54 protein-coding genes, 1 other RNA gene and 1 pseudogene are annotated in these 57671 nt (G+C 52.8%); 40 read left to right on the top strand and 16 right to left on the bottom strand.

What is annotated here, in order from left to right:
- Window positions 1–281 precede the first annotated feature (281 nt).
- From mlaF to murA, 7 genes are read left to right on the top strand one after another with little or no spacing between them, the layout of a single operon-like run.
- On the top strand, window positions 282–1094 hold the full coding sequence (gene mlaF / locus SPK40_RS18095; protein WP_330961440.1) for a phospholipid ABC transporter ATP-binding protein MlaF: 813 nt from the start codon (window positions 282–284) through the stop codon (window positions 1092–1094).
- A 44-nt stretch (window positions 1095–1138) separates the two neighbouring features.
- On the top strand, window positions 1139–1921 hold the full coding sequence (gene mlaE / locus SPK40_RS18100) for a lipid asymmetry maintenance ABC transporter permease subunit MlaE (RefSeq protein WP_330961441.1): 783 nt from the start codon (window positions 1139–1141) through the stop codon (window positions 1919–1921).
- Window positions 1922–1923: 2 nt separating this feature from the next.
- Window positions 1924–2403, top strand: coding sequence for an outer membrane lipid asymmetry maintenance protein MlaD (gene mlaD, locus SPK40_RS18105; RefSeq protein WP_248143892.1), 480 nt, complete (start codon window positions 1924–1926; stop codon window positions 2401–2403).
- Window positions 2404–2413: 10 nt separating this feature from the next.
- Complete coding sequence (gene mlaC / locus SPK40_RS18110) at window positions 2414–3052, top strand: phospholipid-binding protein MlaC (RefSeq protein WP_248143893.1); 639 nt, start codon at window positions 2414–2416, stop codon at window positions 3050–3052.
- A 2-nt stretch (window positions 3053–3054) separates the two neighbouring features.
- Window positions 3055–3369: an STAS domain-containing protein gene (locus tag SPK40_RS18115; RefSeq protein ID WP_371929368.1), complete on the top strand. Its 315-nt coding sequence runs from the start codon at window positions 3055–3057 to the stop codon at window positions 3367–3369.
- Between the two features lie 13 nt (window positions 3370–3382).
- Complete coding sequence (ibaG, locus tag SPK40_RS18120; RefSeq protein WP_248143895.1) at window positions 3383–3637, top strand: BolA family protein; 255 nt, start codon at window positions 3383–3385, stop codon at window positions 3635–3637.
- Window positions 3638–3647: 10 nt separating this feature from the next.
- The gene (gene murA, locus SPK40_RS18125) at window positions 3648–4904 is read left to right on the top strand and encodes a UDP-N-acetylglucosamine 1-carboxyvinyltransferase (protein WP_248143896.1); all 1257 of its coding nucleotides are present in this window, start codon (window positions 3648–3650) and stop codon (window positions 4902–4904) included.
- Window positions 4905–5004: 100 nt separating this feature from the next.
- On the opposite strand, the gene degS is transcribed toward murA, so the two are convergent.
- From degS to zapG, 3 genes are all read right to left on the bottom strand, one after another.
- Window positions 5005–6069, bottom strand: a complete 1065-nt coding sequence (degS, locus tag SPK40_RS18130) for an outer membrane-stress sensor serine endopeptidase DegS (protein WP_330961442.1) — start codon at window positions 6067–6069, stop codon at window positions 5005–5007.
- A 173-nt stretch (window positions 6070–6242) separates the two neighbouring features.
- Entirely contained in the window at window positions 6243–7610 is a 1368-nt protein-coding gene (locus tag SPK40_RS18135; RefSeq protein WP_330961443.1) for a Do family serine endopeptidase, read from the bottom strand.
- Between the two features lie 150 nt (window positions 7611–7760).
- Entirely contained in the window at window positions 7761–8207 is a 447-nt protein-coding gene (gene zapG / locus SPK40_RS18140) for a Z-ring associated protein ZapG (RefSeq protein ID WP_248143899.1), read from the bottom strand.
- Window positions 8208–8407: 200 nt separating this feature from the next.
- Here zapG and zapE point away from each other — a divergent pair, with 200 nt between their 5' ends.
- The 8 genes from zapE (at window position 8408) to sspB (ending at window position 14714) form a co-directional block, all read left to right on the top strand.
- Window positions 8408–9511 carry a cell division protein ZapE gene (zapE, locus tag SPK40_RS18145; protein ID WP_330961444.1) on the top strand — a complete coding sequence of 368 codons (1104 nt, stop codon included), beginning with the start codon at window positions 8408–8410 and terminating at the stop codon, window positions 9509–9511.
- A gap of 223 nt (window positions 9512–9734) precedes the next feature.
- Entirely contained in the window at window positions 9735–10163 is a 429-nt protein-coding gene (rplM, locus tag SPK40_RS18150) for a 50S ribosomal protein L13 (RefSeq protein WP_211646339.1), read from the top strand.
- A 15-nt stretch (window positions 10164–10178) separates the two neighbouring features.
- Window positions 10179–10571, top strand: a complete 393-nt coding sequence (gene rpsI, locus SPK40_RS18155; RefSeq protein ID WP_007464367.1) for a 30S ribosomal protein S9 — start codon at window positions 10179–10181, stop codon at window positions 10569–10571.
- A gap of 337 nt (window positions 10572–10908) precedes the next feature.
- Window positions 10909–11499 carry a ubiquinol-cytochrome c reductase iron-sulfur subunit gene (gene petA / locus SPK40_RS18160; RefSeq protein WP_248143902.1) on the top strand — a complete coding sequence of 197 codons (591 nt, stop codon included), beginning with the start codon at window positions 10909–10911 and terminating at the stop codon, window positions 11497–11499.
- Window positions 11499–12764: a cytochrome b gene (locus SPK40_RS18165; RefSeq protein WP_248143903.1), complete on the top strand. Its 1266-nt coding sequence runs from the start codon at window positions 11499–11501 to the stop codon at window positions 12762–12764. The genes petA and SPK40_RS18165 overlap by 1 nt, the downstream gene beginning before the upstream one ends.
- Window positions 12761–13501 (top strand): cytochrome c1, encoded by a 741-nt coding sequence (locus SPK40_RS18170; protein WP_248143904.1) that lies wholly within the window; start codon window positions 12761–12763, stop codon window positions 13499–13501. The genes SPK40_RS18165 and SPK40_RS18170 overlap by 4 nt, the downstream gene beginning before the upstream one ends.
- 86 nt (window positions 13502–13587) lie before the next feature.
- Window positions 13588–14226 carry a stringent starvation protein SspA gene (sspA, locus tag SPK40_RS18175; RefSeq protein ID WP_248143905.1) on the top strand — a complete coding sequence of 213 codons (639 nt, stop codon included), beginning with the start codon at window positions 13588–13590 and terminating at the stop codon, window positions 14224–14226.
- The gene (gene sspB / locus SPK40_RS18180) at window positions 14226–14714 is read left to right on the top strand and encodes a ClpXP protease specificity-enhancing factor (RefSeq protein WP_248143906.1); all 489 of its coding nucleotides are present in this window, start codon (window positions 14226–14228) and stop codon (window positions 14712–14714) included. The genes sspA and sspB overlap by 1 nt, the downstream gene beginning before the upstream one ends.
- A 107-nt stretch (window positions 14715–14821) precedes the next feature.
- On the opposite strand, the gene SPK40_RS18185 is transcribed toward sspB, so the two are convergent.
- From SPK40_RS18185 to SPK40_RS18200, 4 genes are read right to left on the bottom strand one after another with little or no spacing between them, the layout of a single operon-like run.
- On the bottom strand, window positions 14822–15358 hold the full coding sequence (locus tag SPK40_RS18185) for a BON domain-containing protein (RefSeq protein ID WP_330961445.1): 537 nt from the start codon (window positions 15356–15358) through the stop codon (window positions 14822–14824).
- A gap of 3 nt (window positions 15359–15361) precedes the next feature.
- Window positions 15362–15952 carry a phosphoheptose isomerase gene (locus SPK40_RS18190; protein ID WP_248143908.1) on the bottom strand — a complete coding sequence of 197 codons (591 nt, stop codon included), beginning with the start codon at window positions 15950–15952 and terminating at the stop codon, window positions 15362–15364.
- Window positions 15953–15955: 3 nt separating this feature from the next.
- Window positions 15956–16330 carry a YraN family protein gene (locus SPK40_RS18195; RefSeq protein ID WP_330961446.1) on the bottom strand — a complete coding sequence of 125 codons (375 nt, stop codon included), beginning with the start codon at window positions 16328–16330 and terminating at the stop codon, window positions 15956–15958.
- Window positions 16308–18140: a penicillin-binding protein activator gene (locus SPK40_RS18200; RefSeq protein ID WP_330961447.1), complete on the bottom strand. Its 1833-nt coding sequence runs from the start codon at window positions 18138–18140 to the stop codon at window positions 16308–16310. The genes SPK40_RS18195 and SPK40_RS18200 overlap by 23 nt, the downstream gene beginning before the upstream one ends.
- Window positions 18141–18201: 61 nt before the next feature.
- Here SPK40_RS18200 and rsmI point away from each other — a divergent pair, with 61 nt between their 5' ends.
- From rsmI to lpxC, 17 genes and pseudogenes are all read left to right on the top strand, one after another.
- A complete protein-coding gene (gene rsmI, locus SPK40_RS18205; RefSeq protein WP_248143911.1) occupies window positions 18202–19062 on the top strand; it encodes a 16S rRNA (cytidine(1402)-2'-O)-methyltransferase in 861 nt (286 codons plus the stop codon).
- A 98-nt stretch (window positions 19063–19160) separates the two neighbouring features.
- An RNA gene (gene rnpB, locus SPK40_RS18210) (RNase P RNA component class A) lies at window positions 19161–19542 on the top strand.
- 14 nt (window positions 19543–19556) lie between these two features.
- A complete protein-coding gene (locus SPK40_RS18215) occupies window positions 19557–19820 on the top strand; it encodes a hypothetical protein (RefSeq protein WP_330961448.1) in 264 nt (87 codons plus the stop codon).
- 168 nt (window positions 19821–19988) lie between these two features.
- Complete coding sequence (gene rsmH, locus SPK40_RS18220; RefSeq protein ID WP_330961449.1) at window positions 19989–20936, top strand: 16S rRNA (cytosine(1402)-N(4))-methyltransferase RsmH; 948 nt, start codon at window positions 19989–19991, stop codon at window positions 20934–20936.
- Window positions 20933–21253 (top strand): cell division protein FtsL, encoded by a 321-nt coding sequence (gene ftsL, locus SPK40_RS18225; RefSeq protein WP_330961450.1) that lies wholly within the window; start codon window positions 20933–20935, stop codon window positions 21251–21253. Before rsmH ends, ftsL begins: the two co-directional genes overlap by 4 nt.
- Before the next feature lie 104 nt (window positions 21254–21357).
- Window positions 21358–23025 (top strand): annotated as a pseudogene (locus tag SPK40_RS18230) (penicillin-binding transpeptidase domain-containing protein); the annotation flags it as partial.
- Window positions 23012–24529, top strand: coding sequence for a UDP-N-acetylmuramoyl-L-alanyl-D-glutamate--2,6-diaminopimelate ligase (murE, locus tag SPK40_RS18235; RefSeq protein ID WP_330961452.1), 1518 nt, complete (start codon window positions 23012–23014; stop codon window positions 24527–24529). The pseudogene SPK40_RS18230 and the gene murE, both read left to right, overlap by 14 nt.
- On the top strand, window positions 24526–25947 hold the full coding sequence (murF, locus tag SPK40_RS18240; RefSeq protein WP_330961453.1) for a UDP-N-acetylmuramoyl-tripeptide--D-alanyl-D-alanine ligase: 1422 nt from the start codon (window positions 24526–24528) through the stop codon (window positions 25945–25947). The genes murE and murF overlap by 4 nt, the downstream gene beginning before the upstream one ends.
- 2 nt (window positions 25948–25949) lie before the next feature.
- Complete coding sequence (mraY, locus tag SPK40_RS18245) at window positions 25950–27032, top strand: phospho-N-acetylmuramoyl-pentapeptide-transferase (RefSeq protein WP_248143918.1); 1083 nt, start codon at window positions 25950–25952, stop codon at window positions 27030–27032.
- Between the two features lies 1 nt (window position 27033).
- A complete protein-coding gene (gene murD, locus SPK40_RS18250; RefSeq protein ID WP_330961454.1) occupies window positions 27034–28377 on the top strand; it encodes a UDP-N-acetylmuramoyl-L-alanine--D-glutamate ligase in 1344 nt (447 codons plus the stop codon).
- Window positions 28371–29579, top strand: coding sequence for a cell division protein FtsW (gene ftsW / locus SPK40_RS18255; RefSeq protein WP_248143920.1), 1209 nt, complete (start codon window positions 28371–28373; stop codon window positions 29577–29579). Before murD ends, ftsW begins: the two co-directional genes overlap by 7 nt.
- Window positions 29566–30627 (top strand): undecaprenyldiphospho-muramoylpentapeptide beta-N-acetylglucosaminyltransferase, encoded by a 1062-nt coding sequence (murG, locus tag SPK40_RS18260; RefSeq protein ID WP_330961455.1) that lies wholly within the window; start codon window positions 29566–29568, stop codon window positions 30625–30627. The genes ftsW and murG overlap by 14 nt, the downstream gene beginning before the upstream one ends.
- Before the next feature lie 19 nt (window positions 30628–30646).
- Window positions 30647–32104 (top strand): UDP-N-acetylmuramate--L-alanine ligase, encoded by a 1458-nt coding sequence (gene murC / locus SPK40_RS18265; RefSeq protein WP_330961456.1) that lies wholly within the window; start codon window positions 30647–30649, stop codon window positions 32102–32104.
- A 302-nt stretch (window positions 32105–32406) separates the two neighbouring features.
- Window positions 32407–33174, top strand: a complete 768-nt coding sequence (locus SPK40_RS18270) for a cell division protein FtsQ/DivIB (RefSeq protein ID WP_330961457.1) — start codon at window positions 32407–32409, stop codon at window positions 33172–33174.
- A gap of 11 nt (window positions 33175–33185) precedes the next feature.
- Complete coding sequence (gene ftsA, locus SPK40_RS18275; RefSeq protein WP_248143924.1) at window positions 33186–34442, top strand: cell division protein FtsA; 1257 nt, start codon at window positions 33186–33188, stop codon at window positions 34440–34442.
- A gap of 33 nt (window positions 34443–34475) precedes the next feature.
- Entirely contained in the window at window positions 34476–35660 is a 1185-nt protein-coding gene (gene ftsZ, locus SPK40_RS18280; protein WP_248143925.1) for a cell division protein FtsZ, read from the top strand.
- 115 nt (window positions 35661–35775) lie between these two features.
- Entirely contained in the window at window positions 35776–36693 is a 918-nt protein-coding gene (gene lpxC, locus SPK40_RS18285) for a UDP-3-O-acyl-N-acetylglucosamine deacetylase (protein ID WP_330961458.1), read from the top strand.
- Window positions 36694–37099: 406 nt separating this feature from the next.
- On the opposite strand, the gene SPK40_RS18290 is transcribed toward lpxC, so the two are convergent.
- The gene (locus SPK40_RS18290) at window positions 37100–37555 is read right to left on the bottom strand and encodes a DUF721 domain-containing protein (protein WP_248143927.1); all 456 of its coding nucleotides are present in this window, start codon (window positions 37553–37555) and stop codon (window positions 37100–37102) included.
- A gap of 391 nt (window positions 37556–37946) precedes the next feature.
- On the opposite strand from SPK40_RS18290, the gene secA reads away from it, so the two are divergent.
- The gene (secA, locus tag SPK40_RS18295; protein ID WP_330961459.1) at window positions 37947–40667 is read left to right on the top strand and encodes a preprotein translocase subunit SecA; all 2721 of its coding nucleotides are present in this window, start codon (window positions 37947–37949) and stop codon (window positions 40665–40667) included.
- A 131-nt stretch (window positions 40668–40798) separates the two neighbouring features.
- Window positions 40799–41197, top strand: coding sequence for an 8-oxo-dGTP diphosphatase MutT (gene mutT / locus SPK40_RS18300; RefSeq protein WP_248143929.1), 399 nt, complete (start codon window positions 40799–40801; stop codon window positions 41195–41197).
- A 53-nt stretch (window positions 41198–41250) separates the two neighbouring features.
- Here the strand turns inward: mutT and yacG are convergent, their stop codons facing one another.
- The 7 genes from yacG to SPK40_RS18335 all read right to left on the bottom strand — a co-directional run bounded on the left by yacG (window position 41251) and on the right by SPK40_RS18335 (window position 47211).
- Window positions 41251–41451 carry a DNA gyrase inhibitor YacG gene (gene yacG, locus SPK40_RS18305; protein ID WP_248143930.1) on the bottom strand — a complete coding sequence of 67 codons (201 nt, stop codon included), beginning with the start codon at window positions 41449–41451 and terminating at the stop codon, window positions 41251–41253.
- Between the two features lie 7 nt (window positions 41452–41458).
- The gene (zapD, locus tag SPK40_RS18310) at window positions 41459–42211 is read right to left on the bottom strand and encodes a cell division protein ZapD (RefSeq protein WP_330961460.1); all 753 of its coding nucleotides are present in this window, start codon (window positions 42209–42211) and stop codon (window positions 41459–41461) included.
- Window positions 42212–42246: 35 nt separating this feature from the next.
- Window positions 42247–42858 (bottom strand): dephospho-CoA kinase, encoded by a 612-nt coding sequence (coaE, locus tag SPK40_RS18315; protein ID WP_330961461.1) that lies wholly within the window; start codon window positions 42856–42858, stop codon window positions 42247–42249.
- The gene (locus SPK40_RS18320) at window positions 42855–43742 is read right to left on the bottom strand and encodes a prepilin peptidase (RefSeq protein WP_330961462.1); all 888 of its coding nucleotides are present in this window, start codon (window positions 43740–43742) and stop codon (window positions 42855–42857) included. The genes coaE and SPK40_RS18320 overlap by 4 nt, the downstream gene beginning before the upstream one ends.
- Window positions 43743–43814: 72 nt before the next feature.
- Complete coding sequence (locus tag SPK40_RS18325; protein ID WP_330961463.1) at window positions 43815–45038, bottom strand: type II secretion system F family protein; 1224 nt, start codon at window positions 45036–45038, stop codon at window positions 43815–43817.
- Complete coding sequence (locus tag SPK40_RS18330) at window positions 45035–46717, bottom strand: GspE/PulE family protein (protein ID WP_330961464.1); 1683 nt, start codon at window positions 46715–46717, stop codon at window positions 45035–45037. The genes SPK40_RS18325 and SPK40_RS18330 overlap by 4 nt, the downstream gene beginning before the upstream one ends.
- A gap of 2 nt (window positions 46718–46719) precedes the next feature.
- Window positions 46720–47211 (bottom strand): pilin, encoded by a 492-nt coding sequence (locus SPK40_RS18335; protein WP_330961465.1) that lies wholly within the window; start codon window positions 47209–47211, stop codon window positions 46720–46722.
- 426 nt (window positions 47212–47637) lie between these two features.
- Here SPK40_RS18335 and glpT point away from each other — a divergent pair, with 426 nt between their 5' ends.
- Complete coding sequence (gene glpT, locus SPK40_RS18340; RefSeq protein WP_248143936.1) at window positions 47638–48999, top strand: glycerol-3-phosphate transporter; 1362 nt, start codon at window positions 47638–47640, stop codon at window positions 48997–48999.
- A 94-nt stretch (window positions 49000–49093) separates the two neighbouring features.
- Complete coding sequence (gene glpQ / locus SPK40_RS18345) at window positions 49094–50152, top strand: glycerophosphodiester phosphodiesterase (RefSeq protein ID WP_248143937.1); 1059 nt, start codon at window positions 49094–49096, stop codon at window positions 50150–50152.
- 118 nt (window positions 50153–50270) lie between these two features.
- On the opposite strand, the gene nadC is transcribed toward glpQ, so the two are convergent.
- A complete protein-coding gene (gene nadC / locus SPK40_RS18350) occupies window positions 50271–51167 on the bottom strand; it encodes a carboxylating nicotinate-nucleotide diphosphorylase (RefSeq protein WP_330961466.1) in 897 nt (298 codons plus the stop codon).
- 151 nt (window positions 51168–51318) lie between these two features.
- Between nadC and ampD the strand changes: the two genes are divergently transcribed.
- The 4 genes from ampD (at window position 51319) to aceF (ending at window position 57641) form a co-directional block, all read left to right on the top strand.
- Window positions 51319–51873 carry a 1,6-anhydro-N-acetylmuramyl-L-alanine amidase AmpD gene (gene ampD / locus SPK40_RS18355; RefSeq protein WP_248143939.1) on the top strand — a complete coding sequence of 185 codons (555 nt, stop codon included), beginning with the start codon at window positions 51319–51321 and terminating at the stop codon, window positions 51871–51873.
- Between the two features lie 323 nt (window positions 51874–52196).
- The gene (gene pdhR, locus SPK40_RS18360; RefSeq protein WP_248143940.1) at window positions 52197–52970 is read left to right on the top strand and encodes a pyruvate dehydrogenase complex transcriptional repressor PdhR; all 774 of its coding nucleotides are present in this window, start codon (window positions 52197–52199) and stop codon (window positions 52968–52970) included.
- 104 nt (window positions 52971–53074) lie between these two features.
- Window positions 53075–55738, top strand: coding sequence for a pyruvate dehydrogenase (acetyl-transferring), homodimeric type (gene aceE / locus SPK40_RS18365; protein ID WP_248143941.1), 2664 nt, complete (start codon window positions 53075–53077; stop codon window positions 55736–55738).
- A 13-nt stretch (window positions 55739–55751) separates the two neighbouring features.
- A complete protein-coding gene (gene aceF / locus SPK40_RS18370) occupies window positions 55752–57641 on the top strand; it encodes a pyruvate dehydrogenase complex dihydrolipoyllysine-residue acetyltransferase (RefSeq protein WP_330961467.1) in 1890 nt (629 codons plus the stop codon).
- Window positions 57642–57671 lie beyond the last annotated feature (30 nt).

Raw genomic sequence — 57671 nt, forward strand, 5'->3', positions numbered from 1 at the left:
AAAATTACTGAAGTAAAAAATGAATTACGTCGGGTATTGGTTCTATTCAGGTCAGTTATGATATAAAAAACACGGTTCATAAAATGAGTTGTTGAACGGCAAGTGCAGCCAGTCCGACCGTTGGGCTGAAAAATCACAACGTTCTGACAGCCGCTGCCTTGAGTTGGCCGGGGATTCTACCTATGATCAACCCGACTCAGATAACTATTTAATAATATTCATTTATGCCTGTATTGCGGTTGATCCCGGATGGATTATCTCAGCAGGTGATTGGGAAGGTTATGACAGCAACCGAAGCGCTAATTCGAATTGAGCACCTGACGTTCTCACGGGGTGAGCGCAACATCTTTGATGATGTGTCGCTGACTGTCCCGAAGGGGAAGATTACCGCCATTATGGGGCCGTCAGGAATCGGTAAAACGACACTGCTTCGTCTGATCGGCGGGCAACTGATGCCGGATCAGGGCGGAGTCTGGTTTGAAGACCAAAACATTCCTTCTTTATCGCGCCGTGCCCTGTACCAGGTGCGCAAGCGGATGAGTATGCTGTTTCAGTCAGGCGCCTTATTTACCGATATGACGGTGTTTGACAATGTGGCTTTTCCGCTGCGGGAGCACACCGACTTACCGGAAGATCTGCTGCGCACGCTGGTCTTGCTCAAGCTGGAAGCGGTCGGATTGCGCGGTGCCGCCAACCTGATGCCGAATGAGTTGTCCGGCGGGATGGCGCGTCGGGCGGCACTGGCAAGAGCCATAGCTCTGGATCCAGACCTGATTATGTATGACGAGCCTTTTGTCGGACAGGATCCCATTACCATGGGTGTTTTGGTGAAGCTGATCCACAGCCTGAACCATGCCCTGGGCATTACCTCTGTGATTGTGTCGCACGATGTGCCGGAGGTAATGAGCATTGCTGATCATGTGTATCTGCTGTCAGGCGGAAAAATCATTGGCAGCGGAACCCCGGATGAGCTGAATTCAAACCCGGATCCCAGAGTCCGGCAGTTTCTGGATGGCAATGCGGATGGCCCCGTTCCTTTCAAGTTTCCTGCCCAGTCACTGGAGCAGGATTTGTTTAGTCAGCCGGTCTCTTAACTGCGTGATGAACACGACATCGCAAATAAAGGTATTTTCATAATATGTTAACGGATTTTGTTGCTCGGCTGGGACATCGTTCACTGTCCCGCTGCCGGACCATGGGACGGGCAACCTTGTTGCTGTTTGGTGCGCTGGTGAGTAAGCCGCAGCCTGCCAAAATGTTTCCGCTGCTGATGAAACAGCTCTATACCGTCGGTGTGCTGTCCGTCGCAATCATTATGGTTTCCGGTTTATTTATCGGGATGGTGCTCAGCCTGCAGGGGTATATCGTCCTGGTGGATTTTGGTGCCGAAACCAGCCTGGGTCAGATGGTGGCTTTGTCTTTACTGCGTGAGCTGGGACCTGTGGTCACCGCGCTGTTGTTTGCCGGCCGTGCCGGTTCGGCACTGACCGCTGAAATTGGTCTGATGAAAGCCACGGAGCAGATTTCCAGCATGGAAATGATGGCTGTCGACCCGCTGCGACGTGTAGTTGCGCCGCGTTTCTGGGCCGGGGTAATTTCAATGCCGCTGCTGGCAATGCTGTTTATTGCCATCGGTATCTGGGGTGGCCAGTTGGTTGGTGTGAACTGGAAAGGCATCGATCACGGCAGTTTCTGGTCTGTGATGCAGTCTTCCGTCGAATTGGGGTACGACATTGGCAACAGCCTGATCAAATCAATCTGTTTTGCGATAACCGTGACCTGGATTGCGGTGTTTAACGGGTTTGATGCCATACCGACATCTGAAGGGATCAGCCGGGCAACGACCCGGACCGTCGTGAATTCTTCACTGGCGGTACTAGGATTGGATTTTGTGCTGACAGCACTTATGTTTGGGAATTAATCATGCAACAGAACAGACAATTAGAATTATGGGTCGGCACCTTTGTCCTGGCAGGGATTGTTGCTTTGCTGGTGTTGATTTTTCAGGTCGCTGATGTGAAAAATCTGGGCGGCTCAGAAACGTATAACCTGAAGGCCCGGTTTGACAATATTGGCGGCCTGAAAGTGCGCTCTCCTGTGAAAGTGGGTGGGGTCACGATTGGCACCGTCAGTGATATTACGCTGGATACGACAACTTATGTTCCTGTCGTGACACTGGCGATTGATAAAAAGTTCGGTTACTTCCCAGAAACCAGTTCGGCTGCCATTCTTACATCAGGGCTGCTTGGAGAGCAGTATCTGGGAATGACGCCGGGCTTTGTTGATGAAGGCATTGTAATGCTGGAAGACGGCGACATCATTGAAGATACCAAATCCGCCCTGGTGCTGGAGGAGATGATTGGCCAGGTACTTTACAGCATTGGTAAAGATGGCGATGACTAAGGAATTCACAATGAAAGTATTCAAAATCTTCTGGCTTGCGATTCTTGCCAGTCTGCCGTTGTTTGCGAGTGCGGCGCTGGTTGATAAAACCGATCCGTATCGGATGATGGAAACCGTATCACAGCAGACATTTTCTCGTCTGAAAGCAGAGCAGGCGCAGATTCAGCGAAACCCTGAGCACCTGCGTACCGTGGTCCGCCAGGAACTGCTCCCTTACATCAATACCCGTTATGCTGCTTACAAGGTTCTTGGGCCTCAGTTGAAGCAGACCAGTAAAGAGCAGCGGAATGAGTTTGTGAATGCATTTACTGATTATCTGGTTGCTTCTTATGCACAGGTGCTGACGCAGTACACGGATCAGGAGATTCGGATCGAACCGGCCAAGAAAATACCGGCCAGCAGTTCGATCGTGTCGATTCGCGTGGATATCCTGGATCCTCAGCGCCCGCCTATTCGTCTGAATTTTAAATTACGTAAGAATAAGCAAAGCAACGAGTGGCAGGGTTATGACATGGTGGCAGAGGGTGTCAGCATGATCACGACGCAGCAAAGTGAGTGGAGTGGCCGGTTGCGGACTGAAGGAATCGACAAGGTGACCCGGGATCTTCGGGCGATTTCAGCTAAGCCAATCAAGCCAGAGGGAAAATGAGCATGAATCATGGATCCGTCCATTGGCAAGTGCTGGAAAATGGCCATTATCGCTTGTCAGGGGCGCTGGAACGTGACACAGTGCCAGCCTTTTGGCAGCAAAGACGTGAATGGATGCCACAAGATGCTAAGGTCACGATCGATCTGTCTGACCTGTCTCGGGTAGACTCTGCAGGCATGGTGATGTTGCTGCACCTGCAAAGGGAACTCAGTCAGGCAGGACGTCACCTGGTGTTGCAAGGAGTGCCGGAACAATTGTTAACGCTGCTCCGCCTTAGTCATGTCGACACGGTGCTGGCTGCCTGTATGGAAGTGTAGTTGAGGATAGCTTGTGGAAACATCTGAAATTAAACAAATTCTTGAGAATGCATTGGCGCTGGACGAAGTCATTGTGAACGGCGAAGGCAGCCACTATCAGGTGATTGCTGTTGGCGCGATGTTTGAAGGGATGAGCCGGGTGAAAAAACAGCAGGCGGTTTATGCCCCCCTGATGTCGCATATCGCCAGTAATGCCATCCACGCCTTGTCCATTAAAGCTTACACTCCGGAAGAGTGGGCGCGCGACAAGAAGCTGATGTCTTTGTAAGAGAAAACCAATGCAGAAGTTTCGAATTCAGGGCAATGGCCCTTTACGCGGCGAAGTCGCGATCTCAGGTGCTAAGAATGCAGCCCTGCCTATTTTATTTGCTTCGCTGTTAGCGGAGGAGCCGGTAGAAGTCGGCAACGTTCCTAAGCTGAAAGATATCGACACCACGATGGAGCTGCTGAGCCGTCTGGGTGCTAAAGTGGAACGCAATGGTTCTGTTTATGTCGATGCCAGCAATATTACTGAATATTGTGCGCCATATGATCTGGTGAAAACCATGCGCGCTTCTATCTGGGCGCTGGGCCCGCTGGTTGCTCGCTTTGGTCGGGGCCAGGTGTCTCTGCCGGGTGGTTGTGCCATTGGTGCACGTCCGGTGGATCTGCACATCCACGGGCTGGAGCAACTGGGCGCTAAAATCACCCTGGAAGAAGGTTACGTCAAAGCAGAAGTTGACGGCCGTCTGAAAGGCGCACATATCGTGATGGATAAAATCAGTGTCGGTGCGACTGTTACGATTATGTCGGCGGCGACGCTGGCTACCGGTAAAACCGTCATTGAAAATGCGGCCCGTGAGCCGGAAATCGTTGATACGGCTAATTTCCTAAATGCTATGGGTGCCAAAATCACCGGTGCAGGTTCCGACACTGTCGTCATTGAAGGTGTTGAGCGTCTGGGTGGCGGTTATCATGAAGTGCTGCCAGATCGCATCGAAACCGGAACATTCCTGGTTGCTGCGGCTATCTCTGGTGGAAAAGTGGTCTGCCGTAATACCCGTCCGTCTCTGCTGGAAGCAGCACTGGCGAAACTGGAAGAAGCTGGCGCCCTGATTGAAACCGGTGAAGACTGGATCAGTCTGGATATGACCGATCGTGAACTGAAAGCTGTGAATATCCGCACTGCACCGCACCCGGGCTTTCCGACCGATATGCAGGCTCAGTTCTCATTGCTGAACCTGGTGGCGAAAGGCACAGGGATCATCACGGAAACGATTTTTGAAAACCGCTTCATGCATATTCCGGAACTGATCCGGATGGGTGCACACGCTGAGATCGAAGGAAACACCGTGATCTGTGGTGAAACTGAAGGTCTGAGCGGGGCACAGGTTATGGCGACGGATCTGCGGGCTTCAGCCAGCCTGGTGATTGCTGGCAACATTGCCAAAGGCGAAACCATCGTTGATCGGATTTATCATATCGACCGCGGTTATGAGCGGATTGAAGAGAAATTGCGTGGTCTGGGCATGCAGATCGAACGTTTCAGCGAATAAGTTACGCATCTTAATTTTCCAGGCACGGTACGCTGTGCCTGGACACTTCTGCTTCATACCTTGAACACTTGCTGCCGCAGTATTCTCTTCACTTTTCTGCTTATCTGTCCGGCTCGTCGCCAATCAAAACCTTGAGCTTTTTAGGCTTACCGTTGCGCAGGACCGTCATTTCGACATAAGTCCCGGGGCGTAGTTCGGTGACAATATCCAGGACATTTCGCATGTCAGTCACTGGTTTATCGCCGATTTCCACCAGAATATCCTGGACCTTGAAGCCGGCTTTGTAAGCAGGCCCGTTGGGATCCATGCCCATCACGATAATCCCGCTGACCTGATCGGCATCATAAAGACGTGCCATCACCGGATTGATTTCCCGCCCGTCAATCCCGAGGTAGCCGCGGATCACCCGGCCGTCGGCAATCAGCTTGTTCATAATTTTCTGGGTCAGTTTGAACGGAATTGCAAAGGAGATCCCATAGGTTTCAATATCTGTCGCCTGCTGGAATGAAGCTGTATTGATTCCGACCAGTTCCCCGCGGGTATTGACCAGCGCACCGCCTGAGTTACCGTCATTGATGGCAGCATCGGTCTGCAGGAAGTCCTGGCGGCCGTAAAAGCTCATCCCGGATCGTCCGGTGGCCGAGATAATACCGTAAGTGGTGGTTTGGCCAAGGTTGTACGGGTTTCCGATCGCCAGCACCACGTCACCGACAGAAGGCATATAATCCGGATTGAGCGGAATGACGGGCAGGTTTTCCGCCTGAATCTTCAGTACGGCGATATCCGTGCGTTTGTCTTTCCCAATCAGCTGGGCGGTAAAAATCCGGCTGTCCTGCAGCGCGACAATCACCTGATCGGCTTCAGCGACGACATGATAATTCGTCACGATGTAGCCTTTTTCACTCATAATGACCCCGGAGCCCAGCCCCTGAGTACTGAGTTGCAGACGGTCTTCAGCGTTGTAGCGGCGGTTATAGATATTGACGACTGCTGGCGAGGCCCGGCGGACTGCATAGCTGAACGAAATTTGCTGAGGAACGGTGACCTGGCCGTTCAGTGCGGCCGTCGGGGAAAACATCTGGCTGCGTAGGCCCGGGAAAGCAAGTAGCAGTACTCCAGCCGTCAGTACGCCCAGCAAGGCGGATCGACCTAAAAATGCCAGCATTGATGCTCTCCTGATTGAACTGCACTTTGCTTTGATTGCAAAAAGTTAAAAAACCGCTTGAGAATAGCATTTACATCCAGTTTTCAACAAGCCGAAGCAGGCTGGAGTTGCGAGAAATGTAGAAATGTGAAAAGTCCGAGCAAAGGCCCGGACTGATGCTGAGTGCGGATGATTCATCGGATGATGAGGTAGAGCTCGTTATCGCCTCGTCTGATCTCCAGAGCCAGAACGGAAGGCTGTTTATCGAGTGCCTTACGCAGTTCTCCCAGATTCCGGATCGGCTGTCGGTTCAGACCGATAATGATGTCATCTTCTTTGAGTCCGTAGCGTGCAGCCATCGACTGAGGGTCGATGCGGGTGACTTTAACGCCTTTCACTTTGTCTGCAGACGTCGTGTTACTGAATTCAGCACCTTGCAGGCTTTGGTGCAGGTGATCTGCTTTCAGGTTCGCCATTTCGGCTTCTTGCAGGGTGACATCAAAGGTCATCTTGTCCCCGTCCCGCAGAACGCCGAGTTTCACTTTTTTACCGGCACCAATGGTCGCAATTTTGGCGCGCAGTTCCCCAAAAGTACGAATTGCTTTGTCATTCACAGAAACAATAATATCACCAGCTTTCAGACCGGCTTTTTCAGCGGCGGAGCCTGGCATCACCTGATTGACGAAGGCGCCATGGTTTGTTTCGTAGCCAAAGGCTTCGGCAAGCTCGGAGGTGAGTTCTCCCCCCTGAACACCCAGTACGCCACGTTTGACTTCACCATATTCAAGGATCTGGCTGGTCAGGTTTTTCACCATGTTGACCGGAATAGCAAAACCGATACCGACGTTCCCGCCGTTCGGGCCGAGAATCGCAGTATTGATGCCAATCAGCTCACCATTCAGGTTCACCAGCGCGCCACCGGAGTTACCGCTGTTGATGGCTGCATCTGTCTGAATGAAGTTCTCGAAGTTCTCAATGTTCAGGCCGCTTCGCCCCAGGGCGGAAATAATCCCTGAAGTGACGGTCTGGCCCAGTCCGAACGGGTTCCCGATTGCGACAGAGAAATCACCGACGCGCAGCTTATCTGAGTCTGCCATTTTGATGGCTTTCAGATTTTTGGTGTTTTCCAGCCGAAGCAGGGCAATATCTGACATTTCGTCGCTGCCGATGAGTTCGGCTTTCAGTTCCCGGCCATCATGGAGCTGAACCATGATTTTATCCGCACCGTCAATCACGTGATGGTTGGTTACCACATATCCTTTATTTGCATCAATGATGACTCCCGAACCCAGGCCACGGAACGGGCGTTCCTGCAACTGCTCGCTGGGAGCATTGGGCCCGAAGAAGTAGTGGAAGGGCTCAGGGATCTGTTGTTTGGAAACATGCTTGCCTTCGACGGCTATACTGACCACGGCTGGGGTGACTTGCTCCAGCATCGGGGCCAGGCTGGGTAGCTGCTGATCATTGACAGCCAGAGGAAGAGCGGCAGAGGCTGTGACAGGGGACATCACTGCGCTAATACTGAACGCCAGCGCACTCAATACAAGTAAAGGCTTTTTCATCGTGACTCAACTCCGGTTTAACAAGTGCTTATTACGACTGGTAAAATCGGGCAAAGTTCCGAGAATTATCAAGATTGAAACAAAATGTGAATCTCAGACTCTGACCGTGGCGTCTCAGATGTACGACACGGTCAGGCAGACAATCAGGGCTCAGCTCGCTTTCGCTGGCTCTTCCAGCGCGCGTTCTTCAGCTTTCAACAGGCCCGATGCACCATTGGCATAATCACGTGGCTGTTGGGTTGATTCCTGTTCTTCCTGGCTGACCGGCTCAGAGGCTTCCGCCACAGCGGTCAGTGTACTGATCCGTTGTGAGAACGGATTGTCCTGTTCAGGCAGGTTCGGCATCAGCTCAGCAGAAGTTTTGGCCATGTGCTCGTAAAGTTTGCTGTAATCTTTTGCCAGATTGTCGAGCAGGTCGGAACTGCGGGCAAAATGATCGATAAGCTCCTGACGGTATTGCTCCAGCTGATACTTGGTTTTATCCAGTTCTTTCTGTAACTCTTTTTGCTGTTTCAGGTTTTTATTCCCCAAACGGGCGGCAAAGGCACCGACCAGCGCGCCTGCGACAAAAATCAAAATCGCGTAGATCCAAGCCATGAAAAACTCCTTGTGACTGTGAGTACAACAGGTAGACCTGTTTTTTTATCTAAATAAGCACATCTGCTTATTAGGGGGTTATTTAGTTACTATACATGCACATGAAGTGTCGTGGTACTATCTACGACTAAAGATGGAAATATTCAGAGGCATGGGTTGTGCTGAAAACCGATGCCTCCCAGCGACTGAGCAGGATGAGGATGACTCCGGAACAACGCTATCAAAACGATCTGAAAACCCCCGGCTTTTTGCCTGACGCCGCTCAGGCGATGGCGGTGGCTCACCTCAATGATCTTTATCATCGGATGCTTGCACCCAAGCCCGAATCAGAGAAGCCGACTTTACTCGGGCGCTTGTTCAAGCGTCAGACGCAGGAGCCAGTCAAACCAGTCAAAGGTTTGTATTTCTGGGGCGGGGTCGGTCGAGGCAAAACTTATCTGGTTGATACTTTCTTCGACTGTTTGCCGACAGAGCGCAAAATGCGGATGCACTTTCATCGATTCATGCATCGGGTCCATAAGGAAATGCAGTCTCTGGGTCACCAGACTGATCCGCTGGAAATTGTTGCGGACCGTTTTAAGCTGGAAACAGACATCATTTGTTTTGATGAGTTTTTTGTTTCAGATATCACGGATGCGATGATTCTGGGCACCCTGTTCCAGGCACTGTTCCGTCGCGGTATTACGCTGGTGGCAACGTCAAATATTCCGCCGGATGAGCTGTATCGTAATGGTTTGCAGCGTGCTCGTTTTCTGCCTGCGATTGATCTCATTCAAGAGCACTGTGAGATCGTCAATGTCGACTCCGGCGTGGATTATCGTCTTCGTACCCTGGAACAGGCTGAGATTTATCACTGGCCACTGGATGTCTGTGCGGCAGAGAACATGAAGCACTACTTTATGCAGCTGTCGGTGGAGCCCCGTCGTGAAGGCGGTGAGATCATTATTCATGACCGGCCGATTGCGACGTGCCATGAGGCTGAAGGCGTGGTTCATTTTACTTTTGATGCATTGTGTCGGGGCGCGCGCAGCCAGAGCGATTACATGGAAATTGCGCAGATGTATCACAGCGTACTGCTTTCAGATGTGCCGGTGCTGACGGAAAAAGATGATGATGCGTCCCGCCGTTTTATTGCCATGGTTGATGAATTTTATGAGCGGCATGTCAAACTGATCATCTCCGCTGAAACCAGCATGGAGAAGCTGTACCAGAGCGGCCGTTTGAGTTTTGAGTTTAAGCGCTGCTGTTCCCGCTTAATTGAAATGCAGAGTCATGAGTATCTGGCACGACCGCATCTCGCTTAGCTGAATTTGCCGATTGATGCATAGGGGAAAAGGCAGAACTTTTTTTGAAAAAAAGGTGATTTTTTCCCCATGCTTCCGTATAATCCTGCGACCCACCGTACCTGTGACGGCGTTATGCCGGGAGTGCCAACCACTCGAAGGGGTGATGACTGGGCTCTTTATACAGAGAGAGCGCTTTGCGTTCTTAGAAAGTGAAACTATTTAAATTTGGGTAAGAATTAGCATGAAAACTTTCGTTGCTAAACCAGAAACTGTAAAACGTGACTGGTATGTTGTAGACGCTGAAGGTAAAACACTGGGTCGTCTGGCAACAGAAATCGCATCTCGTCTGCGCGGTAAGCACAAGCCTGAGTATACTCCTCACGTTGACACTGGTGACTACATCGTTGTTATCAACGCTGAGAAAGTTGCAGTAACTGGCGCGAAGCGTACTGACAAGATGTACCATCGTCACACTGGTTACATCGGCGGTCTGAAAACTATCAGCTTTGACAAGCTGCTGGACAAAAAGCCAGAAGCTATCATTGAAATCGCTGTTAAAGGCATGCTTCCTAAAGGTCCTCTAGGCCGTGCTATGTACCGTAAACTGAAAGTTTACGCAGGTAGTGAGCACAACCACGCTGCACAGCAGCCACAAGTTCTAGACATCTAATTGGGGAAGATGACAATGGCAGAGAATCAATACTACGGCACTGGCCGCCGCAAAAGCTCAGCTGCTCGTGTTTTCATCAAACCGGGTACTGGCAACATCGTAATCAACAAGCGCAGCATCGAAGAATACTTCGGTCGTGAAACTGCTCGCATGGTTGTTCGTCAGCCACTGGAGCTGGTTGAAATGACTGAGAAGCTGGACCTGTACATCACTGTGAAAGGTGGTGGTATCACTGGTCAGTCTGGTGCGATCCGTCACGGTATCACTCGCGCTCTGATGGAGTACGATGAGACTCTACGTCCTGCTCTGCGTGCCGCTGGCTACGTGACTCGTGACGCTCGTCGCGTTGAACGTAAGAAAGTTGGTCTGCGTAAAGCACGTCGTCGTCCACAGTTCTCTAAGCGTTAATTCAACGCACCAGACTTCTGTCTGGTTACTGTGTACCGCAAAGCCCAGCCATTGGCTGGGCTTTTTGCATTTATTGTCAAAATTATTGAAAAACTGGCACGATTTTTTGCATTTTTTGCTCTTGACGAAAACGCAAATTATGCCCACAAATCTCTCACATTTGCGGTGTTTACCTTGTCTTAAAGTAGGGTTTTCTTTATCATTTGCCGCGATAAATAGCAGCATGAAAATTCTTAATCAATAAGCTGTTGAGTCTTTCCGTAGAAAGTTAGCCGTAAGCTCCAGGGACGCAGAAGGAAACTATAATCCTGAGCGGGAGCACATGGGAGAATGTTGGATGAGCAAAGCGCCAGTAAGTAACGGCCGACGCCGCTTCCTGACTGCGACGACCTCGGTTGTTGGAGGCTTAGGTGCAGTCGCTGTCGCCGTACCCTTTATCAAATCATGGAATCCGAGCGCCAAAGCCAAGGCCGCCGGTGCACCAGTTGAAGTTGATATCAGTAAACTCGAAGAAGGCCAGATGATCCGCGTAGAGTGGCGAGGCAAACCGGTGTGGGTAGTACGCCGGAGCCAGGCTATTCTGGATGAACTGCCGACTCACGACGACCGACTGCGTGATCCGCAGGCCGCTGAACCTCAGCAACCTGCCTACGCTACGAACGAATACCGTTCACGTAAACCTGAAATCTTTATTGCCGTTGGTATTTGTACCCACCTTGGCTGTTCGCCAACTTATCTGCCAGACACGTTCAGTGAGCAGGTGAGTGGTGTTCCTGCCGGCTTCTTCTGCCCATGCCACGGCTCTAAATTCGACTTGGCTGGTCGGGTTTTCCAGGGCGTGCCTGCGCCGCTGAATCTGGTGGTTCCAAAGCACATGTTCCTGAACGACAACACGATTTTAGTGGGTCAAGATGAGGAGTCGGCATAATGGAAGCTTTTCTGGGTTGGATTGAAAAACGTCTGCCAGTGATGAATGCTTATAAAAAGCATATGTCTGAATACCCGATGCCGAAGAACTTCAACTTCTGGTATCTGTTTGGCTCGCTGGCCATGCTTGTACTGGTGAACCAGATCCTGACGGGGATCTGGCTGACCATGAACTATGTACCATCCGGTGATGGTGCTTTTGCCTCAGTTGAATACATCATGCGTGATGTCGATTACGGTTGGCTGCTGCGTTACATGCACTCGACCGGTGCATCAGCATTCTTCATCGTGGTTTATCTGCACATGTTCCGTGGTCTGATCTACGGTTCCTATAAAAAACCGCGTGAACTGCTGTGGCTGTTCGGTATGCTGATTTTCCTGGCACTGATGGCGGAAGCCTTTATGGGTTACCTGCTGCCATGGGGACAGATGTCTTACTGGGGTGCTCAGGTTATCATTTCTCTGTTTGGCGCAATCCCAGTGATTGGTGACGATCTGACCCTGTGGATCCGTGGTGACTACGTGATCTCTGGTGCGACACTGAACCGTTTCTTTGCGCTGCACGTGATTGCATTGCCTATCGTTCTGCTACTGCTGATCGTGCTGCACATTCTGGCGCTGCACGAAGTGGGTTCAAACAACCCGGACGGTATTGAAACCAAACTGCCAAAAGGCAGCAAGGGTGACAATTACTCACCGAGCTTTAAATTCCACGAGTACTACACCAAGAAATACGACATCATTGATTCTGTGCCTTTCCACCCTTATGGGACGGTGAAGGACATGGTTGGTGTGGCAATTTTTGCCTTCCTGTTCAGTTATGTGATTTTCTTTAACCCTGAAATGGGCGGCTATTTCCTTGAGCCACCTAACTTTGAAGCGGCAAACCCGCTGAAGACGCCCGAACACATTGCACCTGTATGGTACTTCACGCCTTTTTATGCGATTTTGCGTGCGGTTCCGGATAAGTTGGTGGGTGTAATCGCGATGGGTCTGTCGATTGCAATGCTGTTTGTGCTGCCATGGCTGGATCGCTGTAAAGTGCGTTCTTACCGTTACCGCAGCAAGCTGCATCTTGCAAACATCGTTCAGTTCACTATCTGCTTCATTGCATTGGGTATTTTGGGTGCGTTGCCTGCGACGCCTGTATACACCCTGATGGCGCAGATCTTCAGTTTCGGTTACTTCATGTTCTTTGTTCTGCTGTTCTTCTACAGCAAGAATGAAGCAACCAAACCGCTACCAGAGAGGGTCACATACAAATGAAAAAGCTGATGGTTATGCTGCTTGCTCTGTTGCCGTCTCTGGCGATTGCGGCTGGCGGTCACAGTGTTCACCTGGATGCGGCAAATAATGATTTGTCGGATAAGGCTTCGCTGCAACGCGGTGCCCGTACCTTTGTTAACTATTGTTTCGGTTGTCACGCGACTCAGTATCAGCGCTACCAGCGTGTTGCCGAGGATCTGGATATTCCGCTGGAACTGATGAAAGAAAACCTGATTTTCGATCAGAATGCGAAGATTGGTTCTCTGATGACCAACGCGATTTCTAAAGATTACGCGGCCGCTTCATTCGGTGCACCAGCACCGGATTTGACACTGGTTGCCCGGGTTCGTGGTTCAGACTGGCTTTATACGTATCTGCGTTCATTCTATGCCGATCCAAACCGTCCGTTTGGTGTAAACAACCTGGTTTTCCCAAGCGTTGGTATGCCACATGTTCTGGAAGAGCTGCAGGGCACGCCACGACAAGTGTTTGAAACCCGTACGATTGACGGTCAGGAAGTCCAGGAGTTTGTCGGCCTGGAATCGGATGGCAACGGTGAGCTGAATACTGAAGAGTATGATGCCGTCGTGCGTGATCTGGTGAACTTCCTGGAGTACTCAGCAGAACCGATGAAGCTGGAACGCCAGCGCATGGGTCTGTGGGTGATGGGCTTTATCGTGATCTTCTTCGTTCTGACGCTGCTGCTGAAGAAAGAATATTGGCGCGATGTCCATTGATCGGGTAATCTAGTGCGTTAAGAAACTCGCAATGGGGGCAAGTGCCCCCGTTGCTTTTTGTGTATATGAGTATACTGGAGGGGTTGATGGCTGTAGCTGCCAATAAACGCTCTGTGATGACGCTGTATTCTGATGCTTCGGATATGTATAGCCATCAGGTGCGTATTGTACTTGCAGAAAAAGGCGTAAGTGTTGAGATTGAGCTGGTTGACCCAGACAACTTGCCTGAGGATCTGCTAGACCTGAATCCATACAATTCTGTTCCAACCCTGGTGGACCGTGAACTGGCTCTGTATCAGGCTGGTATCATCATGGAATACCTGGATGAGCGTTTTCCTCACCCACCTCTGATGCCAGTATATCCGGTTGCTCGTGGTAACAGCCGCCTGATGATGTATCGCATTGAGCGTAACTGGTATTCACTGGCTGAGAAGATCGAAAAAGGCTCAGCGGATGAAGCTGAGAAAGCCCGTAAACAACTGCGTGAAGAGCTGCTAGCTCTGTCGCCAGTGTTTGCTGAATTCCCATATTTCATGAGCGAAGAGTTCAGTCTGGTTGACTGCTACCTGGCACCACTGTTGTGGCGTTTGCCAGCGATGGGCATCGATTTGATCGGCCCTGGCTCTAAAGAAGTGAAAGCCTATATGAGTCGTGTATTTGAACGTGATTCATTCCTGGCGTCTCTGACTGAAGCTGAGCGCGAAATGCGCCTGGCAGGTCAGTAATGGATATGGCGGAGATGACCCCGCGCCGTCCTTATCTGGTGCGGGCTTTCTACGACTGGCTGGTGGATAATGATTTGACTCCCCATCTGGTTGTTGATGCAATGCTGCCAGGGGTGCAGGTTCCGCAGGAGTTTGTCAGCAATGGTCAGATCGTCCTGAACCTGGCACCTCGCGCGGTGGGTAATCTCGAGCTGGGTGATGAAGTGATTCGCTTCAATGCCCGTTTCGGGGGACGGCCTCAAGTTGTGGCCGTGCCTCTGGCTGCAGTCATGGCGTTGTATGCACGTGAGAATGGTGCAGGCACGATGTTTGAGCCTGAACCGGCATACGAGCTGTCTTCCAGTGAGTCTGAAATTGCTGAAGTGATCGCCGAGGAAGAGCAACTGTCGGCTGTGACCAGCGATGGCATCGATCACGAAGAGTCTGTTTCGCCTGCGGAAGAAGCACCACGTCCCCGTGGCCGCCCAAGCCTTCGGGTTGTGAAGTAGTTTTTCACATCTGTCAGCCATGAAAAAAGCAGTGCCTCCGAGGAAGCACTGCTTTTTTTATATCTTCATTTCGGAATCAGCGACCTGCTGGTTGCGATACCTGAAGTTTAGTCTGTGTACTCAAAGGCTTTGATGACATGCTTCACGCCGTCAATATTTCGGGCGATATCAGCCGCGGTTTGTCCCTGCTCACGGGTGACAAACCCAAGCAGATACACGCGTTGGTTTTCCGTCGCGACGGTCACGGCGCTGTTTCTTAATTTTTTACTGGCGATCAGCTGGGCTTTGACTTTAGTGGTCAGCCAGCTGTCTCTGCCGACATCGGCCAGTGTTGGCAGCGGACCGATTTGCAGCTGGTTATAGACCGTTTTGACAGAACCCAACTGTTTGACATCAGTAACCAGTTGTTCTGCTGTTGACTGATCGACGGCCTGACCGACCAGTAACACTTTTCCTTCAGTTGAAATGGCATTGACTCTGACTTTGTTCAGATAAGGGGCCTTATTGACCATGCCGCCAATCTGCATTGCGACGTGTTGATCCTGCCAGTGCTGCTGGCCGCTGCGCGGGTCAGTTTGCAGCAAAGTGCCACAGCCCTGTAACAGGAGCAGAAAGAGCAGGGCAATCCGAGAAATGCACTTCATAGCTTATCCTTCGTGCTGAGGAAACAGAATCTGGTCAATCAGATCGCACAGGCAGTGCACCGTGAGTAAATGACCTTCCTGGATCCGTGCCGTGCGCTGTGAAGGAATCCGAATTTCCACATCCTGTACACCCAGCAGGCCCGCCATTTCTCCGCCATCTTTCCCGGTCATCGCAATGATGTTCATGTCACGGGTCAGTGCAGCTTCCATGGCTTTGATAATGTTTTTGCTGTTGCCGCTGGTGGAAAACACCAACAGGATATCGCCGGGCTGACCTAAGGCGCGAATTTGTTTCGAGAACATTTCATCCTGATGATAGTCGTTCGCAACAGCGGTCAGCGTTGTGGTGTCTGCGGTCAGCGACAGGGCCGGCAGGCTGGGACGCTCTGTTTCAAAACGGTTAATCAGGCAGGAGGCAAAGTGCTGTGCGTTTGCCGCTGAGCCGCCATTTCCGCAGCACAGAATTTTATTGCCATTCAGCAGGCTCTGAACCATGAGTTGCGCTGAACGTGAGATGGCATCCGGCAGCGCTTCTGCCGCGGCGATCTGGGTTTGAATACTTTCGGTAAAGCTTTCTTTGATGCTCTCTAGCATATGTCACTCTTCGACTAAGGTATTGGTCAGCCAGGTAATATGGCGGTCATCGCCCTGAATGGCGACTACATCAAACCGTAGCTGGCAGTGTTCGGCTGAGAGACCTTGTGAATGCAGCCAGTACAGCGCGGCACGTTTCACTCGTTGCTGCTTGCGCCAGTCGATGGCTTCAGCCGCTGAACCATAGCGGTCGTGGGCACGGAATTTGACTTCGATAAACACCCAACATCCGCCGTCTTTCATGATGAGATCCAGTTCGCCGCCCCGGCAATGGATATTGCGGGCGACACTGGTCAAACCCTGGCGTTGCAGGTACTGCTCCGCCAGAGATTCGTAATGGTACCCTTGCTGGCGCTTATTGAACAGGTTCAATGCCATTGGCGGTGAAAACAGCCCAGTCCAGCTGGCGCTGTACGACACAATGATCGTCAATACTCAACTGGCCGGTACGACCCTGTGTACTGTAACTGTCGACGACTTTCATCTGAGGCAGTTCGGTGATCATCCGGTACGCGTCCATACCAAAAGCATGCAGGCGGATCATGCCGTTCTTCTGTCCCGGCCAGAGCTGTTCAAATTTCTGCATAAACGGCTGATCCGGAGCAGCGAGCAGCGGGATGTCACTGAATTCAATGCCAGACAGTTCATTCATACCGGCTTTGTTATCCGGGTTGGCACGTGAACTGGCATAAAGCTTCGGTGGTGTGACATCCGGATTAATCGCGACCTGTATGAAGGGCTTCAGCAGCGTGACTTCATTTCGGTTCGCAATCAGGTAGACCGCATCTGTATCTCTGCGGCTGCGGGCCTGGGTTTCAAGTGACATACCCAGCACTTGCTGCATCTGCTCATTCCGGGCCCGGCTGTCGGTCAACCCGAATACAGTTGCAATCTGGTTTTGAATGTCACGGCTGGAACCGAAGGTCTGCAGTTCTGCCTGTTTACCCGTCAGGGTTTGCCATTTATCGACAAATGCCTGGCTGACCCGGCGGCCAAAGTCGTTGGCTGGTGCCATCACCATCGGATTGTGGTGACCTGCGGCATAGAGGTGCTGCGCGGCCTGTTCAGCTTCCTGCTCTGGTGAAAGTGAGAAATAACAGGTATTTGGCTGGCTGAGATCCAGATTCTGCGGTTCATTCAGCGCCAGCTGCGTCATGTTGCCCCCTTCAGCAGACTGAAACTCCGTGATGAATTCTTTCCGGAGCGGACCGATAACCAGTTGGATACCGTCCTGCTGAAGTTTATTCACGATACTGAACATCGGTTCGGATTCGGTATCGTAAATCGATAGTTCAGTGCTTGGGTCACGTTCGCCATCTTCGAGCATCGCATTGAGGAAGCCGTCGCGAACGGCTTTCCCCTGGCTTTCAAATTTACCGGAGAGCGGCAGCAGCAGCGCCACTTTTTCCAGCTCGATGACTTCCAGACTCATGATGGCCTGCAACTCGGCTGGCAGATAAGTACTGGCCGGATGATCCGGGTGGGTCGAGAGCCAGTTTTCAACTTCAGACTTCAGCCGGACCGGACGCTGAGCATAAGCGTTCTTCAGCATGCTCAGTTCGACCCAGCCCTGCAACACCGTTTCATTGGCCGCAATTTTTGCACTCTGGAGCTGGTGAGTATTGTATTGCGATAAGTCTTGCCACAGGTTCTGCCAGTTCACCGCTTTTTCACTTGTGTTGAGGTACTGAGCCAGGGAGGTGCGCTCACGGGCAGCCTCGAAGTATTGCTCTGTCTGGTTCAGCAGCTCGGCACGCAGCAAGTGGTAGCGACGGTACTGGTTATCGGACAGCGGCCACCATGGCAGGAAATTCAGGGTTTCCAGTGCGGCTTTGGGCTGTCCTTGCTGGTATCGCAGCGTCGCGCGGGCCAGTTGCCATTCCGCCATCTGCACCGGAGACATGTTCATGCTAGCCAGTTTGTTGGCTTGCTGCTCGGCCTGTGACCATCGGCCTTCTTTGATCAGGGCTTTCAGCGCCAGAATGTGCCAGTCGATACTGACGGCACCTTCGGAGGCTTCCGCTTTCAGCAGATAATTGGTCGCCGAGTCCGTTGCAGGTGCAGTGATATCCGCACCATAGGATGACGATTGTGTGCCCGGCGCTGAACAGCCTGCCAGGATCACGGCAAGGGCCACAGGGGCCAGAATACGTGATACACTTTTGCGCTTATGGGTAAAATTAAGCATTGAATTCATTCAACTGTGACAAATTACTCTCTATATTAATTGCAGATGAGATCATAGACAAATGAGTGAGACCAATTCGTGTTCGGTGGATGTCGCAACTTTGTACATCGTTCCGACCCCGATCGGCAATTTAGCCGATATCACCCAACGCGCGCTGGAAGTTCTTGCCAATGTAGACTTAATTGCCGCTGAGGACACACGCCATACCTCTCGCCTGTTGTCCCATTTTGCCATTTCTACCCGGACTTTCGCGCTGCATGATCACAATGAACAGCAGAAAGCGGATGTACTGATAGACAAATTACGTCAGGGCAGCAGTATCGCGCTGGTCTCTGATGCCGGTACACCTCTCATCAGTGATCCAGGATACCATCTGGTGACGCGCTGTCGTCAGGCGGGTGTTAAAGTTGTGCCGCTGCCGGGAGCCTGTGCGGTGGTGACAGCATTAAGTGCTTCAGGGTTGCCATCAGACCGCTTCAGTTTTGAAGGCTTTCTGCCGGCCAAGAGCAAAGGACGTCAGGATACCTTTCGTGCCTTGATGGAAGATCCGCGCACTCTGATTTTTTACGAATCACCGCACCGTATTCTGGATTCCCTGGCTGATATGCTGGCTGTGTTGGGACCGGAACGGCAGGTAGTGCTGGCCCGGGAACTGACCAAGACGTTTGAAACGATCCATGGCGCCCCTTTGGGTGAACTGATCCCCTGGCTGAATGAAGACAGCAACCGGATCCGGGGGGAGATGGTTCTGCTGGTGGCCGGTCATCGTGCAGATAAAGACGATCTGCCTGCGGAGGCGCTGCGTACCCTGAAGATTCTGGCGGCTGAGCTACCGCTGAAGAAAGCCTCTGCCATGGCCGCAGAGATTCACGGTGTGAAAAAGAACGCGCTTTACAAGTGGGGACTGGAACACCTAGATTAAGCCAGAATTACCTGAGACTGATTACTTTCACGTCAGTTTCCGGGCAAAGGTGATCTTTCTCTGGTATCCGGGCCGGGAGTTTTATACAATCCGCGGTCTGAGTTGACCAGGTAACCGCTGCTTCGTTGATGTCCTTTGGGAGACTGACGAGGGGGAGGAAAGTCCGGGCTCCACAGGACAGGGTGCCAGATAACGTCTGGGGGGCGTAAGCCTACGACCAGTGCAGCAGAGAGCAAACCGCCGATGACTCGCTTGCGAGAACAGGTAAGGGTGAAAGGGTGCGGTAAGAGCGCACCGCGCGACTGGCAACAGTTCGTGGCACGGTAAACTCCACCCGGAGCAAGACCAAATAGGTCCCTAATGGCGTGGTCCGCGCTGGGGACGGGTAGGTTGCTTGAGCCTGCGAGCGATTTCAGGCCTAGAGGAATGGTTACCGCCGCGCAAGCGGAACAGAACCCGGCTTATCGGTTGACTCACTTCATTTTGGAAAGGTGATGTTTGCATTCGTGCGGGCATCACCTTTTATCGTTTCTGGGGGAGCAAACCGAAACGTTTCTCCCGGGCAATGCCCCGAAGCCGGCGGCGATGCAGGGCAAAACAAGGCAACCGCATCAAATGTTTGTCAGAACCGCTGTCGCTGTCTTGACAACATTTTTGCCGCCTTCGTACACTTCGTGTTGGTTTTTTGCGGTGAAAATGCGGATTCTGTGGCAAGAATTTCATTTTCCCTGTTGCCTGCATTCAATGGGCAGGTATAAATACTGTTGTGTGTACTGACTGGGGCATGGAAACATTGCCCGGTTGGTGACCGATGACTGTCCTGAACAGTTCAGGCAGTGCAGCAGACAACCAACGCCCAGTGTTTTCTGGAGAGGGCATCCGGCCGGTGCCTTCAGTACGCTTTTTATTCAGCTGAATCAACAATTATGTCCGAACAATTTGCACATGTTTCTGTGCTGCTCCATGAGTCTGTCGATGGCCTGGCCATCAAACCAGACGGCATCTATATCGATGGCACTTTTGGCCGTGGCGGCCACAGTCGCCTGATCCTGTCCCAACTTGGTGAAGATGGCCGGTTATATGCCATCGACCGCGATCCGCAGGCGATTGCGGAAGCGGCTAAGATTGACGATCCGCGCTTTTCCATTATCCATGGCCCTTTTTCCGGTATGGCGAGTTATATGGCTGACCTGGGTCTGGCCGGCAAAATTGACGGTGTGCTGCTGGATCTTGGCGTTTCCTCGCCTCAGCTTGATGATGCCGAGCGTGGCTTCAGCTTCATGCGTGACGGCCCGCTGGACATGCGAATGGATCCGACTTCCGGTGTGTCTGCGGCAGAATGGCTGGCGACGGCTGATGCCGACGACATTGCCTGGGTACTGAAAGAGTTCGGGGAAGAACGTTTTGCCAAGCGAATTGCCCGCGGCATCGTGGAATACCGGACGAACCCGGACAATCAGCCGCTGGAGCGAACGACCCAGTTGGCGAAACTGATCGCGGATGTGTCACCGTTTAAAGACAAGCACAAACATCCGGCAACCCGCAGTTTTCAGGCAATCCGCATTTATATCAACAGTGAACTGGAAGAAATTGATACCGCCCTGCATGGTGCCCTTGAGGTGTTGGCTCCGGGAGGCCGTCTGTCCGTGATCAGCTTCCATTCACTGGAAGATCGTATGGTGAAGCGTTTTATCCGGAAGCAGAGCAAAGGACCGGAGATCCCGGCAGGTCTGCCGCTTACTGAAGACCAGATTAAAGCGCTGGGCAGTGCCGATCTGAAGGCTGTTGGTAAGGCGATTAAGCCAACGGCAGCGGAAACGCAGCATAATCCGCGAGCCCGCAGCTCGGTATTGCGACTGGCAGAGCGCCTATGAGTATTCAGCCAACACCTGCAGACAGTCTGATCCGTCAAATCGGTCGCGATTTGGCGACAGTCGGCCGTGTGCCGCTGGTACTCATGGTGTTGGTGCTGATTTCGGCACTCGGAGTGGTATATATCACTCACCAGTCACGTCAGCTGGTGGCGCAGCAGGAGCAGTTACTGATTGAGCGGGATGACCTCGACATTGAGTGGCGTAACCAGCTGCTGGAGGAAAACTCGCTGGCAGAACACAGCCGTATTGAAACTCAGGCTGAGAAGGCGCTTGAAATGAAGCGCCCGAATGCAAATAACGAAGTTGTTGTGCAGTGATGAAAAAAGACACGTCTGCTCCTGAACCGCAAACCCCACGCCCTGCATCTGCCTCATCCGCCTTTATTCCGTGGCGCTTCGGGTTAATCTGCGTAATTATCGCACTGGCTCTGCTCGCTTTGATTGGCAGGGCTGCGTATATCCAGGTCCTGGAACCGGGCAAGCTGATTCAGGAGGGAGACCTCCGCTCGCTGCGTGTCAAAGCGATGCCGTCTGCCCGGGGCATTATTTCCGATCGCAATGATGAGCAACTGGCTGTCAGTGTACCGGTACAGGCGGTCTGGGCTGATCCTGTTGATATCTATAAGCATGGCGGCATTACCGAACCGGCCCGCTGGCATGCGCTGGCCGATGTTCTCGGGCTGGATCGCAAAGAGATGCTGTCCCGACTGGAAGAGAACAAAGCACGTCGGTTTATCTATCTGCAACGTCAGGTCAGCCCGGCGATGGCGGCTTATGTCAGCCGTCTGAAACTGCCCGGTATCGGACTGAAAGATGAGTCCCGCCGTTTTTATCCGGCTGGAGAAGTCAGTGCGCACCTGATCGGGGTGACCGGTATTGACGGACGCGGTCTGGAAGGAGTGGAACGCACCTACGACGGCTGGCTGACCGGAGAACCGGGACGCCGCACCGTCCGAAAAGACCGTTACGGCCGGGTGGTCGAAAACATTTCCCTCAAACAGCGGGAGCCGGGTAAACCGCTGACCCTGAGTATCGATCAGCGCCTGCAGGCCGTCGCCTATCGTGCCGTGAAGCAGGCTGTGGTGGATTACAACGCAACTTCTGCATCGATTGTCATGGTGGATGTCCGGACCGGCGAGGTTCTGGCAATGGTCAATGCCCCGTCTTACAACCCGAACAATCGCGATCAGCTGCAAAGCTTCCGGATGCGTAACCGGGCCATTACCGATGCAATGGAGCCGGGTTCTACGATCAAACCTTTTGTGGTGCTGGCAGCACTGGAAAACGGTGTTGCTGATGAGCAAACCATCATTGATACCGGCAACGGCATTATGCAGGTCGGCGGCAGCCGGGTCCGGGACGTGTCCCGGGTCGGCAAGGCGGATCTGGCGAAAATCCTGAAAAAGTCCAGTAACATCGGGGTCAGCAAATTATCACTGGCAATGCCGGTTGATGCCGTGCTTGGCATGTACAGCGGGATGGGATTGGGAGAAGCCTCGGGGATTAATCTGATTGGTGAAGCCCAGGGGCTGTTTCCGGATCGCCGTCGCTGGTCTGATTTTGAACGCGCAACACTGGCATTTGGATACGGTATTTCGGTAACACCGATTCAGTTAGTGCGCGCTTACGCAACACTGGGAGCGATGGGCGTAAACCGGCCATTGTCGATCCTGAAAACTGAAGCTGTGGTACCTGGTCGCCAGGTGGTCTCTGCAGCGAATACCCGTAAAGTTCTGAACATGCTGGAAGGCGTGACTCACGCGGACGGCAGTGCCAAGCGGGCTGCGGTGCCGGGTTACCGGGTTGGCGCCAAAACGGGGACCGCGAAAAAAGCGGCTGCCGGGGGCTACAGTGATGAATATGTTGCCATGACCGCAGGTCTGGCACCGATCAGTGAGCCGCGGATTGCCATGGTTGTCGTGGTAAATGAGCCGCAGGGCGATGCGTATTATGGGGGTCAGGTTGCGGCACCGATTTTTTCAGAAGTGATGGGCAGTGCCCTGCAGATTCTGAATGTCAAACCTGATGCCGGAAAGGGTGATCAATTAAATATCGTACACAACAGAGGCAAATCTGATGCCGGAACCTGATGTTTCACTTTCTCTGGGGGAGCTGCTGGCTCCCTGGTTTGATCCAGCCGTCCTGACACCATCTGTCGCGGCACTGGCTGTGCGTGAGCTGACGATGGACAGCCGGGCGGTGTCGCCGGGCTGTATTTTTGTGGCCATTAAGGGCCATGCCGTGGATGGTCGCCAGTATATTGCTGCTGCAATTGCTGAAGGAGCAGCAGCGGTGCTGGCTCAGGCCGAAGAGAATCAGTCAGACGGACAGGTGGATTATCTGGATGATGTTCCGGTGATTGCGATTCAGGACCTGCCGGACCGGTTGTCTGAGGTGGCGGGAAGGGCCTATGGCCAGCCGGATCAGAAACTTCAGCTGGTCTCGGTGACGGGCACCAACGGCAAAACCACGGTCAGTCAGCTGCTGGCCCAATGGGCAACATTGCTGGGACGGACTTCCGGGGTGATGGGCACCACAGGAAATGGGTTGCTGGGCAGCCTGGTTCCTGCAATGAATACGACCGGGAACGCCATCGATATTCAGCGGACGCTGGCTGATCTGGCTCATCAGGGGGCGGACTTTGCCGCCATGGAAGTTTCCTCGCATGGTTTGGTGCAGGGGCGGGTCAAGGCTGTGCATTTTGTTGCCAGTATTTTCACCAACCTGAGCCGGGATCACCTTGACTACCATGGTGATATGGATGCGTACGCAGCTGCGAAACAAAGCCTGTTTACCCAGCATCATGCAGGTATTGCTGTGATCAATGCCGATGATGCCGTTGGGCGGGCTTGGCTCATGACTTTATCTGATGCCGTGGCAGTTGCCACCGACCAGCAGTGTCTGGCGGCACACAGCGGACCGAAACTGTGGCTGACCGCTGTCAGTTACTCCACTCAGGGCGTGACAGTATCGTTTGACTCCAGCTGGGGGGCAGGTGAATTCACTGCACCTCTCGTAGGCGCCTTTAATGTGTCGAACCTGCTGCTCTCGCTGGCAACGATGTTATCGCTCGGCTATCCGCTGGATGCGCTGCTGGCGGCGGCACCACGTCTGCAGGCCGTGACCGGCCGGATGGAAGTTTTTCAGACCGCTGACAAACCTATGATGGTGGTTGATTATGCTCACACCCCGGACGCGCTCGAGAAAGCGCTGGCGGCCCTGCGCCACCATTGCGAAGGGCAATTGTGGTGTCTGGTGGGCTGCGGTGGCGAGCGGGATCGCGGTAAACGACCGATGATGGCGTCCGTGGCCGAACAATTGGCAGACCATGTGATTTTGACCGACGACAATCCGCGCAGTGAATCACCGCAACAGATTGTCGCCGATATGCTGGCTGGCCTGACGCACCCGGAACGGGTCCAGGTCATCCATGACAGGGCCGAAGCCTGTAAACAGGCATTCATTCAGGCCGGCACCGATGACATTGTGCTGGTGGCCGGAAAAGGGCACGAGGATTATCAGGTCCTGGCGGGGAAAACAATTCACTACTCCGATCGTGAAACCGTTCAGGCCTTGTTGGAGATACACGCATGATTCAGGTGACACTGAACGAGCTGGCGAGGGCGCTGGACGCCCGTCTGATTGGTCAGGACGTCAGTATCGGGATGGTATCAACCGATACCCGGACGATTGAGCCGGGGACACTCTTTATTGCGCTCAAAGGTGAGCGTTTTGATGCCCATGATTTCGCCGCGCAGGCTCAGGCGCAGGGAGCAGCAGCACTGCTGGTCAGCCGACCGCTGGACGTGGCGTTGCCGCAGCTGCTGGTCGACGATACCCGGCTGGCTTTGGGGCAACTGGGGGCATGGCTGAAAGCGAAGATGACCCGTGAGCACGGACTGAAGACGGTGGCTCTGACGGGCAGCTGCGGTAAAACCACGGTGAAGGAAATGGTTGCGGCGATTCTGGGTCAGTGCGGTGAGGTGCTGGCCACTGCCGGAAACTTCAATAATGACATCGGTGTGCCGCTGACGCTGCTGCGTCTGACACCGGAGCATGATTTTGCCGTGATTGAGCTGGGTGCGAATCATGAGAAAGAAATCGCCTATACCACGGCGCTGGTTCAGCCAGAGGCGGCGCTGGTCAACAATCTGGCGGCTTCTCATCTGGAAGGCTTCGGCTCGATGGATGGCGTGGCAAGAGCCAAAGGCGAGATTTTTGAAGGGCTGGTGCCGGGCGGCACGGCTGTAATCAACCTTGATTCCAACGCTCTTGAAATCTGGCAGCCAGTACTTGCTGACAAGCAGGTTGTCAGCTTTGGCATGCCGGAAGCGGCGGCTGAAACGGCTCAGAAAACTGTCGCAGGGCTCTCAGCCAGCGGGATTAGCATTAACCCTCAGGGCTGCCCTTGCTTTACAATGCATACCCCTGCCGGTGATGTGACACTCACGCTGCCGGTAGCCGGACGCCACAATGTTGCCAACGCGCTGGCGGCCACAGCTTTGGCTCTGGCAATGGGGGCGACGCTGACGCAGGTCGTGGCGGGACTGGAACAGATGACGGCAGTGAAAGGCCGTGCTCTGATCCTGAAACCCAGAACCGGACTGCGTCTGATTGACGATACTTATAATGCCAGTGTGGCATCTGTGAAAGCTGCGATAGATCTGCTGGCTGATTTCGAGGGACAACGCTGGCTGGTCTTTGGCGACATGGCTGAGATGGGACTGGAAAGTGAGCGGATGCATCGTGAGATTGCGGATTACGCCCGGCAAAAACAGCTGGACCGTGTGATGACATTCGGCAAAGACAGTGCCATTGTCAGTGCGCTGAATCAGGGACAGCATTTCAGTGATAAACCAGCTCTGCTGGACGAACTGACAACACTGGTACAGCTGCATCTTCATCAGGAATCCTTGAAGGATCCTCAACAACAACAAGAGATAACAGTGCTGGCAAAAGGGGCGCGCAGCGCCCGGATGGAAGATGTGATTGCCGCATTGCAGGACTTATAAGAATGATTTTTTGGTTAGCAGACTTACTTGAGTCGACTTTTCCTTTTTTCCGTTTGTTTGAATACCTGACGTTTCGCGCCATTATCAGCGTGCTGACCGCGTTGATTCTTTCCCTGTGGATGGGACCTCGCCTGATCGCCCGTTTGCAGATGATGCAGATTGGACAGGTTGTTCGTCATGATGGTCCGGAGTCTCATTTCAGCAAGCGCGGAACACCGACGATGGGCGGGATTATGATCCTGGCCGCCATCACTTTGACCGTGCTGCTCTGGTCTGATCTCAGTAACCCTTATGTCTGGGCCGTGCTGACGGTGATGCTGGGTTACGGCGTTGTGGGTTTCATCGATGACTATCGTAAGGTTGTCCGTAAAAACACCGACGGCCTGGTCGCCCGCTGGAAGTATTTCTGGCAGTCAGTGATTGCGCTGGTTGTGGCGTTTGCTCTGTATGTGCACGGAAAAGACACGGCGGCAACACAGCTGGTGGTGCCGTTCTTCAAGGAAGTGATGCCACAACTGGGTTTGCTGTATATCGTCCTGACCTATTTCGTGATTGTGGGTACCAGTAATGCTGTGAACCTGACGGATGGCCTGGATGGACTGGCCATTATGCCAACCGTGATGGTTGCGGCAGGGATGGCGTTTATTGCCTGGGCAACCGGCAACGTGAACTTCGCCAGCTACCTGAATATTCCTTATATCAGCGATGCCAGTGAACTGGTGGTCGTCTGCGCCGCGATTGTCGGGGCCGGGCTGGGTTTCCTGTGGTTCAATACGTATCCGGCTCAGGTCTTTATGGGTGATGTGGGTTCACTGGCGCTGGGTGGCGCATTGGGAACCATCGCGGTTCTGGTTCGTCAGGAATTGCTGCTGGTGATCATGGGCGGTGTGTTCGTGATGGAAACCGTGTCTGTGATCCTGCAGGTGGGCTCTTATAAACTGCGTGGTCAGCGGATTTTCCGGATGGCACCAATTCATCACCACTATGAACTGAAAGGCTGGCCGGAGCCGCGCGTCATCGTGCGTTTCTGGATCATTACTCTGATGCTGGTGCTGTTTGCGCTGGCAACCCTGAAGGTACGTTAAGATGGATCGCTTGGCACTGGCAAAAAATGTCGTTGTCGTGGGGCTGGGCGTGACCGGGCTGTCTGTGGTGAATTATCTGAAAAGACAGCCTGTGGCACCGCAGATCCGGGTGATTGATACCCGTGCCAATCCGCCGGGTCAGGATCAGTTACCAGCGGATGTCGCGCTGAGTGCCGGTGCGTGGCAGATGGACTGGTTGCTGGCGGCCGATCTGATTGTCACCAATCCTGGTGTGGCATTAGCGACACCGCAATTGAAAACGGCTGCCGACGCAGGAATCCCGATTGTCGGCGATATCGAACTCTTTGCCTGGGCGGCGGATAAACCTGTCGTCGCCATTACCGGTTCAAACGGAAAAAGTACGGTCACCAGCCTGGTGGGTGAAATGGCAGCGGAAGCTGGCATTAAAGCTGGTGTCGGCGGCAATATCGGCCTGGCGGCACTCAATATGCTGGGACAACAGAATGCGCTGTATGTTCTGGAACTGTCGAGCTTCCAGCTGGAAACGACAAGCTCGCTGGATCTGGTTGCGGCGGCCTATCTGAATCTGTCTGAAGATCATATGGACCGATACGACAGCTTTGCGGATTACGGTCTGGCAAAGCAGCGGATTTTCCGTCATGCCCGGCTGGCGATCAGCAACCGGGACGATGCAGCGACACAGCCCGCTGAATTTTCCGGTAAACAGACCAGCTTTGGTTTTGATGACCGGGATTACGGTCTGATCCAATATCAGCAGGAAGAATACCTTGCCGTCAACGGTGAACCGGTTTTGCCGAGCCGGGAGCTGGCGCTGGTAGGCCGTCATAATGTTGCCAACAGTCTGGCTGCGCTGGCACTGGCCGATGCGGCCGGCATTGATCGCGAAGCATCCTGCCGGGTACTGCGCCGGTATACCGGCCTGCCACATCGCTGTCAGCGCGTGGTGCAGGCGCATGGCGTAGACTGGGTCAACGATTCTAAAGCAACGAATCTCGCCAGTACGCTGGCGGCGCTGAACGGACTTTCGATCCCGGGCCGTTTGCATCTGTTGGTTGGTGGTGACAGCAAAGGCGCAGATTTTGCGCCGCTGAAAGCCATTCTTGAAACACTGAACGTGCAGCTGTACTGCTTCGGTCGTGACGGTCACCGGTTTGTTTCTCTGACTGCTAATCCGGTCGTGGTGGAAACGCTGGATCAGGCGATGGCAATGGCCGCGGCCGATGCAACAGCCGGAGATATGGTTCTGTTGTCACCAGCTTGCGCCAGCCTGGACCAGTACCCGAACTTTATGGCTCGCGGGGATGCCTTTGCGGAACTGGCGCAGAGCCTGAAAGATCAGGTGCGGGGAGCGCACGTATGCTGAAAGGGGTCAAAGAAGCCCTGTTCGAAATCAGCCAGTGGTTTAGCCGGCCGGCACCGCCATGTCAGTATGACCGGCAACTGGTGTGGATCAGCCTGTCTCTGATGGTGACCGGGCTGGTAGTGGTGAGCTCGGCTTCTGTCCCGGTCGCCACCCGACTGACTGACATTCCTTTCTATTTTGCTCTGCGCCATGCCTTCTTTCTGGTTTGCGCGTTGCTGATTGCAGCGCTGATGGTCCAGGTTCCGCTGGCGCGCTGGCGACAGCTCAGTGTTCCGATGTTGTTCGTCTCACTGGCGTTACTGGTGATCGTGCTGGTGCTGGGGCGCTCGGTTAACGGTGCAGTGCGCTGGATCCCGCTGGGGATTTTTAACTTGCAGCCAGCCGAAGTTGCCAAGCTGTCGCTTTTTGTCTTTCTGTCAGGATATCTGGTGCGCCAGTATCAGCAGGTCCGGCAGAGTTTTTACGGTTTTATCAAACCCCTGGCAGTTCTGGCGCTGATGGCGATTCTGCTGTTGCAACAGCCGGATCTGGGTTCTTTCGTGGTGATGTTTGTGACCACGGTTGGCATGCTGTTTATTGCCGGGGCCAGGTTGTGGCAGTTTCTTGCGATGCTGTCGATGGCTCTGGTCGGCATTGTGATGCTGATTGTTTTTGAGCCTTACCGGATGCGACGGGTGACAGCGTTCCTGGATCCCTGGGAAGATCCCTTCGGCAGTGGCTATCAGCTGACCCAGTCGCTGATGGCTTTTGGCCGGGGTGACTGGCTGGGGCAAGGGCTGGGAAATTCAATTCAGAAACTTGAGTATCTGCCGGAAGCCCATACGGACTTCGTTTTTGCCGTTCTGGCTGAAGAGCTGGGGTTGGCGGGAGTGACTGTTGTATTACTGCTGATTTTTGCGCTGGTCTTCAAGGCACTGCTGATTGGCCGGAAAAGTTTGCAGTCCGGTCAGTTGTTCGGTGGCTTTCTGGCGTTCGGGATAGGCTTTTGGTTTGCCTTTCAGACGTTGGTTAATGTGGGAGCCGCGGCTGGCATGGTGCCGACCAAAGGTCTGACTTTGCCGCTGATCAGTTATGGTGGCTCCAGCTTATTCATAATGTCGACCGCAGTGGCAATCTTACTGCGTATAGATCATGAGCAGCGCCATCAGGCACGCTTCGGCCATGCTCAATCAAGTGATGAAAATGACAATGACGAAAAATAAACGCCTGTTGATCATGGCAGGCGGTACAGGCGGCCACGTATTTCCGGCGCTGGCTGTGGCCCGACAGCTCCAGCAGCAAGGCTGGGAAATTCGCTGGCTGGGCACCGCGGACCGGATGGAAGCCGAGCTGGTACCTAAGCATGGTATTGAGATTGATTTTATTCAGGTCAAAGGATTACGTGGTCAGGGACTGAAGAAGCTGCTGGCTGCACCGTTCCAGATCCTGGGCGCCATTGCGCAGGCCCGTCGTTATATCAAGGCCTGGCAGCCGGATGCTGTGCTGGGGATGGGCGGATATGTCAGCGGACCGGGTGGCGTGGCTGCCTGGCTCAGCGGAATTCCGGTGATTTTGCATGAGCAGAATGCCGTGGCGGGTTTGACCAACCGCTGGCTTTCCCGAATTGCAGCCAGTGTATTGCAGGCGTTTCCGGGTGCGTTTCCGGGAAAAACGGTGGTCGGAAATCCGGTTCGCCGTGATGTGACCGAACTGGCCGGGCCTGGATTACGGCTGGCCGGACGGCAAGGTCCGACCCGTATTTTGGTGATGGGCGGAAGCCAGGGCGCGCGGATTCTTAATCAGACGCTGCCACAGGCTGCGGCAATTCTGGGCGAGACCGTTGATATCTGGCATCAGGCCGGAAAAGGCAATCAGATGGTGACCGAACAGGCATATGCCGATGCCGGTGCGTCTCAGTACAAAGTGACTGAATTTATTGATGATGTGGCATCCGCGTACGACTGGGCTGATTTGGTGGTCTGTCGCTCCGGTGCTCTGACCGTTTCAGAACTGTCAGCAGCAGGTGTCGGTGCGATTTTCGTTCCTTTTATGCATAAGGACCGCCAGCAGGCTCTTAACGCCGACCATTTAGTCGCTTGCGGCGCCGCTTATATGATTGAGCAGCCGGAACTGACGGCAGATAAACTGGCTCAGCTGATTGCCACATTGGACCGCCCTGCATTGCTGAATATGGCCGGGGCGGCGAGAAAAGCTGCAATACTTGACGCAGATGTCCGGGTGGCAGACGTGATCAAGGCGCAGGCAAAGTAACAGATAAGAGAACAGAGTGATGAATAAACTGGATAACCAGCAAATAGCCAAAATCAGAACGATGGTGCCAGAAATGCGCCGGGTTGAGCGCATTCACTTTGTTGGAATAGGCGGTGCCGGTATGAGTGGTATCGCTGAGGTACTGCTGAACGAAGGTTATCGGATCAGCGGCTCAGATATAACGCCGAATTCTGTGACTGAACGTCTTTCAGAGCGCGGTGCAGAGCTGTTTTTCGGCCATGCCAGCAGTAACGTGGAAGGCGCCAGCGTCGTGGTCGTTTCGACGGCGATTGCTGCAGATAACCCGGAGCTGAAAGCGGCGCGTGCATTGCGTATTCCTGTGGTACGCCGCGCTGAGATGCTGGCAGAGCTGATGCGTTATCGTCATGGTATTGCCATTGCCGGTACGCACGGAAAAACCACCACCACAGCACTGACAACTCAGATTTACTCAGAGGCTGGCCTGGATCCAACGTTTGTGAACGGCGGTCTGGTGAAAAGTGCCGGAACCAATGCCCGTCTGGGATCCAGCCGTTATCTGATTGCTGAAGCGGATGAAAGTGATGCGTCGTTTATCCACCTGCAACCGATGGTGTCGGTGGTGACGAACATTGAAGCAGACCACATGGATACCTATGGTGGTGACTTCGAAAACCTCAAACAGACCTTTATTGATTTTCTGCATAATCTGCCGTTCTACGGTCTGGCGGTGATGTGTATTGATGATCCGGTCGTGCGTGAACTGTTGCCGCGCGTCGGCCGCCAGGTGATCACTTACGGTTTTTCTGAAGATGCGGATGTACGTCTGGTTGATTACCGTCAGCAGGGGCAGCAGGGCCATTTTTCGATCCTGCGGAAAGGCAAGCCAGCTTTGTCGGTGACGCTGAATATCCCGGGTCGCCATAATGCTCTGAATGCGACCGCTGCTGTGGCTGTTGCGACGGAAGAAGGCGTAGAAGATGACGCGATTCTGCGTGCGCTGGCTGAGTTCGAAGGAACGGGTCGCCGATTTGACCACCTGGGCGAGTTTGAAACCGGGAAAGGGAAAGTCATGCTGGTTGATGATTACGGTCATCACCCGAGTGAAGTTGATGTGACAATCCAGGCGGCTCGTGCCGGTTGGCCGGACAAACGGCTGGTGATGATCTTCCAGCCACACCGCTACAGCCGGACGCGTGATCTTTATGATGATTTTGCCAATGTGCTGGAGCAGGTGGATGTCCTGCTGATGCTGGATGTTTACAGTGCGGGTGAAGCTCCGATTCCGGGCGCTGATGGCCGCTCATTGTGCCGGACCATTCGTGGCCGGGGTAAAATCGATCCGATTTTTGTTCCGAATACAGCCGCATTACCTGCCGCTCTGGCGAATGTTATGCAAGAGAATGACCTGGTCCTGACGCAAGGTGCTGGTGATGTTGGTAAAATTGCACGTCAACTGGCTGCACTGGGGCTGGATGAGAAAGAAATGAAGAAATAATGTGCTCCAGAGCCAGCCTGTCGTTAAAATCTGGGATATTTTGTGTCACTTTCTTGCGCTTTTTCGCTAAGCTTGTGGAAAAAGGCTGAAAAATCCTGTTGATGAATATGCAATAATGTTTCACGTCAGGAAATTGCGGACAATAGTTGGAGAGCTTCGTGTTGGTCGGTATAATCGGCCAACTTTTTTGCTGTCCTCGCCTGGATCTGGTGAAATTTTATGACAGGTAAGTCTTCACTTCGCTTGTCTGGTGATCAAAATAACGGCAGACTGATATGGTTCAGGAAATGAAGTGTTAAATCATGACTGAGGCAGCCTTAAAGCAGAATCATTGGGTTTCCGGCCCATGGTCCCAGTGGCGCGGCCTGAGCTTTCTGGCTTTGGTGATTGCCGGAATGATCTGGCTCTTTGTATCCGTGATGCACTGGATGACAGATGCCAACCGGATGCCGCTGTCGCAACTGATCATTCAGGGCGATCTGGAACATCTGACAACGGAGCAGGTGAGGCAGGGAATCCTGAAGATGGGGGCATTAAGCAGCTTTATGCTGCAGGATGTTGATGAAATTCAGTATACACTGGAATCGCTTCCCTGGATTGCGCAAGCATCGGTCCGCAAACAATGGCCGGATACGGTAAAAGTTTATCTGGTCGAGCACCGGCCTGCGGCGGTCTGGAACGACAAGTTTCTGGTCAATCAGCAGGGACTGGTGTTTGAGGCGCCTGCGTCGGACGTATCCGGTGAATCTCTGGTGACGCTGGAAGGTCCGGACGGTAGTAGCGAAGAAATGCTTAAAACGTGGCGCGAAATGCAACCTGAGTTGCAGCGTGGCGGATTGGAAATTGTTAGGCTGTCATTAAATCAACGGCGGTCCTGGCGAATCTGGCTCAGTAACGGCATTCGGCTGGAACTGGGGCGGGAAGCGCGACTGGAACGAATCAAGCGCTTTTTATGGCTTTACCCCGAGCTGGAGCAGCAGGGCAAAGCAATAGATTATGTCGATCTGCGTTACGATACGGGTGTCGCCGTAGGTTGGCAGCAGAATAATGAAGAAGTGGTTCAGGAATAGAGCGTGCGCTAATGACGAAGGCTATAGATAAAAAACTCATCGTTGGCCTTGATATCGGTACCTCCAAAGTTTGTGCTTTGGTGGGTGAGGCATTGCCGGACGGCCTGGTGAATGTCATTGGTGTGGGCAGCAGCCCGTCTAAAGGCATGGATAAAGGTGGCGTCAACGATCTCGAATCTGTCGTCAAATCCGTGCAACGGGCGGTTGACCAGGCGGAACTTATGGCAGATTGTCAGATTGCCTCTGTATATCTGTCTCTGTCCGGGAAACATATTCGTTGCCAGACCGAGAAAGGGATGGTGCCGATTTCCGACAAAGAAGTGACTCAGGATGACGTGGATAACGTCATTCACACGGCAAAGTCGGTCAAAATCAGTGACGAGCACAGAACGTTGCACGTTATCCCGCAAGAATTTGCCATTGACTACCAGGAGGGGATTAAAAACCCGGTTGGTTTGTCTGGTGTGCGAATGGAAGCCAGCGTGCATCTGATCACTTGCCATAATGACATGGCAAGAAACATCGTGAAAGCGGTTGAACGCTGTGGCCTGAAAGTGGATCAGTTGATCTTTTCAGGGCTGGCTGCCAGCTATGCGGTGTTAACGGCGGATGAGCGTGAACTGGGTGTCTGTGTGGTCGATATCGGTGGCGGAACCATGGATATGGCTGTATGGACAGGCGGTGCACTCCGGCACGCGGAAGTGATTCCTTATGCAGGTAATGTGGTCACCAGCGACATTGCTTATGCCTTTGGCACCCCTCCGGGGGATGCTGAGGAAATCAAAGTGAAGTACGGCTGCGCACTGAGCGAATTGGTCAGTAAAGACGCCAAAGTCGACGTTCCCAGTGTGGGCGGACGACCGTCGCGCAGCCTGCAAAGTCAGACACTCGCGGAAGTGATTGAACCGCGTTACAGCGAATTGCTGGGTCTGGTGAATCAAAAGTTGGTGGAAATACAAGAACAACTGCGTAATACGGGTGTCAAACACCAGCTGGCAGCTGGCATCGTGTTAACCGGCGGAGCCTCACAAATGGAAGGGCTGGTAGAATGTGCTGAGCGGGTATTCCGTAATCAGGTACGTTTGGGCCGACCGCTGGCATTAAGTGGCTTAACGGACTATGTCCAGGCCCCGCATTACGCAACGGCAGTAGGCTTACTGCATTACGGAAAGGACAGTCAGACATTTGAAGATAGTGAGTTGGAGCCCAAGCGTTCAGTGGCAGGCTTGTTCACTAAAATTAGTGGTTGGCTACGAAAAGAATTTTAAACCTGATGCGAACAGGAAAAACGGAGAGAACACATGTTTGAACCGATGATGGAATTGTCTGATGAAGCGGTAATTAAAGTCATTGGCGTTGGCGGTGGCGGTGGTAACGCTGTTGATCACATGGTCCGTGAGTCGATTGAAGGCGTACACTTCATCAGTGTGAATACTGATGCTCAGGCGCTGCGTAAAAGCAACGTTGGCACAGTGATCCAGATTGGCGGTGACATCACGAAAGGTTTGGGTGCAGGTGCTAACCCTCAGGTTGGCCGTGACTCAGCGCTGGAAGATCGTGAAGCGATTCGTGAAGCACTGGACGGTTCAGATATGGTCTTTATCGCGGCTGGTATGGGCGGTGGTACCGGAACCGGTGCTGCACCGATTATTGCTGAAGTTGCGAAAGAGCTGGGTATTCTGACCGTTGCTGTGGTGACCAAGCCTTTTAGTTTCGAAGGTAAAAAACGCATGGCGTTTGCGGAGCAGGGTATTGAGGAGCTGTCTAAGCACGTCGATTCTCTGATCACGATTCCGAATGAAAAACTGCTGAAAGTGCTGGGCCGTGGCATCACATTGTTGGACGCCTTTGCAAAAGCCAATGATGTACTGAAGAACGCGGTACAGGGCATTGCAGAGCTGATCACCCGTCCGGGCATGATCAACGTCGACTTTGCGGACGTACGTACCGTGATGTCTGAGATGGGTCATGCCATGATGGGCAGCGGTGTTGCGACCGGTGAAGACCGTGCGGAAGAAGCTGCTGAAATGGCGATTTCCAGCCCGCTGCTGGAAGATATCGATCTGGCTGGTGCTCGTGGTGTTCTGGTCAACATTACCGCAGGTCTGGATATGCGTCTGGATGAGTTCGAAACTGTCGGTAATACAGTGAAAGCATTCGCTTCTGATAATGCGACTGTGGTGATTGGTACTTCACTGGATCCGGACATGAGCGATGAGCTGCGTGTCACAGTTGTTGCGACCGGTATTGGCAAAGAAACGAAGCCTGATATTACGCTGGTTACGAACACGGCTAAACCTGCAGTGCAGGAAAAGCCAGTGGTTCAGCAAGAGCCGCAGGAAGAAACGATCAAGCCTCAGACCGTGCAACCAGCGGCGGAGAAAAATGTCCAGTCAGGTGCGGCAGCAACAGCGGCAAAGCCGAAGCAGCAAGCCGACCATGACTACCTGGATATCCCTGCGTTTTTACGCAAGCAGGCAGACTAATTTTAAAAAGTTTGGGTTAGATCACAATTGATGGTAAGATGACCGCTTGGCCGCATTAAAGTTTGCACCATGGCGGTCGATATATAATCATCAGTCAGTTGAGACGAGTAAGCAGATGATCAGACAACGTACACTAAAAAGCATCGTGAAAACGATTGGGGTGGGTCTTCACTCTGGTCGTAAAGTGACGCTTATTCTGCGCCCGGCCGCAGCAAATACTGGTGTTATCTATCGTCGTACGGATCTGAATCCGCCGGTGGATTTTCCGGCAAATGCTGATTCTGTGCGAGATACAATGTTGTGCACCGCGCTGGTGAACGATCAGGGCGTACGCATCTCAACTGTTGAGCACCTGAATGCCGCGCTGGCTGGTATGGGCATTGATAATGTGATTGTGGAAGTGGATGCACCGGAAATTCCGATTATGGACGGTAGCGCCAGCCCATTCATTTATCTGCTGCAATCTGCCGGGATTGAGACACTGAATGCGCCGAAGCGTTTTCTGCGTCTGAAAAAAACTGTTCGTGTTGAAGATGGCGACAAGTGGGCAGAGCTGAGACCTTACAATGGTTTCCGTCTGGACTTCGCGATTGAATTTAATCATCCGGCGATCGATGTAGATCAGCAACGTCTGGTTCTGGACTTTTCCAGTCAGTCGTTTGTGAAAGATATCAGCCGCGCCCGAACTTTTGGTTTCATGCGTGATATCGAATATCTGCAGTCACAGAATCTGTGCCTGGGTGGTAGCTTCGATAACGCTATTGTTCTTGATGACTACCGCATCCTGAATGATGAAGGTCTGCGTTTTGACAATGAGCTGGTGACACATAAAGTACTGGACGCTATTGGTGATCTGTACATGTGCGGTCACAATATCATTGGTGAAATGGTCGCTTATAAGTCCGGCCATGCCCTGAACAATAAATTGCTCCGTGCTGTTTTGGCTGACCAGGAAGCTTATGAGTGGTCGACCTTCCAGGATGAAGCGGACGTGCCTGTTACTTTTGCTCAACCGGGTATGGTACTGGCCTAAGCTCTTTTTCTTCTGCTCGCGACCGGCCCTGCAAGGACATCACTTGCGTGAAATAGGTCGGTCCTGCGGGCAGAACATCTCCTATCCTTTTTGATACTGCCCTCCATTGACACTTAGTCTTTTCAATCTCTCATTGAACACCTCAAAGAACATCAGCATCTGATCCGTAAAGATAATCCCTTGATTTTCAACGATCTGATAGTCACTTTCTTCAACTATTATTGATAAGTGCATGAAAAAATAAGCTTTTACTGGATGGGAAGCGCAGCCATTGTTCTGAAAAGCTGTTGACGGCGTGATGGCGCCAGACGCAATCCTCTGAAATCAGTCAGGGATAAATAGGCTTCTGTAGTTTGATATCACATCGCTCAACGAGCGTTTGAGAGATGTGAAGAAACCGAGCAGATTATTTATTTTTGTTTGCCAGTGCAGCCAGTCGTTCCAGGCGGGCTTTAATCTTTGCCGGGGCATCCTGAGCAGTTTCCATGAGTGACTGGGCGGCACGTTCGGAAATGGGTTTGCGTTTCAGAACTGGCGTTTTATCGGCTTGGATCGGTTCTGCAGCCAGTGAAGGATTGATACTGATTTGAATATCCTGCAATTTGGGCAAGGTGTGCTCACGCAGCCGGTTGATGAGTTGATTGCGCTCATAATTCAATCGCATCGACCAAGCGGCAGATGCAACCTCGATCACCAATATGCCCTGACGATAGTTACTGACACGGCATGCCTGGGCGCAGCTGAGATATTGCTGTACCTGGCTGTTGAGTTTGTGAAGTGCCATCGCTCGTTGCTGGATATTGCCCAGGGCACTGTCATCATCGAGCAAACTGGCTGTCGTCTGGGGACGGTGATCTCTCATAGAAATGCCGAAAACCTCAATTAAATGAATGCGAAGAACCCACGGAACGGAGTGAGATCTAAGTTTTTGTATCTGGTTGCGAAGTTATTGTGATAAGTCTAGGCGTTCCTGCAATTATTTTTTTATCATAACAAATTCGGAGCTGTTCGGGGCCGGCTTGGTGAATGGTTCCATTTCACAAAGCATGTTATTGTGCCTGATGCCCTTGAAATTCCGTTCGGGAAACACAATATCACCATCACTGACATTTGTTTTCATCCCGGCGACAGTCATGATTGTCTGTCTGGAGAGGGGCGGAGCAAGGAAATGCTTCGTTATGATGGCAATTTTTGAGTCCTCAGCCTGCGCCTGTGCTGGGATCTGATATCACAAAGAGTAAAACGGCACCGCCATGTTATCAAAACTACTGACTAAAGTTATCGGCAGCCGCAACGACCGTACCATTCGACGTTTGCGTAAAATTGTTGATGAGATCAACAAGCTAGAACCTGAATTTGAGAGCCTGCAGGATGAAGAACTGAAGGCAAAAACAGCTGAGTTTCGTCAGCGGCTGGATCAGGGTGAAACCCTGGACCAATTGTTGCCTGAAGCCTTTGCGACTGTTCGTGAAGCCTCCAAACGTGTCTTCGGCATGCGTCATTTCGATGTTCAGATGATTGGTGGTATGGTTCTGAACAATCGCCAGATTGCTGAAATGCGTACCGGTGAGGGTAAAACCCTGACGGCGACCCTGCCTGCTTATCTGAATGCGTTGACCGGTAAAGGTGTTCACATTGTTACGGTGAACGATTATCTGGCGAGCCGGGATGCAGAGACGAACCGTCCGCTGTTCGAATTCCTGGGAATGACTGTAGGTGTGAACCTGTCCCAGATGCCGCCACAGGTGAAGAAAGAAGCTTACGCCTGTGACATTCTGTACGGAACCAACAACGAATTCGGTTTCGATTATCTGCGCGATAACATGGCCTTCCGTCCGGAAGACCGGGTCCAGCGTGAGCGCTTCTTTGCCGTAGTGGATGAAGTGGACTCCATTCTGATTGACGAAGCCCGTACCCCACTGATTATTTCCGGTCCGGCAGAAGACAGCTCTGAGCTTTATACCAAGATTAATACGTTGATCCCTGAACTGGTCAGACAGGACAAAGAGGACAGCGAGGAATACCGTGGTGAAGGGCACTACACGGTCGATGAAAAATCCAAGCAGGTTCACCTGACAGAAAACGGTCAGGAGTTTGTTGAAGAACTGCTGAAGCAGCATGCGCTGATGCAGGAAGAAGACACCCTGTACTCTCCGGCCAATATCTCTCTGCTGCACCATGTCAATGCAGCGCTGCGTGCACATGTCCTGTTTGAGCGCGATGTTGACTACATCGTGAAGGACAACGAGGTCATCATTGTTGATGAGCACACCGGCCGTACGATGCCGGGACGTCGCTGGTCTGAAGGTCTGCATCAGGCTGTTGAAGCCAAAGAAGGTGTGAAGATTCAGAACGAAAACCAGACGCTGGCTTCGATCACCTTCCAGAACTATTTCCGTCTGTATGAAAAACTGTCTGGTATGACAGGTACAGCAGACACTGAAGCCTTCGAATTCCAGTCGATTTATGGTTTGGAAACTGTCGTAGTTCCGACCAATAAGCCAATGATCCGTGATGATATGGGTGATCTGGTTTACATGACGGAACGCGAGAAGTTCGAAGCGATTATTGAAGATATCAAGGCGCGTGTCGCCAATGGTCAGCCGGTGCTGGTCGGTACGGTCTCGATTGAGAAATCTGAGCTGTTGTCAAATGCGCTGAAGAAATCCGGAATTGCGCATCAGGTGCTGAATGCCAAGTTCCATGAAAAAGAAGCCGAGATTATTGCCCAGGCGGGTAAGCCGGGCACAGTGACGATTGCGACCAACATGGCCGGTCGTGGTACGGATATCGTGCTGGGTGGCAGCTGGCAAAGTGAAGTCGAGCTGCTGGAAAACCCGACTGAAGAACAGATTGCGTCGATCAAAGCCGCGTGGAAAGAGCGTCATGAAGCGGTTCTGACATCCGGTGGTTTGCATATTATCGGTACTGAGCGTCATGAATCCCGTCGTATCGATAACCAACTGCGTGGTCGTGCCGGTCGCCAGGGCGATGCCGGTTCTTCCCGTTTCTATCTGTCGATGGATGACGGTCTGATGCGTATCTTCGCCTCTGAACGTGTTTCTGCCATGATGAAGAAACTGGGTATGGAAGAAGGCGAAGCCATTGAGCACCCATGGGTGACCAAGGCTATTGAAAATGCTCAGCGTAAGGTTGAAGGCCGTAACTTCGATATCCGTAAACAGCTGCTTGAATTTGATGATGTCGCGAACGATCAGCGTAAAGTGGTTTATGAGCTGCGTGATGAACTGATGTTTGCTGAAGACATCAGTGACATGATGGTCCAGAACCGTGAAGATGTTCTGAACAGCGTGATTGATACTTATATTCCGCCGCAGTCCCTGGATGAAATGTGGGATATCCCGGGACTGGAAGAACGACTGAGAGTCGACTTCGATCTGGATCTGCCGATTCAGGATTGGCTGGATAAAGATGACAAGCTTTATGAAGAAGCGCTGCGTGAGCGTGTCATTTCGGAAGCCGTGCGTGTTTACGATGAGAAAGAAGCGGCAGTGGGTGCGCCAGTCCTGCGTAACTTTGAAAAAACTGTGATGCTGCAGAATCTGGATACTCTGTGGAAAGAGCATCTGGCAGCGATGGATCACCTGCGTCAGGGAATCCATCTGCGTGGCTATGCGCAGAAGAACCCGAAACAGGAATACAAGCGTGAGTCTTTCGAGTTGTTCCAGGATATGCTGGAAAACCTGAAATCTGATGTTATCGCGATCCTGAGCAAGGTGCGGGTGCAGCAGCAGGAAGAAGTAGACCAGGTTGAAGCTGAGCGTCAGCGTATGGCTGAAGAAATGGCCCGCCGTCAGCAGTTTAACCATCAGGAAGCAACCAGTGCTGTGGCTGAAACCAGTCAGGGGGGCGAAGACAGCTTCTCGGGTGGTGAGCGCAAAGTTGGCCGAAATGAGCCGTGTCCTTGTGGGTCAGGTAAAAAATATAAGCAGTGCCACGGTCGTATCAGCTGATAGAATCGGGTGAAGCTTTGTTCGAAGGCCGCTATTGCGGCCTTTGTTTTGTTCTGACTCAGGTTAAAATTGTATTCGGATTAACATCCTGGAGTTCAGGGTGTAAGTAAAGATTGAAACAGGTAAGCAGCGTGGAAAAAAAACGAGTCTGGATATCAGCTGGCATTATTCTGAACAGCCAGCAGGATAAAGTATTTATTACCCGTCGTCCGGAAACCTCCCATAAAGGCGGGTTCTGGGAATTTGCCGGCGGTAAGGTCGAACTCGGTGAAACAGCGGAACAAGCGGTCATCCGGGAGCTGAATGAAGAAGTGGGCATTGTGGCAACCGAGCTGGAGCACTTTATTGCACTGGAGCACGATTATCCGGAGAAGGCCCTGAAATTCGACTTTTTTCTGATCAAAGCTTTTGACGGCGAAGCTTATGGCCGGGAGGGTCAGCCGGGGCAATGGGTTGCGCTGGAAGCACTCCGGGATTTCGCTTTCCCTGAAGCGAATTATCCCGTGATTGATAAGCTGCTGGCCCGGTAAGCCTGTCGGGTTATTGGTGCGGGTCTCTGAAAACAGAGAACCGCACATCCGCATTACATCTCTTCAGACCAGCCGTCGGAATCCGACAGATCCGGTGCACCGGGAATGGCTTTTTCTTCCGCTGCCCATTCACCTAAATCAATCAGTTGACAGCGTTTGGAGCAGAAAGGCCGGAAAGGGCTTTGCTCACCCCAGACCACGTCTGTTTGGCAGGTGGGACATTTGACGATTGTCGGTGTTCTTGATTGCGACACGTTAACCTCAGCAAATCGCTAGTGTGAATTCAATGCATTCGGCAACCGGGTTGCCTGTTGTTGCCTGCCCTTCATCAAACGGCAGGAAACGAACAGCGAACCGGCTGCGATGTCCGGATATCATAGGATAAACCCCATAACTCGGGCAAACCTGCAGACGCAGCAGGCTGGCATTGTCGGCATCATGCTGGAAAAATCCGTTGCGGGCAACCCGGGGTTTAAACTGACCCGACTCGCGTGTCACTCTCAGCCACAGCTGAAGTGCCCGGGCCATGGGCTGAAGCTGTTCATACCAGGCGGCCATATCGGCCTGTTTTCTGTCAAAAGACAGGTGCAGCCAGTGGTGCAGGCTGGGCAGGTCAAAGCAGCAACTGCCTCCCGGCAGCGAAAATCGCTGCTTGATTCCGGCCAGAAACCGATCTTCCCGGAGGTGCTGACCCAGCCGGGGCGCAGTGATCAGGTGGTGATGTACCGATGTCATCTGATCCAGCAGGGCAAGGACAGCGGTTTGATCAACGCCATCAACATCCAGCCACTGTTTGATTTGCAGCTGTTGTTTATCAAGATCTTTGGCCAGCTCACTTTTGACCTGTACTTGATCGAGAATATCGAGAATGTCGAAAAGGGCGCGGAAAAAGACCTGATATTGCCAGGGATCATCAGAATCACGGGCATGGTTGATCTGGAGCATCAGGTACTCCAGTCGCAGGTAAATACGGACTTTTTCGTTTAACGGGTGCTCAAAACGGGTTGTCTGCATAGTTGCGGGCCTGTTTGTTGATCTCTGGTGTAGGTTCAGTTGCGACCGGGTTTTTCGCTCAGGCGCAGGTATTGCTGGTGCAGCCTGGCCACTTCGCCGCGCAGCTTGTGGCTGTCGCCATTGTTGTCGATGACATCATCTGCGGCAGCGAGACGTTGCTCCCGGGTCGCCTGTGCGGCCAGAATCTTACGGACCTGAATGCCATCGACTTGATCCCTGCTGGTGGTACGGGCGATCTGAACGTCTTCGCTTACATCAACAACCAGGAGCCGATCGGTCATCTTCTGGAGCTGGTTTTCTACCATTAAGGGTACAACCAGCAGGCAATAAGGCGAGTTGGCCTGGCTGATCTCCTGTTGCATTTGCTGACGAATCATTGGGTGGAGCAGGCCATCCAGCCAGGCTTTTAAGGCTGGCTCATTGAAGATCGCCTCTCTGAGTTTACTGCGGTTGAGCTGGCCATCTGTCAGCAGGATGTCAGCACCCAGACGGGTTACGATTGCTTTCAGGCCTTCTGAACCGGGAGCCACAACTGCCCGGGCAATCACATCAGCATCAATGATATCAATCCCATAGTTGGCAAACAGATTGGCGACAGTTGTTTTTCCGCTGCCGATACCCCCGGTCAGGCCGATCACCAGAGTCATAGCGCATATCCTAAATAAGTGCCGACATACCACGTCAGAACCGGAGAGCCCCACAGTAAGGCTGCCCAGCCGGCAAGTGCGAGGTAGGGGCCAAATGAAAACGGTGTCTGTGCAGTATTTTCGGATTCACTGCGTTGCATACGTAATAAAATGATGCCACAGACAGTGCCAAGCAAGGAAGAGAGCAGCACGATAAAAGGCAGTAACTGCCATCCTGCCCAGGCGCCCAGAGCCGCCAGAAGTTTGAAATCGCCGTATCCCATGCCTTCTTTGCCGGTCAGCAGTTTGAAGAGCCAGTATAGGCTCCAGAGTGACAGGTAACCGGCCATAGCGCCAATGACCGCAGATTCCAGACTGACCGGTCCGACTCCCAGCAATGCCAGCAGCAGTCCCCCCCAGAGCAGGGGAAGAGTGAGCTGATCCGGCAGCAGCATTTTGTCGATGTCGATAAACGTCAGAGCAATCAGCACAAAACTGGCAGCGATCACGGCCAGACTCCAGACTGATGGAGGCAGGACCAGTGCAACCGTCAGCGCTGCCAGAGAAGATAAGAACTCAATTGCAGGGTAGCGGGCGCTGATTTTCTGTTTGCAGTGACTGCACCGGCCGCGTAGCACTAACCAACTGATGACAGGGATATTTTCCCATGCCCGGATGCGGTGCTGGCAATGCGGACAGTGTGACGCCGGTACGCTGAGATTGAAGGCTGGCTGCGTCTCGACAGGACCGTATTCAGGAAAGCAGGCTGCACAGTCTGCACGCCACTGTCTTTCCATCATGATCGGCAGGCGGTGAATGACCACATTCAGAAAACTGCCGATGATCAGGCCCAAAAGGGCGGCAGCAAGAGGATAAAGCCAGGGATAGTCGATCAGCAGTGCCATGAGAAGACTCAATTTCCGTCAAGTTATCGCAACAAAAGGCTATTTTAGCCTGAATATATTGCCGGTAGCGAGTTATCCCACCACTTTCATTAAATCGAAGACAGGTAAGTACATGGCCAGCAGTAATGTCCCGACCAGTGCACCAATCAACAAAATGAGTATTGGTTCTGTCAGGGTGGTGAGTGTTTTGAGCTGGTGGGACAGCGCACTGTCATCCTGATCCGCCAGCCGGAGCAGCAGTGTGTCGAGCTGACCGGTTTCTTCTCCGACCATGACCATGTGAACCAGACGATCAGAAACGCAGGCCTGCTGTCGGAGGGCCTGATGGAGTGGGTGTCCGGCAGAGACCTGACGGGAAGCCTGGCGATAGGCTTGTTCTAAGGCCCGGTTTCCGCAGGTAGCGGAGGCAAGTTTTAACCCGCTCAGCAGGGGCAGACCTGCCTGAAAGGTAATTCCCAGTGTGCGGGTGAATCTGGCTTGTGCGGCCAGCTGCCAGAGCGGGCCGAGTAACGGACAGCGGAGGCCGTACCGGTGAATGCGGGCCTGCCATAGGGGGCTCCGCTGATATAAAAGCCGGCTACACCCTATCAGGAATACAAGAGCTGTGGCGGCAGGCAGCCCGATATCTCTGAAGCGGTCGGAGAGAGTCAGAACGGTCCGGGTCAGCCAGGGAAGCTGATTGCCCATACTGGCAAACAGGCTGGCGAATTGAGGGATCACCCAGGCAAGCATCAGTGTGGTGACAGCTGCAGCCACCAGACATACCGCCGCCGGGTAGACCAGAGCCTGTTTCAGGTTGCGTTGTAATGCCTGGGACTGCTCCCGGTAAGTCGCGATCTGAGCCAGCATCTGAGGCAGTTGTCCAGCCTGCTCTCCGGCGGTGAGCAGACTGCAGAGCGTCGTGTCCGGAAAGGGCAGAGAGTCAGCCAGCGCATCAGACAGCGGGCGCCCTGACGCCACCTGCGTCCCTAAGCGGCGGAGGAGTGCGGCAGGTGCCATCCGTGACTGTTCACGAGCCAGCAGAGTCAGTGCGCTGGAAAGCGGCAGCGATGCGTGGAGCAAAATACTCAGTTGGCGCAGGAGCTGTGTCAGATCCTGTTGCCGGAGGTCATGGCGACGGCGGGTTAACCAGCCCGGCCTTCGACGTCGCATTGCCAGCAGGGTTATCTTTTCAGCTTTCAGCCGCTGAACGATCTCTTCGGGATCATAGGCGGCGGCCAGTCCCTGAGTGCGCTGCCCGTTCTGATGTCGTCCGTGCCAGAAGAAATAACGCAGCTGTACTGACAGCTTCATCATGCCGTCTTCATCAATTGGGTGAGCGGATCAGATGCGAGGACGCGCCGTAACTCACTCAGGCTGGTGATCCCCTGACGCAGCAGCCGGATACCGGCGGTTTCCAGAGACAGGCCATCGACCGGGGTCTGGGTCATGGTGAGGGTATTGTCTGCCGTTGGTGCGGATGAATTTGACATACAGAGCTCGAACAGGCCGGTCCGGCCAAGATAGCCCTGATTGCAGTATTCGCAGCCTTGCGGGCTGGCTTCGTACAGGGTAATCGGGAGCTCAGGATGGTTTTGCAATGAATCCGGCAGGGAAACAGCTTGCCGGCAATGGGTGCACAGGCAGCGCACCAGACGCTGGGAAATAATCAGGCTCAGTGATGCGCCGAGTTCATAAGGCGCGATGCCAAGATGCCCCAGCCGGGTCAGGGTTTCGGCAGCAGAATTGGTATGCAGCGTTGAAAGTACCAGATGTCCGGTTTGCGCAGCTCTGACGGCCATAGCTGCGGTTTCCTGATCGCGGATTTCACCGATCATGATGACATCCGGATCCTGGCGGAGAAAAGTACGTAAGGCGGATGAAAAATCGAGCCCGATGACCGGGTTGATCTGGAGCTGATTGATCCCCGGCAACTGGATCTCTACCGGATCTTCCGCAGTACAGATATTCCGGTGTTCCTGGTTCAGCCAGCTCAGTCCGGCATAGAGCGACAGTGTTTTCCCGCTGCCTGTGGGGCCGGTGACCAGAATCAGTCCTTGCGGCTTTCGCAGGGCATTTTCGAAGGCTTCCCGCTGGGAGTCCGGGTAACCCAGATGTTCAAGGGAGAGTGGAATGTGGTTGTTATCGAGCAGTCTCAGAACGATTTTTTCTCCCCATTGTGCCGGGAGCGTGGACACTCGCATATCGACGGTCATGTTCTGGTTCAGTGCCAGCCTGAAACGGCCATCTTGTGGCAGACGGCGTTCGGCAATATTGAGCCGGGCAAGAATTTTCAGCCGGGCAGTCAGCCGGACGGCTAAATCCGTTGGCTGCTTGGCATAGATCAGCAGCAATCCATCACACCGAAAGCGGATCCGGCAGGATTGCTCGAAAGGTTCGATGTGAATGTCGGAAGCCTGTCGTCGGATTGCATCCAGCAGAAGCTGGTTCAAATAACGGCTGAGCGGCGCGTCATCGTCTTCCGGAGTGGCATCGGATCGTACCGGTGACTCGGTCAGCTGCATCAGATCCTGTTCACTGACGGGAGTCATATTGAGAGTACTGGCAACCTGCTGACCATACACGCGACGGATCGCATTCTCCAACTGTTGCCGGGGCAGCAGCACGGGCTGAATGGTCAGTCCGGTTGCGAACCTGCACTCATCCAGGCTGCTGGTTTCCGTGGGATCTGCAATCCCCAGAGTCAAAATATTGTTGTCGATGGCCAGCGGCAGAATCCGGTGTCTTTCGATCAGCGGCCGGATAGCCAGCTGCTGGCACAAGCTCTGATAGTCAAACTGGTGGACATCTGCCACAGACAATGAAAACAGGTGAGCCAGGTGCCGGGCCAGATCTTTGTCGGTAAACACGCCAGTCCGGATGAGTGCTTCGGGATACCCGATATGGTGTTGCCGGACTTCGTGCTGAACCTTGTCGATTTCGGTTAGGGAGATCAGGCTGGCCTGATGCAGCGCAGAGAGGAGGGTGCGGGTCATTTTCAGCTCCCCGGACAGAAGTTTGAGTGATCGTCTCCGGCACATTCCGTTTTCCAGACTAGACCGTCTTCACTATTGTCCGGCAGCAGCCGGACTTCTGCATTGGCGGGCAGGCTGCCTTTGCTGTGACCATCCGGAATACTGCTGATCACCCCGGTGCCCGTGCGAACGCTCAGGCTGTTGCCGGTGTGGGTTGCCGTGACGGTGGAACGGATTTCAAAACTGTCACCATTCCCCTTATCGAAGCGCTGGGAATCCGGCACGCCGTTGCGACCGCTCTGGCAATCAATGGTGCGGGATGCGCCGGAGACCTGACGCGTCATCAGGCACAGGCTGACGGCTGTTTTCATGGCGGTGGCTGCGTGGAGCATTTCGGTTGCATGCGCTCGCTGGGTGTAGCCCTGATAAGCCGGCATGGCAAAAGCGCTCAGTATGCTGATGATTGCCACGACAATCATGAGCTCAATTAAGGTAAATCCTCGGGATCGGGTCATTGCAGTCTGCCTTTCACTGAAAAAATCGCAGTCAGCATAGGGAGCGGGGATGCCCTGAAAAGCATGACCGAAGAATTTTCCGGTCCTCTTCAAACGAGCGAGTGAAAGCCTGGGTTATTACATATGAGTGCTGGAGATGTCTCGACAGCATAAAGGGATGAATCGGGGGATAGAAAGTAAAGAAAACCGGCATTTTTCGTCGTATTGAGATGGGGTGAAAGATAAGTAACTGTGTGCATAACTCTCAAAATCGAAAGTAAAGCCTTTGAAAAACATTACTTTTTATGTGTGTTCTTGAATATCAAACTCAGATCACAGATAGGGGGTGAGCAAAAACGAAAATATTTACTTTCGTCATCTCAGTTAATACGCTCACTCGCTCAAAAAATACCATCGCAATAATGATAATAATGAGGTTACCTCTGAATGTTTGGAATATTTCAACCTAAAGCGCATCAGCCTCGGCTTCCGGCCGATAAGCTTGATAGCACCTATACCCGCCTCCGGTGGCAGCTCTTCATCGGTATCTTTTTCGGATACGCCGGTTATTACCTGGTTCGTAAGAACTTCAGTCTGGCGATGCCTTACCTGATCGAGCAGGGGTTCAGCCGCGGTGATCTGGGTGTTGCCCTGGCCGCAGTGTCAATCTCTTATGGTCTGTCCAAGTTCCTGATGGGCAGTGTATCTGACCGCTCAGATCCGCGTTATTTCCTGAGTGCCGGTCTGCTGATGTCGGCTCTGGTCATGTTCTGTTTTGGTTTCATGCCGTGGGCAACGGGCAGTATTACGGCCATGTTTATCCTGTTGTTCCTGAACGGCTGGTTCCAGGGCATGGGCTGGCCTGCCTGTGGCCGGACGATGGTGCACTGGTGGTCCCGGAAAGAACGGGGAGAAATCGTCTCAGTCTGGAATGTGGCTCATAACGTCGGTGGGGGTCTGATTGGTCCGCTGTTCCTGCTGGGTCTGTGGGCTTTCCAGGACGACTGGCGCGCAGCCTTTTATGTGCCTGCTTTTTTTGCCGCGCTGGTTGCTGTCTTCATCTGGATGACTGTCCGCGATACACCTCAGTCCTGCGGATTGCCGCCGATTGAAGAATACAAGAATGATTATCCGGATGATTACGACAAGTCGCATGAAACCGAGATGACCGCGAAGGAAATCTTCTTCAAGTATGTGTTCTCGAACAAGCTGCTGTGGTCCATTGCAATTGCGAATGCCTTTGTTTACCTGATCCGCTACGGTGTACTGGACTGGGCACCGGTTTACCTGAAAGAAGCCAAAGAATTTACCGTGGATAAATCGTCCTGGGCTTATTTCCTGTACGAGTGGGCCGGGATCCCGGGTACCCTGCTGTGTGGCTGGATCTCTGACAAACTGTTCAAAGGCCGTCGTGCACCGGCTGGTATCCTCTTCATGGCGCTGGTTCTGGTGGCTGTGCTGGTTTACTGGTTTAACCCGGCAGGTAATCCGACAGTGGATATGCTGGCGCTGATCGCCATCGGCTTCCTGATCTACGGTCCGGTGATGCTGATCGGTCTGTATGCGCTGGAACTGGCACCGAAGAAAGCTGCGGGGACAGCGGCAGGTCTGACAGGTCTGTTCGGCTACCTGGGTGGCGCTGTGGCAGCGAATGCCATCCTGGGTTATACCGTGGATCACTTTGGCTGGGATGGCGGCTTCATCGTTCTGGTCGGCTCTTGTGTCGCATCAATCGTCTTCCTGTTGTATGCCTTTGTGGGCGAACGCGCACATCATGAGCAAAAAGCCCGTGAACAAGCAGTTGCTTAAGGTTTTGCTTTAATTTTCAATATATACAGGCCGTTTCATACATGTGACGGCCTGTTGTTTTGTGGCGTCTGACAAACAAAATATGGATAAAAATATGAAACTAAACGTAATTGGCTTATCAATGGCTGCCCTGACACTTTCTTCTGCAGCTTTTGCAGATCCACTGGTGATTGCACACCGCGGTGCTTCAGGTTACCTGCCGGAACATACGCTGGAAGCGAAAGCGATGGCTTATGCCATGAAGCCTGACTACATCGAGCAGGATGTGGTCATGACGAAAGATGACCAGCTGGTGGTCCTGCACGATCATTTTCTGGATCGTGTGACTGATGTTGCGGAGCAATATCCGGATCGTGCCCGTGCTGACGGTCGTTATTACGCGATTGACTTCACGCTGGCTGAAATTAAAGGTCTGAAGCTGACCGAAGGTTTCAATATCGATAAAGATGGCAAGAAAGTAGCGGGTTTCCCACAGCGTTTCCCACTGTGGAAATCGTCTTTCACTGTCCCGACGCTGCAAGAGGAAATCGAGCTGATCCAGGGGCTGAACAAATCGCTGGGTTACAACATCGGTATTTATCCGGAAATCAAAGCGCCTTGGTTCCACCGTCATGAAGGGAAGGATATTTCGAAAGCCGTCCTGAAAGTACTGAAAGAATATGGCTACGACAGCAAAGATGACAAAGCTTTCGTTCAATGTTTTGACCCAATCGAGCTGAAGCGTATCAATGATGAGCTGATGCCGGCGATGAAGATGGATCTGAACCTGGTTCAGCTGATGGCCTACACCGACTGGAACGAAACCATGGTGTACAAAGGCGATAAAGCCACACCATACAACTACGACTGGATGTATGAAAAAGGCGGCATGAAAAAAGTGGCTCAGTATGCTGACGGCATCGGTCCATGGAAGCCAATGCTGGTGGATGACAAGTCAACCAAAGACAACCTGATCATCCTGCCGCTGATGAAAGATGCGAAATCTGCCGGTCTGGTAGTTCACCCGTATACTTTCCGTGCAGACGAGGGCCGCATTGCGCCTTACGCTGACAGCTTTGATGACATGCTGGACGTGTTCTACAACAAAGTGAAAGTGGACGGTGTGTTTACCGACTTCCCGGACAAAGCGGTGTCTTTCCTGCATCGCGGTTAATCACAACGATACATAAGACCGATTCAAAAGGGAGCGCATGGCGCTCCCTTTTATTGTTTTTTGTATTCTGTGTATCAATGAGCAAATAATACTGAGTTGAAACGCTGAGTTGAAATGCTTACTTGAAACGCATCGACAGATCCATTGCCCGGACATGCTTGGTCAGGGCGCCAACAGAGATATAGTCGACACCGGTTTCAGCAAAAGTACGCAGGGTTTCATTGGTCACATTGCCGGACACTTCGAGCGCGACACGGCCCTGATTCAGTGCTACGGCTTCACGCATCATGTCGGTGGTGAAATTGTCCAGCATCACGATGTCGGCACCGGCCTCAATGGCTTGCTTGAGTTCATCCAGACTTTCGGTTTCCACTTCAACCGGTTTGCCCGGGTTCAGCTGCTTGGCTGTTTCTACGGCCTGTTGAATGCCACCGCAGGCAATGATGTGGTTTTCCTTGATCAGATAAGCATCGAATACACCGATACGGTGATTAAAACCGCCGCCGCAGACCACGGCATATTTCAGCGCATTGCGCAGGCCGGGAATGGTTTTCCGGGTATCCAGCAGCCGGGTTCCGGTGCCGTCGAGCAGGGCGGCATAATGCGCGACCTGAGTTGCACAGCCGGACAGGGTCTGAATGAAGTTCATGGCGTTCCGTTCTCCGGTCAGGAGAATCCGGGACGGGCCACGAAGAGTGCAAAGCACCTGATTGGGTTCAAGGGGATCACCGTCGCTGACCTGCCAGTCGATACTGACTTCATCACCCAACTGACGAAACACTTCATCGGCCCACAGGCGGCCACAAAATACGCCGTGTTCCCGGGTAATAATGGTGGCTTCCCCCTGGCTGTCTGCCGGGATCAGGCTGGCTGTGATATCGCGGCCGGCATCAATGTCGCCGCCGAGATCTTCACGCAGGGCATCGGCGACATTGCGTCGAATATCTTCAGGCAGTTGCTGACGCAGGTAGGCCAGGCGTGACTCAGAATCGTGTTTTTGTTCCGTAGGGCTCATCGTCGTTTTCCGTAATGGCTGAAGCAGAGATCGAAATGAGCCCGATCATACTGTGAGATGTTGGCAAGGGGAAGGCATTCTCGGGTTGAGTGGGAGGGGGAACAGGTTTTATGCTTGGCATCTGAATGACAGAGACATCACAGGTAACCTTATGGCATTTACCATCAATCAAGACCACTGGCTGGAGCAGGTGCGGCAGGTGCCTTCTTCGCATTGCGATATACGGGAAGATGAGCAGGATATCTCGTTACTGGTGATCCACAACATCAGCCTGCCGCCGGGCCAGTTTGGCGGGCCGTATATCGAGCAGTTGTTTACCGGGACCCTGGATCCGGCCGGGCATCCGTATTTTGCGGAAATTCATCAGCTGCGGGTTTCAGCCCATTGTTTGATCCGCCGTGATGGGGAAGTGGTGCAGTTTGTGCCTTTCAATGCCAGAGCCTGGCATGCCGGCATGTCTGAGTTTGGCGGCCGGGAGAAGTGTAATGATTTCTCGATCGGGATTGAACTGGAAGGAACGGACACGCTTCCTTACACCCCGGAGCAATATGACGCCCTGAAGGCACTGACGCAGACTTTAATGCAGATGTATCCGGCGATTACCCGTTCTCGTATTACTGGTCATGAGTTTATCGCACCCGGCCGGAAAACTGATCCGGGCCTGGCCTTCGACTGGAGACGGTATAAAACTGCGCTGAAAGTTTAAAAAATTTTGGGGGTATTTTACAAAAAGTGACATATTTCCCATTGTGACAAAAATGTTAAATAATTGGTCTGACCATTAACCTTTTCCGTGAATCTTGTTCGCAACACACGGAAAACTAGTCTAAAGTTGCCATAATTTTTGGCTTTCCGTCTGCTGAAAGGGAATATTTGCTTCCATTTCAGCCATGACCTGAATCAAGTTGTCGGTAGACATCCTCAATTATTTCTGTAAAATTTCTGTATATAGTTAAATTGGTATGACCAATTAACCGGTCGCAGGGTCGAGTTGTAAGATAAAAAATTACAAGAAGCAGAACGATATAAATGACTTATAAGCGTATCCGCCAAGCGAAGCTCTCAGACGTCATTGAGCAGGAACTTGAGCGACTGATTCTGGAGGGGATCTGGTCCCCCGGACACCAACTGCCGCCTGAACGTGAGTTAGCGCGGCAGTTTGACGTTTCACGTCCGTCAGTCCGCGAAGCGATTCAACGCTTAGAAGTCAAACATCTGCTGATCCGTCGTCAGGGCGGCGGTACCTTTGTCTCTGATCAGTTATGGCAAAGCTTTTCTGACCCGCTGCTGGACTTGCTGGCAGCCCACCCTGAAACACAACTCGATTTACTGGAATCACGCCATGCCCTGGAAGGGCTGGCCGCTTACTATGCTGCCCTGCGCGGAAATGAAGATGATTTTGACCGTATCCGTGACTGTCACAGCCGGATACAGGAAGCCCAGCAACAAGGGGATCTGAAGTCTGAAGCTGCCGCTGTGATGCAGTACCTGATTGCGGTGACCGAATCCGCACACAATCTGGTTCTGCTGCATATTATCCGCAGTCTCGCCCCATTGCTGGAGCAAAACGTATATCAAAACTTTGAACTCCTGAACCGTCGCCCTGAGGTGGTGGAGAAGGTGAGCAAGCACCGAGCCGACATTGTGCATGCGATCGTTTCCGGTCAGCCGGAAATGGCGCGAGAAGCATCGCATGCACATTTGGCTTATATCGAGGAAACATTGTTGGATTTAACTCTGGAAGACAGCAGACGTGAACGCTCTCTTCGCAGGATTCAACAACGCAAGGACGGGCTGGATTAATACCTCCCTCATATAAGCCGAGGTCGGTATCAAACAGTCGCGACATTGTTAGGGGCAAACCCAAGACCCTAGTTTTGTAGAATATCAACGAAAGGATAGATCGCATGTCTGAAGTCATGAAGAATGACGTGGACGCACTGGAGACCCAAGAGTGGCTAGCAGCCCTGGAGTCCGTCGTTCGTGAAGAAGGTGTAGAGCGCGCACAGTACCTGCTGGAGCAAGTGCTGGAAAAAGCTCGTCTGGATGGTGTCGACATGCCGACTGGCATCACCACCAACTACATCAATACCATTCCTTCGGCGCAAGAGCCGGCTTATCCGGGTGATACCACACTGGAACGCCGTATTCGTGCAATTATCCGTTGGAACGCCGTGATGATCGTACTGCGTGCTTCTAAGAAAGATCTGGAGCTGGGTGGCCACATGGCTTCTTTCCAGTCTTCTGCTGCTTTCTACGAAGTGTGCTTTAACCACTTCTTCCGCGCATCGAACGAGACCGATGGTGGCGACCTGGTTTACTATCAAGGTCACATCTCTCCGGGTATCTACTCCCGTGCCTTCGTTGAAGGTCGTCTGACTGAAGACCAGCTGGACAACTTCCGTCAGGAAGTGGACGGCAAAGGTCTGTCTTCTTATCCGCACCCGAAACTGATGCCTGAATTCTGGCAGTTCCCGACTGTATCTATGGGTCTGGGTCCAATCGCTTCTATCTATCAGGCACGTTTCCTGAAGTATCTGAACGGCCGTGGTCTGAAAGATACCTCTGCTCAGCGCGTTTACGCCTTCCTGGGCGACGGTGAGATGGATGAGCCGGAATCACGTGGTGCCATTTCTTTCGCTGCGCGTGAGAAACTGGACAACCTGTGCTTCCTGATCAACTGTAACCTGCAGCGTCTGGACGGCCCGGTTATGGGTAACGGCAAGATCATCCAGGAACTGGAAGGCCTGTTCAAGGGTGCTGGCTGGAACGTTGTGAAAGTGATCTGGGGTAACAACTGGGATTCTCTGCTGGCAAAAGATACCTCGGGTAAACTGCTGCAGCTGATGAACGAAACCATCGACGGTGACTACCAGACTTTCAAAGCGAAAGATGGTGCTTACGTTCGTGAGCATTTCTTCGGTAAATACCCAGAGACTGCAGCCCTGGTTGCTGACATGACTGACGACGAAGTGTTCGCACTGAAGCGTGGTGGTCACGAGTCTTCTAAACTGTACGCTGCGTTCAAGAACGCGCAAGACACCAAAGGCAAGCCAACTGTGATCCTGGCCAAGACCGTCAAAGGTTATGGTATGGGTGAAGCTGCCGAAGGTAAGAACATTGCGCACCAGGTGAAGAAAATGGACATGACACATGTTCTGCACCTGCGTGACCGCCTGGGTCTGCAAGACCTGGTTTCTGACGAAGCCGTGAAGGGCCTGCCTTACCTGAAACTGGAAGAAGGTTCGAAAGAATTCGAATACCTGCACGCTCGCCGTCAGGCGCTGCACGGTTACACACCGAAGCGTCTGCCAAACTTCACTGGCGAATTCGTATCTCCTGAGCTGGAAGAGTTCAAACCACTGCTGGAAGAGCAGAAGCGTGATATCTCAACCACGATGGGCTTCGTACGTGCGCTGAACGTGCTGCTGAAGAACAAGAACATTGGTAAGAACATCGTTCCTATCATTGCTGATGAAGCACGTACTTTCGGTATGGAAGGTCTGTTCCGTCAAATCGGTATCTACAACCCGCACGGCCAGAACTATACGCCGCAAGACCGTGACATCGTGTCTTACTACAAAGAAGACACTGCGGGTCAGGTTCTGCAGGAAGGGATTAACGAGCTGGGTGCGATGTCTTCGTGGGTTGCTGCTGCGACGTCTTACAGCACCAACGACCTGCCAATGATTCCGTTCTACATCTACTACTCAATGTTCGGCTTCCAGCGTGTTGGCGACATGGCGTGGATGGCGGGTGACCAACAGGCACGCGGCTTCCTGCTGGGTGCGACTGCGGGTCGTACAACCCTGAACGGTGAAGGTCTGCAGCACGAAGATGGTCACAGCCACATCATGGCAAACACCATCCCGAACTGTATTTCTTACGATCCGACTTTCGCATACGAAGTTGCAGTCATCATGCAAGACGGTATCCGTCGCATGTACGGCGAGCAGGAGAACGTGTTCTACTACCTGACGCTGATGAACGAAAACTATGCGATGCCAGCAATGCCGGAAGGTGCTGAAGAAGGTATCCGTAAGGGTATCTACAAGCTGGAATCTTACGCGGGCGATAAATCAAAAGTTCAGCTGATGAGCTCCGGTACCATCATGAACGAAGTGCGTAAAGCGGCTCAAATCCTGAGCGACGATTACGGCATCGCATCTGACGTCTACTCTGTAACCTCATTTAACGAACTGGCCCGTGACGGTCAGGACGCAGAGCGTTACAACATGCTGCACCCAGAAGCTGAGCAGAAAGTATCTTACATCGCTGAAGTGATGGGGACTGAGCCTGCGATTGCAGCAACTGACTACATGAAGAACTACGCGGATCAGGTTCGTGCTTTCATCCCAGCTGAATCTTACAAGGTTCTGGGTACTGATGGCTTTGGCCGTTCTGACAGCCGTGAAAACCTGCGTCGTCACTTCGAAGTGAACGCTGGTTACGTGGTTGTTGCGGCTCTGACCGAGCTGGCGAAGCGTGGTGATGTTGAGAAATCTGCAGTTGCGGAAGCAATCAAGAAATTCGACATCGACGCTGACAAGATCAACCCGCTATTCGCGTAAGAGGCAATAAATAATGGCAATCGAAATTAATGTACCTGACATCGGTGCTGATGAGGTTGAAGTAACTGAGATCCTGGTCAGCGTTGGTGACAAGGTCGAAGAAGAACAGTCGCTGATCACCGTAGAAGGTGACAAAGCTTCTATGGAAGTACCGGCTTCTCAGGCGGGTATCGTGAAAGAAATCAAAGTAGCGGAAGGCGACAAAGTGTCGACCGGTTCTTTGATCATGATTTTCGAAGCGGAAGGTGCAGCAGCGGCTGCACCAGCGCCTGCAGCTGAAGCGGCGCCAGCACCTGCAGCGGCTCCGGCAGCGGCAGAACTGAAAGAAGTTCATGTGCCGGATATCGGCGGTGACGAAGTTGAAGTGACTGAAATCATGGTTGCTGTCGGCGACAGCATCGCAGAAGAGCAGTCACTGATCACTGTGGAAGGCGACAAGGCTTCGATGGAAGTACCAGCACCATTCGCTGGCGTTCTGAAAGAAATCAAAGTTGCTGCGGGTGACAAAGTGTCTACCGGCTCTCTGATCATGGTATTCGAAGTGGCAGGTTCAGGTGCTCCGGCAGCAGCTCCTGCAGCAGTTGAAGCGCCAGCAGCAGCTCCTGCGGCAGCGGCTGACAAAGAAGTGAACGTACCGGATATCGGTGGCGACGAAGTTGAAGTCACTGAAATCATGGTTGCAGTTGGTGACATGGTGACAGAAGAGCAATCTCTGATCACTGTGGAAGGCGACAAAGCTTCGATGGAAGTACCTGCACCATTCGCTGGTAAAGTAAAAGAAATCAAGATCGCGACGGGTGACAAAGTGTCTACCGGCTCTCTGATCATGGTCTTCGAAGTAGCAGGTGCAGCACCGGCTGCGGCACCTCAGGCAGCGGCACCTCAGGCAGCGGCTCCGGCGGCAGCACCAGCAGCAGCTCCGGCAGCAAAAGCTGAAGCCCCTGCAGCGACCGGCGATTTCGTTGAAAACAACGAATACGCACACGCGTCTCCGGTTGTTCGTCGTCTGGCACGCGAGTTTGGCGTGAACCTGGCGAAAGTGAAAGGCACTGGCCGTAAGAACCGCGTTCTGAAAGAAGACGTTCAGAACTATGTGAAAGAAGCGCTGAAGCGTCTGGAGTCTGGTGCTGCGGCATCTGGCAAAGGCGACGGTGCGGCTCTGGGTCTGCTGCCTTGGCCGAAAGTTGATTTCAGCAAGTTCGGTGAAACCGAAGTGAAGCCTCTGTCTCGCATTAAGAAGATCTCTGGCGCGAACCTGCACCGTAACTGGGTGATGATTCCGCACGTGACTCAGTGGGATGATGCTGATATCACTGCACTGGAAGCATTCCGTAAAGAGCAGAACGCGATCGAAGCGAAGAAAGATTCAGGCATGAAGATCACCCCGCTGGTGTTCATCATGAAAGCAGTTGCGAAGACGCTGGAAGCCTTCCCTGCGTTCAACTCTTCTCTGTCTGAAGATGGTGAGAGCCTGATCCTGAAGAAATACGTCAACATCGGTATCGCGGTTGACACGCCAAACGGTCTGGTTGTACCTGTGTTCAAAGATGTGAACAAGAAAGGTATCTACGAGCTGTCTGAAGAACTGATGGTTATTTCTAAGAAAGCGCGTGCCGGTAAACTGACTGCATCTGACATGCAGGGCGGCTGCTTCACCATCTCAAGCCTGGGTGGCCTGGGTGGTACTGCATTCACACCAATCGTGAATGCACCGGAAGTGGGCATCCTGGGCGTGTCTAAGTCTGAGATGAAACCAGTATGGAACGGCAAGGACTTTGAACCTCGCCTGATGCTGCCATTGTCACTGTCTTACGATCACCGTGTGATCGACGGTGCCGAAGGTGCACGCTTCATTACTTACCTGAACGGCATGCTGTCTGACATTCGTCGACTGGTGCTGTAATAGGTGTGACCCGAGATTCCTTGCCCGATA

Origin of the sequence: Photobacterium sp. 53610, from assembly GCF_036409375.1 — a bacterium.
In the GTDB taxonomy this organism is placed as follows: Bacteria; Pseudomonadota; Gammaproteobacteria; order Enterobacterales; family Vibrionaceae; genus Photobacterium.

Coding starts and splice junctions, on each gene's coding strand:
- murD (WP_330961454.1), top strand. CDS start 27,034: ATGGATCGCTTGGCACTGGCAAAAAATGTCGTTGTCGTGGGGCTGGGC.
- rsmI (WP_248143911.1), top strand. CDS start 18,202: ATGAGTGAGACCAATTCGTGTTCGGTGGATGTCGCAACTTTGTACATC.
- ftsA (WP_248143924.1), top strand. CDS start 33,186: ATGACGAAGGCTATAGATAAAAAACTCATCGTTGGCCTTGATATCGGT.
- rpsI (WP_007464367.1), top strand. CDS start 10,179: ATGGCAGAGAATCAATACTACGGCACTGGCCGCCGCAAAAGCTCAGCT.
- SPK40_RS18190 (WP_248143908.1), bottom strand. CDS start 15,952: ATGCTAGAGAGCATCAAAGAAAGCTTTACCGAAAGTATTCAAACCCAG.
- degS (WP_330961442.1), bottom strand. CDS start 6,069: ATGCTGGCATTTTTAGGTCGATCCGCCTTGCTGGGCGTACTGACGGCT.
- murG (WP_330961455.1), top strand. CDS start 29,566: ATGACGAAAAATAAACGCCTGTTGATCATGGCAGGCGGTACAGGCGGC.
- zapD (WP_330961460.1), bottom strand. CDS start 42,211: ATGCAGACAACCCGTTTTGAGCACCCGTTAAACGAAAAAGTCCGTATT.
- SPK40_RS18320 (WP_330961462.1), bottom strand. CDS start 43,742: ATGGCACTGCTGATCGACTATCCCTGGCTTTATCCTCTTGCTGCCGCC.
- ftsL (WP_330961450.1), top strand. CDS start 20,933: ATGAGTATTCAGCCAACACCTGCAGACAGTCTGATCCGTCAAATCGGT.
- lpxC (WP_330961458.1), top strand. CDS start 35,776: ATGATCAGACAACGTACACTAAAAAGCATCGTGAAAACGATTGGGGTG.
- mlaC (WP_248143893.1), top strand. CDS start 2,414: ATGAAAGTATTCAAAATCTTCTGGCTTGCGATTCTTGCCAGTCTGCCG.
- SPK40_RS18115 (WP_371929368.1), top strand. CDS start 3,055: ATGAATCATGGATCCGTCCATTGGCAAGTGCTGGAAAATGGCCATTAT.
- sspB (WP_248143906.1), top strand. CDS start 14,226: ATGGATATGGCGGAGATGACCCCGCGCCGTCCTTATCTGGTGCGGGCT.
- aceE (WP_248143941.1), top strand. CDS start 53,075: ATGTCTGAAGTCATGAAGAATGACGTGGACGCACTGGAGACCCAAGAG.
- aceF (WP_330961467.1), top strand. CDS start 55,752: ATGGCAATCGAAATTAATGTACCTGACATCGGTGCTGATGAGGTTGAA.
- SPK40_RS18215 (WP_330961448.1), top strand. CDS start 19,557: ATGTTTGCATTCGTGCGGGCATCACCTTTTATCGTTTCTGGGGGAGCA.
- SPK40_RS18195 (WP_330961446.1), bottom strand. CDS start 16,330: ATGGCATTGAACCTGTTCAATAAGCGCCAGCAAGGGTACCATTACGAA.
- SPK40_RS18290 (WP_248143927.1), bottom strand. CDS start 37,555: ATGAGAGATCACCGTCCCCAGACGACAGCCAGTTTGCTCGATGATGAC.
- mlaE (WP_330961441.1), top strand. CDS start 1,139: ATGTTAACGGATTTTGTTGCTCGGCTGGGACATCGTTCACTGTCCCGC.
- sspA (WP_248143905.1), top strand. CDS start 13,588: ATGGCTGTAGCTGCCAATAAACGCTCTGTGATGACGCTGTATTCTGAT.
- murA (WP_248143896.1), top strand. CDS start 3,648: ATGCAGAAGTTTCGAATTCAGGGCAATGGCCCTTTACGCGGCGAAGTC.
- SPK40_RS18170 (WP_248143904.1), top strand. CDS start 12,761: ATGAAAAAGCTGATGGTTATGCTGCTTGCTCTGTTGCCGTCTCTGGCG.
- ftsZ (WP_248143925.1), top strand. CDS start 34,476: ATGTTTGAACCGATGATGGAATTGTCTGATGAAGCGGTAATTAAAGTC.
- murE (WP_330961452.1), top strand. CDS start 23,012: ATGCCGGAACCTGATGTTTCACTTTCTCTGGGGGAGCTGCTGGCTCCC.
- glpQ (WP_248143937.1), top strand. CDS start 49,094: ATGAAACTAAACGTAATTGGCTTATCAATGGCTGCCCTGACACTTTCT.
- SPK40_RS18325 (WP_330961463.1), bottom strand. CDS start 45,038: ATGATGAAGCTGTCAGTACAGCTGCGTTATTTCTTCTGGCACGGACGA.
- mlaD (WP_248143892.1), top strand. CDS start 1,924: ATGCAACAGAACAGACAATTAGAATTATGGGTCGGCACCTTTGTCCTG.
- zapG (WP_248143899.1), bottom strand. CDS start 8,207: ATGGCTTGGATCTACGCGATTTTGATTTTTGTCGCAGGCGCGCTGGTC.
- SPK40_RS18270 (WP_330961457.1), top strand. CDS start 32,407: ATGACTGAGGCAGCCTTAAAGCAGAATCATTGGGTTTCCGGCCCATGG.
- SPK40_RS18200 (WP_330961447.1), bottom strand. CDS start 18,140: ATGCTTAATTTTACCCATAAGCGCAAAAGTGTATCACGTATTCTGGCC.
- SPK40_RS18165 (WP_248143903.1), top strand. CDS start 11,499: ATGGAAGCTTTTCTGGGTTGGATTGAAAAACGTCTGCCAGTGATGAAT.
- ftsW (WP_248143920.1), top strand. CDS start 28,371: ATGCTGAAAGGGGTCAAAGAAGCCCTGTTCGAAATCAGCCAGTGGTTT.
- glpT (WP_248143936.1), top strand. CDS start 47,638: ATGTTTGGAATATTTCAACCTAAAGCGCATCAGCCTCGGCTTCCGGCC.
- mlaF (WP_330961440.1), top strand. CDS start 282: ATGACAGCAACCGAAGCGCTAATTCGAATTGAGCACCTGACGTTCTCA.
- nadC (WP_330961466.1), bottom strand. CDS start 51,167: ATGAGCCCTACGGAACAAAAACACGATTCTGAGTCACGCCTGGCCTAC.
- SPK40_RS18135 (WP_330961443.1), bottom strand. CDS start 7,610: ATGAAAAAGCCTTTACTTGTATTGAGTGCGCTGGCGTTCAGTATTAGC.
- mraY (WP_248143918.1), top strand. CDS start 25,950: ATGATTTTTTGGTTAGCAGACTTACTTGAGTCGACTTTTCCTTTTTTC.
- zapE (WP_330961444.1), top strand. CDS start 8,408: ATGACTCCGGAACAACGCTATCAAAACGATCTGAAAACCCCCGGCTTT.
- secA (WP_330961459.1), top strand. CDS start 37,947: ATGTTATCAAAACTACTGACTAAAGTTATCGGCAGCCGCAACGACCGT.
- murC (WP_330961456.1), top strand. CDS start 30,647: ATGAATAAACTGGATAACCAGCAAATAGCCAAAATCAGAACGATGGTG.
- rplM (WP_211646339.1), top strand. CDS start 9,735: ATGAAAACTTTCGTTGCTAAACCAGAAACTGTAAAACGTGACTGGTAT.
- coaE (WP_330961461.1), bottom strand. CDS start 42,858: ATGACTCTGGTGATCGGCCTGACCGGGGGTATCGGCAGCGGAAAAACA.
- ampD (WP_248143939.1), top strand. CDS start 51,319: ATGGCATTTACCATCAATCAAGACCACTGGCTGGAGCAGGTGCGGCAG.
- SPK40_RS18335 (WP_330961465.1), bottom strand. CDS start 47,211: ATGACCCGATCCCGAGGATTTACCTTAATTGAGCTCATGATTGTCGTG.
- pdhR (WP_248143940.1), top strand. CDS start 52,197: ATGACTTATAAGCGTATCCGCCAAGCGAAGCTCTCAGACGTCATTGAG.
- SPK40_RS18330 (WP_330961464.1), bottom strand. CDS start 46,717: ATGACCCGCACCCTCCTCTCTGCGCTGCATCAGGCCAGCCTGATCTCC.
- SPK40_RS18185 (WP_330961445.1), bottom strand. CDS start 15,358: ATGAAGTGCATTTCTCGGATTGCCCTGCTCTTTCTGCTCCTGTTACAG.
- petA (WP_248143902.1), top strand. CDS start 10,909: ATGAGCAAAGCGCCAGTAAGTAACGGCCGACGCCGCTTCCTGACTGCG.
- rsmH (WP_330961449.1), top strand. CDS start 19,989: ATGTCCGAACAATTTGCACATGTTTCTGTGCTGCTCCATGAGTCTGTC.
- murF (WP_330961453.1), top strand. CDS start 24,526: ATGATTCAGGTGACACTGAACGAGCTGGCGAGGGCGCTGGACGCCCGT.